General features: G+C 46.2%; 43 protein-coding genes, 1 tRNA gene and 1 other annotated feature. Of the genes, 13 read left to right on the top strand and 31 right to left on the bottom strand.

Annotated elements, in window-relative coordinates:
- Positions 1-236 precede the first annotated feature (236 nt).
- From rplL to rplS, 8 genes are all read right to left on the bottom strand, one after another.
- The gene (rplL, locus tag QUB20_RS12240; RefSeq protein ID WP_333246283.1) at positions 237-626 is read right to left on the bottom strand and encodes a 50S ribosomal protein L7/L12; all 390 of its coding nucleotides are present in this window, start codon (positions 624-626) and stop codon (positions 237-239) included.
- A 138-nt stretch (positions 627-764) separates the two neighbouring features.
- Positions 765-1373 carry a 50S ribosomal protein L10 gene (gene rplJ, locus QUB20_RS12235; protein WP_333054357.1) on the bottom strand — a complete coding sequence of 203 codons (609 nt, stop codon included), beginning with the start codon at positions 1371-1373 and terminating at the stop codon, positions 765-767.
- 29 nt (positions 1374-1402) lie between these two features.
- Positions 1403-1575, bottom strand: a sequence feature (ribosomal protein L10 leader region).
- Positions 1576-1683: 108 nt separating this feature from the next.
- Positions 1684-2397, bottom strand: a complete 714-nt coding sequence (gene rplA, locus QUB20_RS12230; protein WP_190663916.1) for a 50S ribosomal protein L1 — start codon at positions 2395-2397, stop codon at positions 1684-1686.
- Positions 2398-2627: 230 nt separating this feature from the next.
- Positions 2628-3053, bottom strand: coding sequence for a 50S ribosomal protein L11 (gene rplK / locus QUB20_RS12225; RefSeq protein WP_333031062.1), 426 nt, complete (start codon positions 3051-3053; stop codon positions 2628-2630).
- Positions 3054-3056: 3 nt separating this feature from the next.
- Positions 3057-3695, bottom strand: coding sequence for a transcription termination/antitermination protein NusG (nusG, locus tag QUB20_RS12220; RefSeq protein ID WP_333054359.1), 639 nt, complete (start codon positions 3693-3695; stop codon positions 3057-3059).
- Complete coding sequence (gene secE, locus QUB20_RS12215) at positions 3692-3925, bottom strand: preprotein translocase subunit SecE (protein ID WP_333054360.1); 234 nt, start codon at positions 3923-3925, stop codon at positions 3692-3694. Before secE ends, nusG begins: the two co-directional genes overlap by 4 nt.
- Before the next feature lie 331 nt (positions 3926-4256).
- Positions 4257-4329: transfer RNA gene (locus QUB20_RS12210), tRNA-Trp, on the bottom strand.
- Between the two features lie 134 nt (positions 4330-4463).
- The gene (rplS, locus tag QUB20_RS12205; protein ID WP_242721249.1) at positions 4464-4847 is read right to left on the bottom strand and encodes a 50S ribosomal protein L19; all 384 of its coding nucleotides are present in this window, start codon (positions 4845-4847) and stop codon (positions 4464-4466) included.
- Positions 4848-4887: 40 nt separating this feature from the next.
- On the opposite strand from rplS, the gene QUB20_RS12200 reads away from it, so the two are divergent.
- Entirely contained in the window at positions 4888-6327 is a 1440-nt protein-coding gene (locus QUB20_RS12200; RefSeq protein ID WP_333291378.1) for an inorganic phosphate transporter, read from the top strand.
- Positions 6328-6443: 116 nt separating this feature from the next.
- Here the strand turns inward: QUB20_RS12200 and QUB20_RS12195 are convergent, their stop codons facing one another.
- The 3 genes from QUB20_RS12195 to QUB20_RS12185 all read right to left on the bottom strand — a co-directional run bounded on the left by QUB20_RS12195 (position 6444) and on the right by QUB20_RS12185 (position 16372).
- Positions 6444-6719, bottom strand: a complete 276-nt coding sequence (locus tag QUB20_RS12195; protein WP_333246287.1) for a hypothetical protein — start codon at positions 6717-6719, stop codon at positions 6444-6446.
- Between the two features lie 262 nt (positions 6720-6981).
- Complete coding sequence (locus QUB20_RS12190; RefSeq protein WP_333246289.1) at positions 6982-11028, bottom strand: amino acid adenylation domain-containing protein; 4047 nt, start codon at positions 11026-11028, stop codon at positions 6982-6984.
- Positions 11029-11065: 37 nt separating this feature from the next.
- On the bottom strand, positions 11066-16372 hold the full coding sequence (locus tag QUB20_RS12185) for an amino acid adenylation domain-containing protein (protein WP_333246291.1): 5307 nt from the start codon (positions 16370-16372) through the stop codon (positions 11066-11068).
- Positions 16373-16524: 152 nt separating this feature from the next.
- Between QUB20_RS12185 and QUB20_RS12180 the strand changes: the two genes are divergently transcribed.
- The 4 genes from QUB20_RS12180 (at position 16525) to QUB20_RS12165 (ending at position 21444) form a co-directional block, all read left to right on the top strand.
- Positions 16525-17634: an alpha/beta hydrolase gene (locus QUB20_RS12180; protein ID WP_333246294.1), complete on the top strand. Its 1110-nt coding sequence runs from the start codon at positions 16525-16527 to the stop codon at positions 17632-17634.
- A gap of 725 nt (positions 17635-18359) precedes the next feature.
- Positions 18360-18536, top strand: coding sequence for a hypothetical protein (locus QUB20_RS12175; protein WP_333246296.1), 177 nt, complete (start codon positions 18360-18362; stop codon positions 18534-18536).
- Between the two features lie 455 nt (positions 18537-18991).
- Positions 18992-20587, top strand: coding sequence for an AAA family ATPase (locus QUB20_RS12170; RefSeq protein ID WP_333246298.1), 1596 nt, complete (start codon positions 18992-18994; stop codon positions 20585-20587).
- Positions 20584-21444, top strand: coding sequence for a hypothetical protein (locus QUB20_RS12165; protein ID WP_333246300.1), 861 nt, complete (start codon positions 20584-20586; stop codon positions 21442-21444). Before QUB20_RS12170 ends, QUB20_RS12165 begins: the two co-directional genes overlap by 4 nt.
- Positions 21445-21893: 449 nt before the next feature.
- Here the strand turns inward: QUB20_RS12165 and QUB20_RS12160 are convergent, their stop codons facing one another.
- From QUB20_RS12160 to QUB20_RS12150, 3 genes are all read right to left on the bottom strand, one after another.
- Entirely contained in the window at positions 21894-22076 is a 183-nt protein-coding gene (locus QUB20_RS12160; protein ID WP_333149533.1) for an SDR family oxidoreductase, read from the bottom strand.
- Between the two features lie 74 nt (positions 22077-22150).
- Positions 22151-23248, bottom strand: a complete 1098-nt coding sequence (locus QUB20_RS12155) for a HAMP domain-containing sensor histidine kinase (RefSeq protein ID WP_333246302.1) — start codon at positions 23246-23248, stop codon at positions 22151-22153.
- 379 nt (positions 23249-23627) lie between these two features.
- Positions 23628-26963, bottom strand: a complete 3336-nt coding sequence (locus tag QUB20_RS12150) for an amino acid adenylation domain-containing protein (protein ID WP_333246304.1) — start codon at positions 26961-26963, stop codon at positions 23628-23630.
- A gap of 820 nt (positions 26964-27783) precedes the next feature.
- Here QUB20_RS12150 and QUB20_RS12145 point away from each other — a divergent pair.
- Positions 27784-29559 (top strand): DMT family transporter, encoded by a 1776-nt coding sequence (locus QUB20_RS12145; protein WP_333242736.1) that lies wholly within the window; start codon positions 27784-27786, stop codon positions 29557-29559.
- A gap of 76 nt (positions 29560-29635) precedes the next feature.
- On the opposite strand, the gene QUB20_RS12140 is transcribed toward QUB20_RS12145, so the two are convergent.
- The 3 genes from QUB20_RS12140 to QUB20_RS12130 form a co-directional block, all read right to left on the bottom strand.
- The gene (locus QUB20_RS12140; RefSeq protein ID WP_333246307.1) at positions 29636-31630 is read right to left on the bottom strand and encodes a bifunctional serine/threonine-protein kinase/formylglycine-generating enzyme family protein; all 1995 of its coding nucleotides are present in this window, start codon (positions 31628-31630) and stop codon (positions 29636-29638) included.
- A 1304-nt stretch (positions 31631-32934) separates the two neighbouring features.
- On the bottom strand, positions 32935-33369 hold the full coding sequence (locus tag QUB20_RS12135; RefSeq protein WP_333242731.1) for an MAPEG family protein: 435 nt from the start codon (positions 33367-33369) through the stop codon (positions 32935-32937).
- Between the two features lie 9 nt (positions 33370-33378).
- Positions 33379-33807 carry a DUF6220 domain-containing protein gene (locus QUB20_RS12130; RefSeq protein WP_333242728.1) on the bottom strand — a complete coding sequence of 143 codons (429 nt, stop codon included), beginning with the start codon at positions 33805-33807 and terminating at the stop codon, positions 33379-33381.
- Positions 33808-33985: 178 nt separating this feature from the next.
- On the opposite strand from QUB20_RS12130, the gene QUB20_RS12125 reads away from it, so the two are divergent.
- Entirely contained in the window at positions 33986-34738 is a 753-nt protein-coding gene (locus QUB20_RS12125; protein ID WP_333291377.1) for a LuxR C-terminal-related transcriptional regulator, read from the top strand.
- Positions 34739-34880: 142 nt separating this feature from the next.
- Here QUB20_RS12125 and QUB20_RS12120 read toward each other — a convergent pair whose 3' ends face one another.
- The 3 genes from QUB20_RS12120 to QUB20_RS12110 are packed head-to-tail and all read right to left on the bottom strand — an operon-like array spanning position 34881 to position 37049.
- A complete protein-coding gene (locus QUB20_RS12120) occupies positions 34881-35768 on the bottom strand; it encodes a sulfite exporter TauE/SafE family protein (protein WP_333054388.1) in 888 nt (295 codons plus the stop codon).
- Positions 35765-36316, bottom strand: coding sequence for a rhodanese-like domain-containing protein (locus QUB20_RS12115; protein ID WP_333054390.1), 552 nt, complete (start codon positions 36314-36316; stop codon positions 35765-35767). The genes QUB20_RS12120 and QUB20_RS12115 overlap by 4 nt, the downstream gene beginning before the upstream one ends.
- Positions 36317-36347: 31 nt before the next feature.
- Positions 36348-37049 carry an MBL fold metallo-hydrolase gene (locus tag QUB20_RS12110; protein WP_333054391.1) on the bottom strand — a complete coding sequence of 234 codons (702 nt, stop codon included), beginning with the start codon at positions 37047-37049 and terminating at the stop codon, positions 36348-36350.
- Positions 37050-37146: 97 nt separating this feature from the next.
- Here QUB20_RS12110 and QUB20_RS12105 point away from each other — a divergent pair, with 97 nt between their 5' ends.
- Positions 37147-37491, top strand: coding sequence for a metalloregulator ArsR/SmtB family transcription factor (locus QUB20_RS12105; protein WP_333246312.1), 345 nt, complete (start codon positions 37147-37149; stop codon positions 37489-37491).
- Between the two features lie 120 nt (positions 37492-37611).
- Here the strand turns inward: QUB20_RS12105 and QUB20_RS12100 are convergent, their stop codons facing one another.
- From QUB20_RS12100 to QUB20_RS12060, 10 genes are all read right to left on the bottom strand, one after another.
- Entirely contained in the window at positions 37612-37821 is a 210-nt protein-coding gene (locus tag QUB20_RS12100) for a hypothetical protein (protein WP_333246314.1), read from the bottom strand.
- A 241-nt stretch (positions 37822-38062) separates the two neighbouring features.
- A complete protein-coding gene (locus tag QUB20_RS12095) occupies positions 38063-38299 on the bottom strand; it encodes a type II toxin-antitoxin system Phd/YefM family antitoxin (protein WP_333246316.1) in 237 nt (78 codons plus the stop codon).
- A gap of 293 nt (positions 38300-38592) precedes the next feature.
- The gene (locus QUB20_RS28690; RefSeq protein ID WP_445299395.1) at positions 38593-38775 is read right to left on the bottom strand and encodes a ParE family toxin-like protein; all 183 of its coding nucleotides are present in this window, start codon (positions 38773-38775) and stop codon (positions 38593-38595) included.
- A gap of 33 nt (positions 38776-38808) precedes the next feature.
- Positions 38809-39048: a hypothetical protein gene (locus QUB20_RS12090; RefSeq protein ID WP_333246318.1), complete on the bottom strand. Its 240-nt coding sequence runs from the start codon at positions 39046-39048 to the stop codon at positions 38809-38811.
- Positions 39049-39183: 135 nt separating this feature from the next.
- Complete coding sequence (locus tag QUB20_RS12085; RefSeq protein WP_333246320.1) at positions 39184-39999, bottom strand: DMP19 family protein; 816 nt, start codon at positions 39997-39999, stop codon at positions 39184-39186.
- 273 nt (positions 40000-40272) lie between these two features.
- Complete coding sequence (locus QUB20_RS12080) at positions 40273-41859, bottom strand: NAD(P)H-quinone oxidoreductase subunit 4 (RefSeq protein WP_445299394.1); 1587 nt, start codon at positions 41857-41859, stop codon at positions 40273-40275.
- A gap of 200 nt (positions 41860-42059) precedes the next feature.
- Positions 42060-42224: a hypothetical protein gene (locus QUB20_RS12075; protein WP_333291376.1), complete on the bottom strand. Its 165-nt coding sequence runs from the start codon at positions 42222-42224 to the stop codon at positions 42060-42062.
- Positions 42225-42372: 148 nt separating this feature from the next.
- Positions 42373-44418: an NAD(P)H-quinone oxidoreductase subunit 5 gene (locus tag QUB20_RS12070; protein WP_333246321.1), complete on the bottom strand. Its 2046-nt coding sequence runs from the start codon at positions 44416-44418 to the stop codon at positions 42373-42375.
- 389 nt (positions 44419-44807) lie between these two features.
- Positions 44808-45185 (bottom strand): thioredoxin family protein, encoded by a 378-nt coding sequence (locus tag QUB20_RS12065; protein ID WP_333242698.1) that lies wholly within the window; start codon positions 45183-45185, stop codon positions 44808-44810.
- Between the two features lie 44 nt (positions 45186-45229).
- Positions 45230-45943 carry an NnrU family protein gene (locus QUB20_RS12060; RefSeq protein WP_333246323.1) on the bottom strand — a complete coding sequence of 238 codons (714 nt, stop codon included), beginning with the start codon at positions 45941-45943 and terminating at the stop codon, positions 45230-45232.
- A 296-nt stretch (positions 45944-46239) separates the two neighbouring features.
- Between QUB20_RS12060 and QUB20_RS12055 the strand changes: the two genes are divergently transcribed.
- The 3 genes from QUB20_RS12055 to QUB20_RS12045 all read left to right on the top strand — a co-directional run bounded on the left by QUB20_RS12055 (position 46240) and on the right by QUB20_RS12045 (position 50660).
- Positions 46240-47244, top strand: coding sequence for a LysR family transcriptional regulator (locus tag QUB20_RS12055; protein ID WP_015174889.1), 1005 nt, complete (start codon positions 46240-46242; stop codon positions 47242-47244).
- A gap of 132 nt (positions 47245-47376) precedes the next feature.
- The gene (locus tag QUB20_RS12050; protein ID WP_333246325.1) at positions 47377-48825 is read left to right on the top strand and encodes a serine/threonine-protein kinase; all 1449 of its coding nucleotides are present in this window, start codon (positions 47377-47379) and stop codon (positions 48823-48825) included.
- Between the two features lie 161 nt (positions 48826-48986).
- Positions 48987-50660, top strand: coding sequence for an asparagine synthase-related protein (locus QUB20_RS12045; protein WP_333246327.1), 1674 nt, complete (start codon positions 48987-48989; stop codon positions 50658-50660).
- 465 nt (positions 50661-51125) lie between these two features.
- Here QUB20_RS12045 and QUB20_RS12040 read toward each other — a convergent pair whose 3' ends face one another.
- The gene (locus tag QUB20_RS12040) at positions 51126-52130 is read right to left on the bottom strand and encodes a zinc-dependent alcohol dehydrogenase family protein (RefSeq protein WP_333246334.1); all 1005 of its coding nucleotides are present in this window, start codon (positions 52128-52130) and stop codon (positions 51126-51128) included.
- 198 nt (positions 52131-52328) lie between these two features.
- On the opposite strand from QUB20_RS12040, the gene QUB20_RS12035 reads away from it, so the two are divergent.
- The gene (locus QUB20_RS12035) at positions 52329-53393 is read left to right on the top strand and encodes a transposase (protein WP_333246329.1); all 1065 of its coding nucleotides are present in this window, start codon (positions 52329-52331) and stop codon (positions 53391-53393) included.
- Between the two features lie 242 nt (positions 53394-53635).
- A complete protein-coding gene (locus QUB20_RS12030) occupies positions 53636-57181 on the top strand; it encodes an EAL domain-containing protein (RefSeq protein WP_333246331.1) in 3546 nt (1181 codons plus the stop codon).
- Positions 57182-57254: the final 73 nt, after the last annotated feature.

Raw genomic sequence — 57254 nt, 5'->3', positions numbered from 1 at the left:
GGATGGGCGTCCCGCCCGGCCCAAAAGGACGGGCGGGACGCCCATCCCACAAGAACAATTAAAATTGTAAATTATTTAATTCGCGATCCTAAGAGGACACAGCAAGGCCGTTTCCCTACACCAAAAATAATTAATCGCGCGAGAGATGTAACTATCGCGCGATTAATTTTAGGGAATAGTCAACAGTCAACCATCATTCCGGTGTCACCAGAATTGATATCAACTACATTCTCTGACTACTTGATAGAAATTTTTGCGCCCACAGCTTCAAGCTGTTTCTTCATTTCTTCAGCAGCATCCTTAGCAATAGCTTCCTTAACTGCTTTCGGTGCGGCTTCTACCAAGTCTTTTGCTTCCTTCAGACCCAGACCGGTAATTGCGCGGACTTCCTTCAGAATGGCGATTTTCTTGTCAGCAGGAACTTCTTCCAGCATGACAGTAAATTCAGTTTGCTCTTCTACTGGTTCAGCAGCAGCAGCAGCAGGGCCGCCCATCATCATCATGCCACCTACGGGAGCAGCAGCGCTGACGCCGAAAGCTTCTTCAATTTGCTTGACCAATTCAGAAGCTTCGAGCAAAGTCAGAGACTTAAGTTTTTCCAAGATTTCATCAGTTGCAGTAGACATTCGTTAAACTCCTAGTTCGATTGTAGATTTGGGATTTGGGATTTGAGATTTGCTCATTCATCCTTAGTTTTTCGTCTCCAGTCTTCTATTTATTGCTAAATACTAATGACTGAGGACTAATGACTAATTACTAATGACTTACACAGATGCGCTTTCTGCTTCTGCTTCTGGTTGCGCTTCTGCTTCTGCTTCTGGTTGTGCTTCTGCTGCTACTTCTGCTGAACCGCCGTCTTTTTCAGCATAAGCTTTAAGACCGCGAGCGATCGAAGTAGGAACTTGATTGATACCCACAGCCAACTTGGTTGCGACACCGTTGATAGCGCCAGCAATTTGAGCCATGAGTTGTTCTTTCGACGGCAGATCAGCTAATGCTTTAACATCAGCTTCTTTCAGTACCCGTCCTTCCATTACGCCGCCGCGAAGTTCTGTCTTCTTAGAGACTTTTTGGAATTCTTGGTAAGCTTTAATCGCGCCGCCAATATCTTCTTGCACGAACAGAAATGCCGACGTACCTGTCAGCAATTCTTGTATCGGCTGCCAGGTTTCGTTGCCTTCAACAGCAATTCGCATCAGCGTGTTTTTTGCCACTTGGCAACTGCTGCCTTTCGGACGCAAACGCCGACGCAAATCTGTGATTTCAGCAACAGTTAAGCCCGTGTAGTCAATCACGATCGCCAGTTGAGATTCGCTCAAGGTTTGCTTGAGGTCTGCAATAATCTCATTTTTTACTGCTAAACTTTTGCCCATACTTATTTCACCTCCTTTTAGGATCGAAAATTGCCCGTCAAAAACCCCGACCTTCGAGCCGGGGCAGAGAATTAAAAATTAACAAGTCACAATTAAAAATAGAAAATTTCTAATCTTTGAGTCTTGAGTTTTTATTTCTTCAGCCTCGGCAGGAAATTAAGCGATCGGCACCTGCGGTCTTCAGCTTATTGATTTTTGATTAGGCTATCACGAGAAGGCAGACATAGCAAGGCTATGACGCAAATCTTGTGAGAGATTTACACAGACAGCCGAAGCTGTCTTTTACCTTCTGCCTTCTGCTTAATTCTTTCTACGCAGCATCAAGTTTGGTATCGCGCAGAGCACTGATATCGACTTCGATCGACGGGCCCATTGTTGCGGATACGTACAAACTGCGCCAGTAGCGACCTTTAGCACCAGAAGGACGGTTGCGGTCAACTGTTTCTTGCAAAGCATGAAGGTTGACGAGCAAATCTTCCGCTGAGAAAGCTGCCTTGCCAAACATAACATGAACGATGCCAGTTCGATCGGCACGGAATTCTAGTTTACCACCTTTAAACTCGTTGATCGCCTGAGCAATGTCAGTCGTCACCGTGCCACCTTTCGGAGAAGGCATCAAACCGCGCGGGCCCAATAACCGACCCAATTTTGCCACCAACGGCATCACATCTGGGGTAGCAATCAGGCAATCGAAGTCCATCATGCCCTTCTGAATTTCATCGATCAACTCTTCAGAACCAGCAATATCCGCGCCGGCATTCAGAGCTTCTTTAACTTTTTCGCCCTTAGCAATCACCGCAATTCTGACTACTTGACCAGTTCCTTTTGGTAGCGATACAGTTGTCCGCAACTGTTGGTCAGTATATTTCGGGTCAATTCCCAAACGGATGTGAGCTTCAGCAGCTTCGCCAAACTTAGCGGTTGCTGTTTCTTTCAAAAGTTGCAGAGCTTCCAGCGGTAGATAAGGTCTGTCTTCAACTTTCTTTTGAAGTTCTTGCAGTCTTCGCGATACTTTCTTTGCCATTGTTATCTCCTGGGGTCAGTCGATTTTAGATTTTAGATTTTAGATTTTAGATTGAACCTATCGGACAATCTTAAAATCTATCAGTTTTCGGTTACTAGCGAAGCTTTGCTTCTCCCCCTGAACCGATCGATTTTGGATTTTGGATTTGGGATTTTAGATTGAAGATTTTACCTTCAAAATCCTGAATTACTGACAACTGCCAACTGTCAACTGACAACTGACAAATGACTTCAATCAGCGATCGCCACGCCCATATTTTTAGCCGTTCCTGCCACGATTTTCATAGCAGCCTCAACATCATTAGCATTGAGGTCAGGCATTTTGGTTTCAGCGATTTCTCGCAGTTGAGCCTGTGTAATCGAGCCTACTTGCTTGCGATTAGGTTCTCCCGAACCCTTAGCAATGCCAGCGGCTTTTTGAATCAAAACCGACGCCGGTGGGGTTTTGAGAATAAACGTAAAACTGCGGTCTTCAAAAACCGAAATTTCTACCGGAACCACCAGACCCGCTTGGTCTGCGGTTCTAGCATTGTACTCCTTGCAAAACATCATAATATTGACGCCGTGCTGACCCAATGCTGGGCCGATCGGAGGAGCTGGGTTGGCTTTTCCCGCCGTAATCGCCAACTTAATTACTGCAACAACTTTCTTTGCCATTAGTTAGTTCTGTTTCTGAACCTGATTGAACTCCAATTCTACAGGCGTATCGCGCCCAAAAATCGAGAGTAAAACTTTGAGCTTGTTTCGTTCCGGGCTAACTTCAATCACATCACCTTCAAAATCCTTAAATGGCCCGGAAAGTACCACAACGTGGTCTCCAGTAGACATCGATACTTTGACAACTGGTTCTGATTCCTGAGCGTTTCTGAAGATCCGTTCTACTTCCGAATGACTCAGAGGTAGCGGTTTGACGTGACCCCTGCCGCGCCCGTAGCGGCGTTTCTGCTCTGCCCCGACAAAATTAATTACATTCGGGGTATTCTTGATCACCTGCCACGTATCCTCGTCCATAAACATACGGATGAGTACGTAGCCGGGAAAGATTTTTTCATCTGACTGCCGCCTGGAACCGTCTTTGCCGACTTTGATTGCCGGAGTTTGCGGAATTTCTACTTGAACGATGCGATCGGCAACATCCAAAGTTTGAATCCGCTGCTGCAAGTTTGCCTTCACGCGCTTTTCGCAGCCAGAGGCAACTTGAACAGCATACCAGCGAGCATCAATCTCCGGCACATCTGGCGATGCTGCCTGTCCCGTCGCTTCTGTGGAATACTCAGATTCTTCTGATGCAAAAGTCATGGCCCAAACACCTTTCCCGCGCCCCAGTTAAAGAAGTTATCCACCAAATAGATCAGGCTTGCTGAGAGGATCACCATCAAAAGCACGGCCAAAGACTCGCTGATTAGCTGCTGCCTGCTAGGCCAAACCACTTTGTCGAGTTCTTCTCTAGTTTCCTTAAAAAAACCCGCAGGGTCAAACCCAGGCGCTGTTATTTCTTGAGTTTCTTGAGCTTCGTCTTTTTTCGCCACGATTCAATCCCCCTTGCGATTTTAGATTTTAGATTTTAGATTTTAGATGGTGTGAGTGGCCCGCGGCTCTCAGATTTTGTGACACTAACCACTTACGCCCAAGTCCCAAATCTCAAATCTAAAGCCACGACTTTTTTACAAGCCCAACCAATCAACGGCGTAAATGCTGATCGCCGAAACCGATGATCGAGAAGCCACACCGAGCATTTGTTGATGGCATTTTTTGCGAACCGCCCACAAAAATTAATTCTACCCGAAAGTTTGCGGTTTTGACTGTTGCCAGCCAATAGTCCGGGCGCTTTCGGGCAGAATTTAAAGTTTGGTGATTCAGCGCGCCCTGGAGGACTTGAACCCCCGACATCAGGTTTTGGAGACCTGCGTTCTACCAACTGAACTAAGAGCGCACAGGTGAGGTTGCTGAAATTCGCTTAACCTCTAGATTTCTATTTTAACACAGTGCGCTCGTAAATGGGAAACTTTTTTTGAATTTTTTTAAATTTCCCATGAACCATGAACCAAGGGGAAGCTGGGTGCATTCCTACAGGGAGCGATCGAACCGCTGTTTGACGCGAGTAGCTTTGCCCACCCGATCGCGCAGGTAGTAAAGTTTTGCTCTGCGGACTTTCCCGCGGCGCATCACTTGGATCGTGGCGATGCGGGGCGAGTGAATCAAAAACACCCGTTCCACGCCGACGCCCTGAAACACGCGGCGGACGGTGATTGTTTCATTAATCCCGCCGTTACGCATGGCAATCACAGTCCCTTCGTAGGGCTGAACCCGTTCTTTGTTACCCTCTTTAATTCTTACGCCGACTCGCACTGTGTCGCCGACGTAAATTTCGGGAACTTGTTTATTGAGTTCTTGCTTGACTCTATTTATTTCTTCCGTTTCTATAGAACGGATTATTTCTGCGCCTTTCATGGGATTTACCAAAACTCACAATCCCTTATCATATATCGAAATGCCCGTTTTATGTCAAAAAATTTCTATGTTAGATACCTCTGGGGTCGTATTTCTGCAAGTAGGGGCAATGGCCGCACTGGCCTTGTACGTCGCCGCCAACTTGGGTGCCAACGATGTCGCTAACTCGATGGGGACATCCGTAGGCTCGAAGGCGCTAACGCTGCGGCAGGCAATAATTGTTGCAGGCATACTGGAATTTTCCGGCGCAGTGCTGTTCGGGCAAGGAGTTTCCGAAACTCTCGCCACAGGAGTTGTGAATGCAGAAGTGTTCGCGGCCAAACCGCAAGTATTTTTAATCGGGATGGTGTCAGTGCTGATTGCTTGCGGCTTGTGGCTGCAAATCGCTACCAGTCGAGGTTTGCCGGTTTCTTCATCCCATGCAGTGGTAGGCGCGATCGCGGGTTTTAGCTGTGTTGCAGCCGGAATTAATGCAGTTGATTGGCGAACCATCGGCACTATCTCCCTAACTTGGCTGGCGACACCCATCGCCAGCGGTGCTTTAGCCGCGCTATTTTACAGTGTGGTGAAGTATTCGATTCTCGATCGACCAGATCCTCTATCTCAAATGCGCGAGTGGATACCTTGGCTGAGTGCAGCAATGCTGAGCGTATTTGGGATAATTGTACTGCCGTCTATTGTGGATGTTGCTTTGGTGCAGACAGGGGCGATCGCCGCCGCACACGATCGATTTGGCTGGAATCTGCCCATTCACGATATTGTCATTGGCATTGGGAGTATTGGGGCGATCGTCCTGACACTCACTAGCTGGAAAAAATTAGAATCAGTTGAGAAGGAAGAAGGTTCGGCAGCGGATTTTGTAACGGATGTAACGGATGTAACGGATGCAAGGAATAAGAAAGAGGGAATATTTTCCCACTCTCCCACTCTCCCCCTCTCCCCCTCTCCCCCTCCCCGCCACTCTCCCATCGAGCAACAAATGGCGAGATTTCAAGTCATAAGCGCCTGTTTTGTAGCATTTTCCCACGGTTCCAACGACGTAGGAAATGCAGTTGCTCCCCTAGCTGCGATCGCCTACATCCGGCGCACAGGTTCCTTTCCATCAGGGGATTTCAGCGTACCACTGTGGATTTTAGTCGTTGGAGGCGCAGGAATAGTCATCGGTTTAGCCATCTGGGGCAAAAATGTAATTGCCACAGTAGGCGAAAAAATCATCCAACTGCAACCAAGCGGCGGATTTTGCGCGGAATTAGCCACAGCCACCACAGTCTTGCTAGCATCCCGCTTCGGTTTGCCAGTTTCCACATCCCACGCTTTAGTGGGTGCAGTTGTCGGAGTCGGGCTGATCAAAGCTTGGAAAACAGTACGGTTGCAAACTTTGCTGTCAATTGGTTCGGCTTGGCTGGTGACAATTCCGATCGCAGCAGGTTTGGGTGCTATCATCTTCAGCATCGCCCAATCAATCGATTTTAGATTTTAGATTTTAGATTTTAGATTGAAGAATTGGAGGTAGATTGGGATTTACTGTTGGGTGGGGGCGGGTTTACGAGATGATTGGTCTTAGGCCGAGATTATTGGTAAAACCCGCCCCTACATTCAAATGTCAACAGACTCATCCTTCTGATTGCCTCGGTTGGGATAAACTCGCGAAGGCAAAAGTTTCCAAGCCCCAGCATCTGCACCCCAGTTGCGAAAAATCTTCACAGACGCGAAAATTTTAGCGAAACGCCAATTATAGCAACGCTTCCAGTCAGGAGGCCACTGGGCGGTTTCGTCAGCGGCTTGCAAAGCTCTGACTTCAGCTTCGAGTGCTGCGGCGTGGCGCTGCATGATGATTTCTAGTTGCAAAAAGTGTTCTTCGGGCGATCGCAATTTTTTGACATCCTAACTACAAGGGTGATAAGCTGTTGCGGCATTTAAATTATATGTTAAAGAACAATCAAACTCTTGTGGGGAGTAGGGGTTGGGCGTCCCGCCCGCCCTGAATATACAATTTAAATGCGCGACAGCTTAGACATCTCCAGAAAAGCCAGCTTTGAACAGGCAAGATGCCTGTTCCACAAGAATTATTGGAGATGTCTAATAGTAATTTCCCACATCAAACCCGGTTTCGACGCACAAGCACGCGGGCCGCTCAATCAATTAATTCCTCCTCCAAGCAATGCTTCAGCTTTTGAGCCAGCACCTCAACGTTAGGCTTTCTCAGCATAGTCAGATGATTCCCAGGAACTCTAATCACCTCTACTCTTTGGGTCGTTAATTCACTCCAGCCAAGAGTCGGATCTTGATGATTCATGCTTAGCTTTTCCCTTGATCTAAAAAGAGTAATTCGCTGCGGATAAATTTTCGGTACATAGCTGAGAGTTGCTTGACTGTTAGCCTGAAATACAGTAAACATCGAAGGAATTGCCAGCTCGCGCCAGCTTCTTTCTTTTGACTCCTGAGATAGGATGCTAACCATAACAGCCTGTTTCCAATTCCAGCGATGCAAAAAATTAGCTGCCAAATTAAGCATCTTATTTAATGTCGGAAATTTGGCAAAAATACCGCCACTGTGAATATTTTCAGCAGCAGCCACCAAACGAAAATAATCTACTATAAAAGGCCAGATAGAGCGCGAAACAGTAGTTAGTATAAACTTGCAACCGTCCCAAAAAGAAGGTTTGTTAGCAGAAATCGGCGCTAAAGTATCCAGCACAGCAAGCAAAGCCACTTCATCCCCCGCTGCGAGCAACTGTTGAGCCATCTCAAAAGCAACCAAACCTCCAAAAGACCAGCCTCCTAAAAAATAAGGCCCTTTTGGTTGAACGGTACGCAAGGCTGCGATGTAGTCAGCCGCCATGTCTTCAATGCTAGTTAACGGAGAGCTTTCGCCGTCAATACCCTTTGGTTGCAGCCCGTAAAACGGTTGATTTTCTCCTAGCCCAAAGGCTAACTCGACATAAGGAAATACGACGCCAAAGATGGGATGGACGCAGAAGAACGGGGAATTTTTACCGCGAGGTTTAATTGCAACTAAAGGCGACCATTCCAGAGATTTTGTTTCTGAATATAGCAAATCGGCTAAACCTTCAATTGTCGGATTTAAAAAAAGAGCAGATAGCGGCAACTCGCGCTGAAATTGCTGGTTAATCTCATTGATGAGGCGGATTGCCAGCAGGGAATCTCCACCCAAATCGAAGAAGTTATCGCGAATGCCAACGCACTGTGCGTTAAGGATTGTGGCCCAAATTTTGGCGAGGGTTGACTCGGTTGGTGTGCGAGGTGCAATGCAGCTTTTATCTATTGAATTGCTAGTTAGAGTTCCCGGTACAGGTAGGCGCAGGCGGTCGATTTTGCCATTGGGAGTTAGGGGCAGAAAATCCATCGCCACAAAAGCACTGGGAATCATGTAATTGGGCAGTTGTTGTTTGAGGAAATGACGTATTTCATCGGGGTTAAGAATCGGGTGATTGGCGACAACATAAGCAACTAGGCGCTTATTCCCAGACAAATCATCCACAGCAACCGCCGCTGTTTCTTTGACGGCTGGATGCTGAACCAGCAGCGCTTCAATTTCTCCCAATTCTATTCGATAACCGCGAATTTTTACCTGTTCGTCAGTGCGCCCTAAAAACTCAATATTGCCGTCGGGAAAATAGCGCGCTAAGTCACCAGTTTTATAAATTCGTTCTCCTGCTTTCTGGCTAAACGGATTAGCAATAAATCGCTGGGCGGTTAATTCGGGGCGGTTCAGGTAGCCTCGCGCCAATCCGCTGCCGCCGATGTATAATTCACCGGGAATGCCAACGGGTACAGGCTGTAAATTTTCATCTAAAATATAGAGTTGAGTGTTAGCTATTGGGCGGCCGATGGGCGGTTTTTTGCTATCGCCAATTTCGGCAAAACTTGACCATACTGTCGCTTCTGTAGGGCCGTAAGCGTTAAAAAATCTGCGCCTGGAAGCCCAGCGTTTAACAATCTCCGGGGAACAGGATTCGCCAGCACAAATGATTGTTTGCAGTGCGGGAAGTTCGGCGTTTGGAAGGACAGCTAGCAGCGAGGGCGGGAGGGTAGCGTGGGTAATAGCATTGTCCTGCAAAAATTCGATTAATGTTTGTCCGGGCAACAAAGATTCTTTCTTGGCACAGTAAAGTGTTGATCCGGTTCCCAAGGCCATGGCAATCTCAAAAATTGAGGCATCAAAACTCAGGGATGCGAATTGCAAAATGCGGTGATTTGAGTTTAAGTTAAAAGCTTCTATTTGAGCTAGGGCTAAGTTGTAGAGTCCCCGATGTTCGATTAAAACGCCTTTGGGTTTTCCGGTTGAACCAGATGTGTAAATGACGTAGGCTAGGTTTTCTGGTAGGATATTTGTAGTTGGGTTTTCTGGGCTTTGTCGGGCGATAATTTCTCTGTCGGAGTCCAAACATACTACTGAAAAAACTCCGTAATTTTCCGGCTGCGTCAAGTTTTTTGCAAGGTGCTGCTGAGTTACCAAAATCGACACCTGAGCATCTTCTAACATGAAGTTAAGTCGCTCTTGAGGATAAGTTGGATCTAAAGGCAGGTAGGCTGCGCCTGCTTTGATAATGCCTAGCAATCCGACGATCGCATCTAAGGAACGTTCTACACAAAGGCCCACTAAAACTTCTGGTGCTGCTCCCAATTGCTGCAAGTAACGTGCAAGTTGGTTGGCTCGGCTGTTGAGTTGGCGGTAGGTTAACTGCTGGTTTTCAAAGACGGCGGCGACAGCATCGGGCGTTAGCGCGACTCGCTCTTCAAATAGCTGATGGAAACACTGGTTTTGCGGATAATCTCTCTGAGTGTCATTCCAATCGATTAATAATTGCTGGTATTCTGGCGCTGTCAGCAAAGCCAAGTCGCTGAGGTGCTGTTTGGAATTGGCAACAATGGCTTCGAGTAGCGTTTGGAAATGTCCCGCCATGCGCGCAATTGTGCCGCTATCAAATAAATCTGTGCTGTAAACAAATTGCCCTTGAATACTTCCTGCATTTTCCCACAAGTGGCACTCTAAATCAAGCTTGGCGGTTCCTGCGTCAAAGTCGATCGCCTCTCCAACGATTCCCGGCAATTCTAGCGCTGCTACAGGAGTGTTTTGCAGGCTGAAACTAACTTGAAATAGGGGGTTGCGGCTCAACTCGCGATCGGGGTGCAATTCCTCAACCAACTTCTCGAAGGGCAAATCTTGGTGGGCGTAGGCTGCCATTGCGACGTTTTTTACCCGATGCAATAGTTCCCGAAAAGTTGGGTTTCCTGATAAATCTGCACGCAGCACTAAACTGTTGACAAAAAAACCGATTAATGCTTCTATTTCGCTCAGGTTGCGATTGGCGATCGGCGTTCCTACTGCAATATCTACTTGTCCTGTATAGCGGTACAGCAAAGTTTGAAAAGCGGCTAGTAGAGTGATAAATAAAGTCGCGCTTTCTTGCTGGCTCAATGACTTTAGCGCCTCGCTCAAAGCAGGTGATAGTGTTATAAATTGTTTAGCGCCGCGGTAGGATGGAACGGCTGGTCTTTGCCTGTCGGTTGGTAGATTGAGTGTGGTAATTCCGTTTAACTGCTGCCGCCAATAAGCTAACTGGGTTTCTAATACTTCGCCCTGCAACCATTCGTGCTGCCATTCTGCAAAGTCGGCGTACTGTACGGGCAGTGCTGGTAAGTGCGAGATCCCATTTTTTACAAATGCTGTGTAGAGCGTTCCCAGCTCTCGAATTAGCACTCCAATCGACCAACCATCAGCCACAATATGATGTAAATTCAGCAACAATATATGTTCTGTTTCACTGAGTTGTAACAGCGTTACTTTGAATAACGGCCCAGTGGCTAAATCGAAAGGGCATTGCGCTGCATCGGTTGCGAATTGCAGCGCTGCGGTTTCTTGCTGAGTTGGCGATAGATTTTGTAAGTCGATTGTGGGGAGGGATACGGTTAGAATGGGAGCAATAATTTGTACGAGTTCCCCTTCCAAAATCGTAAAAGTGGTGCGTAAAGTTTCGTGCCGCTGCACAATTTCGTTGAAGGTTTGCTCTAAGGATCTTAAGTTGAGAAAACCTGTTAAGCGGAGTGCTGTTGAGACATTGTAGAAAGGATTGTCCGGTGCTAATTGATTGAGGAACCAAAGCCGCTGCTGGGCAAACGAGGCGGGAAAGACAAAGACTTCTGTTTCTTGCTGCATATTTATCGAAATTGCACCCGTTCTACCGCCCTAATTTTTATTTACTTTCTTGATTAAAAGATGATAGCTTCATCCGCCGACTGTCCCGAGAAATCGCCACTAAAGCAGGAGCTTTAATATTAGCATCGCTCTCTTTTAAATTCTCCACAATCTTAGATAATTCTGCAATTGTCGGCGCTTCAAAAACCCGGCGCAAAGGTAACTCTACCGCGAAAGCATCTCGCACTCTCGAAACAAGCTGAGTCGCCAGCAGCGAATGGCCTCCTAATTCAAAGAAATTGTCCCGGATACCCACTCGCTTTATCCCCAAAACCTCAGCCCAAATTTTCACTAAAACTTCCTCAATAGAAGTATGAGGCGCAACATAACCGCCAGCCCATTCTAACTTAATTGGCTCCGGTACAGGCAAAGCGAGGCGATCGACCTTTCCGTTAGCCGTCACAGGTAGCGACTCCAGCACCACAAAAGCCGACGGAACCATATATTCCGGCAGTTTTTCTGCTAGATAAGCCTGCAACTGTGGCACTAATTTACGCGCTGCTTTAGCTTGTAAGGGATTGTTAGCATAAGAGCGCCAAGGACGCAAGTTATCGCTTCTAGTTTCTCGCACAAAATCTCTGGTTTCGCCCCGTGAAAACACTACATCGTAGCGCCCTTGACTGTCGGAATTAGACCAACTAATATTAACATTATACGGAACTTCCAAAGCATACCACGCTTCGGGATCTACTCCTAAATCCTCGACTTTTTCCACGGCTTTCTGCAACTGACCTGCTGTGGGAAATTTATCGACAACAGACAGCAATTCTGCCGCCTTAACTGCTGCCATTACCCGCGCATTAGGCACATTAGCAATTCTTAAAACATCGAGTTGATTTTGCAATAATATTTCTTGCACCTTGGTAACAGTCAGATTCTGATTTTCAGCCGACCAATCCAGCCGTTTTGATCCCCCCTGCCCCCCTTGAAAAGGGGGGTTCTGAAGCTGTGTTTTGTCATAAAAGTTAGAGACACTTCTTAGCCCCCCTTCATAAGGGGGGTTGGGGGGATCTGTTTCAGACGCAATATGCAGAATAGCATTGTACCGAAAATCAGTTAACTCATTGTGGTAACTACCGCGAATTAATTGAATTTCTACGCCACAAATCTGCGGAAAGCGCTGCTTTAATGCGCTAAAAAAATCTGGTTCAATAACTAACTCTGTTTCTTGAAAAATTTGCATTTGTACTCGCTGATGCAACTGTTCGCCCGCGAGAGAAGGTTCGGCTTGATACAGTTGTACCGAAGCGTGAAAAGCTGCCAGCAACGGCAAGCTGCGGACATCTCCGATGAATATAAAGCCGCCGGGAGCAGTTGCTTTCACCGCACCTTCTAGCACCTGCACGAGATAGTCGATATTCGGGAAATATTGCACGACAGAGTTGAGAATTACTGCGTCAAAAGCTGCTGTCTCTACTCCTTCAAAGTCTGTCGCCATTTTCTGAAGCAGCGTTACATTAGTTAACTCTTGATTTGCCAAGTGCTGCCGAATATAGTTGAGCGAAATAGGTGAAAAGTCTGTTCCGCAATATTGAGTGCAGCGAGAGGCAATTTGGAACAGCAACAAACCTGTGCCGCAGCCAATTTCTAACACTCGGCTAGGCTGCAAAGCTAAAATTTGGGCGGCTTGATTGTTCGCCCAGTCGCGCATCTCTTCTGCTGGGATTGGCTGATTAGTATAACTGCTATTCCAGCCGACAATATTAAATGTAGGATCTGAGTCAACAGCAGGTTGATTGTAAGTTTCATTGTAGAGCATTTGCCACTGGAAAACTTGTTCGTCCTGCAATTGCATTATTTGGTTTTTTTCGCTAGCACTACTATATTCTGGATTCAGGGCAATATAAGCTACTAAACGTTTATCTCCCTGTCCATCTTCGGAAGTTGTTACTACAGTTTGCTGAACCGCCGGATGTTGAGTTAATACTGTCTCGATTTCTCCTAATTCGATGCGGAAACCGCGAATTTTTACTTGTTCGTCAATGCGTCCTAAAAATTCAAGGTTGCGATCGCCTCTGTAGCGCACTAAGTCGCCGGTTTTGTAAATTCGCTCTCCTGAATTTGGTTTCAACTGAGATGTTGCACCATTATCGAGAACAGGCAAGATGCCTGTTCCACAAGAGATGAATTTTGTTGTGGAACAGGCATCTTGCCTGTTCCTAAACAAGTCATTGAGAATGGTGCCTGAATTTGGTTTAAAAGGATTGGAAATAAATCTTTCTGCGGTTAAATCGGGGCGGTTGAGGTAGCCGCGAGCGAGTCCGTTTCCGCCGATGTACAATTCGCCAACAACGCCGATCGCCACTGGCTGCAAATATTTGTCTAATATGTAGATTTGAGTGTTAGCAATGGGGCGGCCAATTGTCGGGGCGATGTCTGTTTGCTCTGTTGCAGGAATATAACCGGAAGTTGTGACGACGGTGTTCTCGGTTGGGCCGTAATTATTTACTAGCTTAAATGGATGGGATTTTAAAGGATGTTGTTGCAGTTTTTCGCCGCCTGCGAGCAAGATTCGCAACGCTGTATTTTGAGGCCAATCTAATAGCAAAACTTTCTCGGCTAAAGGTGTTGGCAAAAAGCTAATTGTAATTGTTTTTGATACTAACCAGTTTTGCAGTTTTTCAGGATCTCGCCTGATGTCATCTTCTGGAAAGTAGATGCTAGCTCCTGCGGCGAGATAAGGCCAAATTTCCCACCCGCAAGCATCAAAGCCGATCGCTGCAATTTGCGTTGCTCGATCGCCCGCTGACACCCCAAACTCTCTTTGATGCCAAAAAACGAGATTTAACAAGCTCCCGTGCTCAATTTCCACTCCTTTCGGCTTTCCCGTGGAACCGGAGGTGTAAATCGCGTAAACCAGATTTTCGGCTGTGACTGCGCTGGTGGGATTGTCGGCGATTTCTTGGGAAATCATCTCCCAGTCTGTGTCTAGAAAAACAACCCTTGGATGGTGAATTTTATCATCTGACTGTGTTTCTAAATTTTGCACTTCGCCATCATCCACCAGGGAATAAATTCCCTGGCTCATAGCTGAAGTCGGCTGAAGCCGACTGGAAACTTGTCCTCCGACCGTCGTCTTTAGACGACTTTCGCTATTAGACAGGGAATTTATTCCCTGGCGGGTAAGCAATACTGACTGTGTTTCTAAATTTTGCACTTCGCCATCATCCACCAGGGAATAAATTCCCTGGCTCATAGCTGAAGTCGGCTGAAGCCGACTGGAAACTTGTCCTCCGACCGTCGTCTTTAGACGACTTTCGCTATTAGACAGGGAATTTATTCCCTGGCGGGTAAGCAATACTGACACTTGAGCATCTTTTAGCATAAAGCTCGATCGCTCAGCAGGATAGCTCGGATCTAAAATTAGGTAGGCTCCTCCCGCTTTCAGGATACCCAACATCCCCACGATCAGATCGAGCGATCGCCCGCAGCAAAGCCCGACTAAAACTTCCGCCCCAACCCCCATTTTTTGCAGATAACGTGCTAGTTGGTTGCTGCGTAGATTTAGCTCTCGATAGGTGACTCGCTGATCTCCAAATACCAGCGCCACCGCATCCGGTGTCCGATCGGCCTGCATTTCAAATAGCTGATGAATGCACAAATCTTGCGGATAATCCGCCTGAGTGTTGTTGCATTCAACTAACAAATGATAACGCTCTTGGGCGCTCAAATATTGCAAGTTTGCTATGCGCTGTTCGGGATTTGTCACAATGCTTTCTAACAGAGTTTGAAAATGCCCGATCAGGCGCGCAATCGTAGCTTCATCAAATAAATCGGCGCTGTAAATAACCATGCCGCTGATGCCCTCCGAGCTATCAACCCACAGCTTATTGCTGGGCGATTGGTTGCTTCCCGAGCTGTCGGGCGATCGCTCCCACAAATGAAACTCCAAATCAAACCGCGCTGTACCCACATCTAACTGCTGCGGGCTGAGTGTTAATTCTGGCAATTCTAACCGATTCCCCGGCGCGTTTTGCAGCGCAAACGCCACCTGAAATAAGGGATTTTGGTTCAACGCGCGATCGGGGTGCAGTTCTTCTACTAACTTCTCAAACGGCAAATCTTGGTGAGCGTAAGCTCCTAATGCTACCTCTTTGACTCGGTTTAAAAGTTCCCGAAAAGTTGGATTTCCCGACAAATCGGTACGCAACACCAAACTGTTGACAAAAAACCCGATTAATGCTTCTATTTCACTGCGGTTGCGATTGGCGATCGGCGAACCTACAACAATATCTTCTTGCTGCGCGTAATGGTAAAGCAACGTTTTAAAAGCTGCCAGCATTGTCATAAACAGCGTCACTCCTTCGCGCTGGCTCAACGTTTCTAAAGCCTCGCTCAGTTGTTTTGGCAGTTGCAAAAATTGCCTTTTGCCTCGGTAACTTTGAATTGCTGGCCTGGGTCTATCCGCAGGCAAATTTAGCATAGAAATGCCGTTTAACTGCTGCCGCCAGTAAGCAAGCTGCGTTTCTAAAACTTCCCCTTGCAGCCATTCGCGCTGCCATTTTGCAAAATCAGCATACTGGATCGACAAAGCCGGTAAAGGCGAAGGTTTTTCGCTAGCAAATGCCGTGTAAAGTGCGCCTAATTCCTGAATTAGCACTCCGATAGACCAACCATCGGAGACAATGTGGTGCATATTCAGCATTAGTAAATATTCGGCATCATCTAACTGCAATAATGTGACTCGCAGCAACAAGTCATTGGACAAATTGAAAGAGCGTTGAGCTTCCTGGGCCGTGAGCCTGTTTGCTTCAGTTTGTCGAGATTCCTTGGGCAAGTTTCGCAAGTCCACTACATTAATCGGGAGGTGGAAAGCTGCAGCTATTCTCTGAACAGGTTGCCCCGAAACTACTGCTAAAGTCGTGCGTAAAGCTTCGTGGCGGCGCACAATTTCATTGAAGGTTTGTTGCAGCGCCGAAAAATTGAGCGAACCAGTCAAACGCAATGCTGCGGGAACATTATAGAAGGGATTGTTCGGGACTAATTGGTCGAGAAACCACAAGCGCTGCTGTGCAAAGGAAAGCGGTAGATTTCCGTCCCGCCCCCTAGAAACAATCGGTGTAGAAGTTAAACTAGAAGTACGATTAGCTGCTTTTAAAAAAGAAATAATTTCGGCTTTTTTATGAGAAATTTCTGCCCGTAGTTCTGGTGTAATAATTCCTTCGGGAGCGTTGCAGCGCAGGCGCTCGCCCTCAACAAAAATATTAATATCTAGACTGCGAAGGTAAGATAAAAACTCAACTAACTCAACCGTGACAGAATCTCTTGCATTTGGCGATGAACTCGATATTTTTGGATCGGGCATTTTGAGTCATCCTGTGATTACTTTTGCAAATATAAAAGAAATTCTACCAGCGCACAAGTTAAGAGCTTAACTTACCGCTTGCCGACTGTGGTCTAACCTGAGTATGATTCTGTGTGAATCCGCAACCCAAATTCTACCCAAGGTTTCAGCTTATGCCGTTCATGCCCTTCAATTTCCTGTTCCTATGGCTGGTGGGACTGCTGTCCGTCGGGGTACTTGGCGGAGGTATATACATTATTTACGAATGGTACATCGGCGCACTTGTAGGGATTGCCTACTTAGTCAGCGGAGTCTTGATGCTTCTTTGGTCTGTTGGCGGCCGCTTTATCAGTTTGCCACTGTTTCGCCGCCCCGGTGCTGACGAACCGAAGCCGACGCGGACGGGTACGGTGCAGCGGGTAGAGAGGCCTGATGGCACTATTTTACAAGTAGAATTCTACGGCCCAGAGGACGGACAGCCGATTATTCTCTCACATGGTTGGGGGCCGAACAGTATGGTTTGGTATTACGCGAAACGGCAACTAAGCGATCGCTACCGAGTGATTGTTTGGGATCTTCCAGGCCTGGGAAAATCCACTCGACCAAAAAACAGCGACTACTCCCTAGAAAAATTTGCCCGCGATCTTGAAGCCGTCATTGCCATAGCAGGAAATAAACCTGTTATCCTACTCGGACACAGCATCGGCGGCATGATTACTCTAACATTCAGTCGGCTTTTCCCAGAACTTCTCGGTAGTCGAGTAGCTGGTTTAATTCTGGTAAATACGACTTATACTAATCCCGTCAAAACCGCTATTTTTAGCGGTTTATTACGTGCTTTGCAGAAGCCGCTGCTCCAACCTATGCTCTATCTCACCATAGCTCTTGAACCCATTATGTGGGGAATGACTTGGCTGAGCTATCTCAATGGTTCACTGCACATCAGTGTAGAATTATCGGGATTTAAAGGCACGGAAACGCGCGGTCAATTAGAGTTCTCCGCTTTCTTATCAGCCTTGGGTTCTCCCGGCGTTCTCGCTCGCGGCACACTGGGAATGCTCAAATATGACGAAACAAAAACTTTGCCATCAATTGACATTCCTGTGTTGGTGATATGCGGCGATTCAGATATCGCCACTACCCCCCCAGCTAGCCTGCGAATGAAAGCAGAATTACCTCAAGCAGAGCTAGTTACTATACAGAAAGGAGGACACATGGCATTAATCGAGCATAACCAGCAGTTTGCAGATGCTGTCAGGGCATTCTGCACAGAAATTTCGTGATTTTTAGCTGCCGTCAACCTCACTGGTAAAACCTGCCCCACCCAATCCAAAATACAGCAAATAATTCATTCTCCGGGGTGGGTTTTACCAACAATAACAGCCAACAATTAACAATAGACCTCTTGCAAAAGTCTGGAGGCAAAAGAAGCTGCACCAATAAACTCAGCTTAGAATATCAGGTCTTGATAACACTGGAATAGCTGGACTTTATAATTTTGAAATCAATCAAGTTCAAAAGATTCATAATTTTTGGATCGGGCATTTTGAGTCATCCTGTCATTACTTGGGCAAATCAATAAAAGAAATTCCACCGGCGCACAAATTAAGAGCCAGGACTTACGGAAGTGTCACAATTAGTAAGGTGCGTCAGATCCGAAACCCTTGATAATCCGTTTATAATCAAAGTTTGACGCACCCTACAAGTCGATTCGAGCGTGCTATTGCAACTAAGTAGGCTGCGATCGCACCCATCGGGCGGTTACGCGATCGTAAGAAGGCGGCGCGGAGGATCGTCGCAAAAAAAGTGAGGCTATCCTACCTGAACTTCCTGCTCAGTTTGAACCTTTGCTAAAGCCGCTTTGAGATTTGCTTCAATCGACTCCACCTCACCCCAATGCTGGCAGTAAACTAGCAGCTTGCTACCTCTCTGAAGGATGAGATTTTGATTCTAGGTAGCTAGACATCAGGCATTGCTTTCTAAATCTTGGCTTTGAAAAATAGCAGGTGTGTCAAACTGTGTCCAGGAAAGATGGCAGCGCGATCGGCAAGCAGTAGTAGCGCAACATCGCCCCTCGTTCCATAAATTGCTCCATCACCAGCAATCTTTACTGATTACTTTCAAGTATTGCCTTCGCCTGCAAAAGTCCTTGAATATTCGTGCCGCGATCGCTGCTAGCTGTTAAATAGATGGGTTCACCCTTGGAGTTAAAGGATACCCTCGCATCTTTAACATTAAAACCTCGCTGTGGTATGATATACACGAATAGAGCAAGATAGTGATTAGAATGCTGATCAATAATCAAACTGGGATAAATTTAGTGGGTTTGAGCGATCGCCTAGAAATCACGCCTCACAGGAATAGCGATCGCCTACAGCAAACCCTTTCACAGATAGATAATTGAGGCGATCGCCTAAAAATCAAGACTCACAGGAATAGCGATCGCTCACCGCAAACCCTTTAGCAGATAGATAATTGAGGCGATCGCCCAGAAATCACGACTTACAGGAATAGCGATCGCATACCGCAAAACCTTTAGCAGATAGATAATTGAGGCGATCGCGTTTGAATTAGAGTTAAAATCTATAGTAATTTATGGTTAACGCCAAAATTACAATGTAATTGAGTAGGAACCGTATAATGGCACTGACCTTTCAAAAGCTAGAGCTAGGAAGAAGCTTAGACGTTTTTCCAGATCAGGCTCGTAACACGGGTTATCTAAGCCCCAATAATTGGGATGATTACGGTCATAAGACCTTATTTAACCTCACAATCTTTGATGAGCAAGGTAATGAGCAGACTATCGGTAACATTAAAATAGGCTTTGTTGGTCAAGATGGGGGATGGACTCAAGAACAAATTCCAGAGCAATTTGAGGTGTTGCCCGAAAATTTTTATTCTCTTGGTCAGGATGCTGATTACTACAAAAATGTAGTAGAAAAACTTTCTCAAAAAATAACTATTAATGTTCTCACTGCTCTCGGCGATGTTGTAAATGATTCTAATCGCCTTCAACTTGCTGAAAACAAAGGAGCTTTTCAGACTTCTTTACTTAGGTTTGTGAACCGCACGTCCATTGACAATCAGTTCAGAAGAATTCTGCGCCATGAAGCCGAACTAACTGAATATAATTTCTCCTATGAGAAGGAGGCTAATGCTCGTTATTCAGGAATAAGGGTCGAGTTTACTGTTAAGCCAAATACTAAACCTTCTTCTAATATCCATATACTAATTGGTCGTAATGGAGTAGGAAAAACAACCCTGCTGAATAATATGGTTAATGCACTTCTTCCTGAGAAGGGTGCGATAGAGGAAACTGGCTGTTTTTATACTCCATCACAATCGAATGGAACTACAACAATCAATGATGATTACTTTGCTGGTGTTGTTTCTGTTTCATTTAGTGCTTTTGATCCTTTTACTCCTCCCGATGATCAGCCTAATGCTAATGCTGGAATGCGCTACTACTATGTAGGGTTAAAAAAGCGCTTGGATCAACAAGGTCAGGAGACTTTGGGTCTGAAAAATAAAGATGATTTGTGTAGCGATTTTACAAGCAGTCTAAAAATATGTTTTGCGTTAACAGCGAAGAAAGCCCGTTGGATAAATGCGGTTAAGACGTTAGAGTCAGATTTTAATTTTGCTGAAATGGATTTGTGTGACCTTAATAACGTATATGCGGCGGATCAATCCGACAATCAACAGACGTTTTCTGAAAAAGCAACAGCACTTTTCCAACGAATGAGTTCAGGTCACGCCATTGTACTTTTAACCGTTACAAAACTGGTTGAAACGGTCGAAGAAAAAACCTTAGTTCTGCTTGATGAGCCTGAAAGTCATCTTCATCCACCATTATTATCAGCATTTACGCGAGCGTTATCTGATTTGCTGGTTAATCGTAATGGTGTAGCGATTATCGCCACCCATTCGCCAGTGGTGTTACAGGAAGTACCTAAATCCTGCGTTTCGATACTCCGAAGAACTAGGCTTATTACAAATGTTGATAGACCAGAAAGTGAGACATTTGCAGAGAATGTAGGGATTTTAACGCGAGAGGTTTTCGGATTAGAAGTTTCCAAATCTGGATTTCACCACTTATTGGCGAACTCTGTTGCTGAAGGAAAGAGCTACGAAGAAGTAGAACAAGAATATCACGGTCAACTTGGTTTTGAGGGAAAAACTATTTTACGCTCAATGATAATGGTTAGAGATTCGCAATCGGGGGCTATCAAATGAGATATTTAGCTGCACCAAATGACGACCCCCAAACAGTGTACGAAATATGTATCAACAGCATTAAAGATTGTAATTTACGCGCCCGACTCAATAATGTAACTAACAACATTGTTTGTGCAGCAACGGATTACAAGCAAAAGGCTAAGGCTCAACTGCTTTATTCTATTCCCCAAAACAACTGCAGAAATGATGAAATCGCTTTAGGCGAAGTGACTAAAGAGGAACTCAAAGATGTTTACAGCTTACAAATGGTGGGAAGGGCAAAACCAGCAAGGGCGATCTATGACTCGTTGTTATCGCAGTCTCCTTTAGGTAAATGTCCATTTTGTGGCTTTGGTCAAGCTTCTACTTTAGATCATTACTTGCCTAAAGCTAAATATCCTCAATTCTCGGTTCTCCCATTTAATTTAGTACCATCCTGTAAAGATTGTAATACAGGTAAAAGCACGGCAATTGCGACTACAGCAGAAGGGCAAAGCCTGCATCCCTATTTTGATCATCAGAATTTTATTGATGATCAATGGCTCCATGCGGAGGTAATACAAACGATACCTGCAATTATTCGCTTTTTTGTTAAAGCTCCAGAACACTGGGATGATATATCTAAAACACGAGTTCAGTCGCACTTTACAGCCTTTAATTTGGCTTCACGATATTCATTGGAAGCTGGCAATCAACTTGCTTGCCTAAGATATTTGTTAGTTGATTTTCATAAGTTAAGGGGGATAAATGGCATAAGACAACATTTAACTAGAGAAGCCCAGTCTTATTTTTGTCTGCATAGTAATTCTTGGCAAACAGCTATGTTCCAAGCTCTTGTAGCAAGTGATTGGTATTGTGATGGTGGCTTTCAATAATAGATGGTTGGCTTAGTTTTTGAGGTTTGATACGTTATAGGCAATTGCAAAGACAAATAATTGTGAAGCAATCGCCTAAAAATCACGACTCACAGTAATAGCTATCGCAGATTGATTAAACTTGACCGATCGCTTTCACCGCAGCCAGATACCGCTCCTTCACATTTTCGTAGTCTAACTCCTCCGCAATCCCTTCCTGACTACCGCGTTCAATCATATCGGCATGACGCTGTAGTGTGGTTCGGTCTGGTATTCGGTGAGTAAAGGGCGCGATCGCTGATCTTGTAGGTTAAGTGCGATCGCCCAAAACTCACGACTCACAGGAATAGCGATCGCTTTAGGGTGAGTTAATGAAATGTAACGCTCCTTATTTTTGTTTGAACGAAAGCATTCTGTTCGGAAATGTAGGGAGTGAGAGATTTTCCAAGCACATCAAGGTAAAAACTTCGCTACACAATCGATCGCACCACTCCACCCTCAACTCGCAGGGCTGCACCATTAATCGCAGAAGCTAAGGGACTAGCAACAAACGCAACTAACGCAGCAACTTCTGACGTTGAAGCAAATCGCTGAATTAGCGAAGATGGACGCATCTTAGTGCGTAGGTTGGGTTGAGGAACGAAACCCAACATTTTCGCTACAATTTTCCTTAACTGAACCGTATTGTTTTATACCCTATTTTTCTTCTTAGTTTTAATGTCCCGAACTAAAGAAGAATCTTTGATAAATGGATAATAAAGCTTGTCCCCTTGCCCTCTGCACTTTCAACCGCAAGTGTCCCTTTATGGGCTTCAATAATACTCTTTGCTAAAAATAATCCTAATCCCCAGCCGGTTTGTTCCTCAGCACAAATGGTTCGACGAAATTGTTGAAATAGGATGGATTGAGCGTCTAGGGCGATCGGATCGCCTTCATTATGAATAGTAAGGCTGATCTGCGTTTCAGTTTGCTGGAGCGTGAGTGTAATCGGCGTACTAGGCGCACCATATTTCACAGCGTTAATTGCTAAATTTTCAATCACCCGCCGTATTTCTTTACGGCTGCAAAAAGTCCTCATATCAGACTCAGATACTACAACAAACCGATCTCCATACGCAAACCTCAAATCTTCTACCACCTCTTGGACTAGCTTCACAAAATCGCATTCTTCAAATTCAATCTTTAAGCTCTGCCCTGCCCGCAGCCGACTCGCATCCAGCAGATTTTGAATCATCGAATCCAGCCGATTGATCGCACTGAGCATCCTCGCCGCCACATCGACATGGCTGTCTCCTCGTTCAAGCCGCCGCAGAGTTAGTTGAGTTCCCATTTTTACGACATTGATGGGATTTCTGAGATCGTGAGTTAGCGTCACCATAAATAATTCTTGAATATCTCGCAGCGTTTCGGAGAATTGAGTGGCCGCGTCATTAACGGCTTGCTCAATGGAGCCGATAATAATGTCTCTATCCTCCACTCCTAAAGGTGCTTCTTCTTCTAAAACTTGAAATATTACTTGACGGAGGAGGTGATACTCGAAAATTAGGTGAGTCATGGAGTAGTCAGCATACCCCGCCCGTTCCTGCCCATGCAGCTTGCCAATCCGCGTACTTTCTACCTCGTCGGCTGTGATTCGGGCAGATGTCCTGACAATTCTGTTTGAGAGTTCATCTACCAGTTGGTTTAAGTACAGAGGTAGGGAATCTTGCAAGACAAGAGAATTTTGATGCGTTGATGCACCGACTTCATCACGCGCCCGCTTCTCCCACATCCCCATAATTTTTTCAGCATTTTGTTTAAGACGGTCAGACGCTTGGTTGGACATCGTTTATGATTTTCTGGATGAGTGGCTGTTGAGAGAACTTTTTCTCCCTTATTTGTAATGCCCCGCAAGCAGTTTTGCAAGTATATAAGCCGCCTCAGCCTCTAAGGAATGAGAATTAAATAACTTAGAATTTTGATGGTTCTTGTGGGTTGGGCACTCTTAGCCCGTCCAGAAAGGGCGGGCTAAGAGTGCCCAACCCCTACTCCCCACAAACTTGTGTAAATTATTTAATTCGCGATCCTAAAAGGTTAGCAAGTAACAGGTATAAATCTCCTCGTGAAGCAGGCTTGAATATCAGTTCCCATTGCGGTAATTTCTACCGACAGGCAGATGCCAATTCCACAAAACAATTAAAATCCTCCCCAAATTATGTAAGGCCTTAAAATTCCACATCTTCTCGCTCATTTTCGTCTGTTCTGAAAGTATCCAAACCTTTCGCAGCCCAGCGCATTGTTTCAATGTATTTTGCCAGACTCGCCACAGTCGGAGCCTCAAACAAACTGCTGACCGATAACTCGACTTGCAAAGCGTCTCGGATGCGAGAAATCAACTGAGTTGCTAGCAGGGAATGCCCACCTAGTTCAAAGAAATTATCGTAGATACTAACCTGCTGTTTTCCCAAAACTTTAGCCCAAATTTTCCCGATCGCATTTTCGAGATCAGTCCGAGGCGCTACATAATTTTCTGTTATATCCTCGCTGTCTGTATCTATATCAGGCAAGGCGCGGCGGTCTACTTTGCCATTAGGCGTCAGCGGCATATTCTCCAACACTGCATAAGTTGCAGGAACCATATATCCTGGTAACTTTTCTTTCAAAAATTGGCGCAGGTGACTTGATTTTAGATTGTGATTTTCTGATTTTTCATTGATGCCGTCAGGAATAACATAAGCTACCAAATGTTTATCGTCTGGAATGTCTTCCCTCACAATTACTACAGCTTCGCGCACTTGTGGATGCTGGCACAAAGCCGCTTCAATTTCTCCCAATTCGATGCGGTAGCCGCGAATTTTTACTTGGTCGTCAAAGCGGCCTAAAAACTCGATGTTGCCGTCAGCTAAGTAGCGGCCTAAATCACCTGTTTTATAAAGCCTAGAACCAGATTTATTGCTAAAAGGATTAGGAATGAATGCAGCAGCAGTTAAATCTGGCTGGTTGAGGTAGCCTTTCGCCAATCCGTCACCGCCGACGTACAATTGACCTATCACACCGATCGCCACCGGCTGCAAATCCGCATCCAGGATATAAATTTGCGTGTTGGCGATCGGGCGGCCGATGGGGATAGATGTTGCGGTTTCGGGTACGTCTTGCACGCAATAATAAGCCGAAAATGTGGTATTTTCTGTAGGCCCGTAAACGTGAATTAATTGAGTGGTGGGATTTTGTTTGAGAAGTTTTTTAACCCATCTCATATCCACCGCTTCTCCGCCAAACAGCAAGCAGCGCAGCGAATCAAAAGCTTGCGGTAAAACTCTAGCAATTTGTTGAAATAAGGCAGTTGTTAAAAACAAAACTGTGATGCTTTGTTGGCGCATTTCTAAGGCTAAATCGTGAGGCGAAAGGGTAATATTTGTGCTAATTCCCACGAGTTGAGCGCCGTTAAGCAAGGCTCCCCAAATCTCGAATGTGGCTGCATCGAATGAAGCGTTTGATGCTTGGGCCATTTTATCGGTAGGTTCTATTTTTATATAGTTGGTGTTGAGTACCAGCCGATTTACTGCTTTGTGGGTGACAGCAACTCCCTTGGGTTTTCCTGTTGAGCCAGATGTGTAAATAACGTAAGCTAGGTTGTCTGCGGTTGCGGTGTTGGCGGGATTTTCGGCGCTTTCTTTGGCTATGTGTTCCCAGTCGCGATCGAAGTAAATCACCGAGTTTGAGAAGTCTCGGAAATTCTCAATCAATTTATCCTGAATTAGCAAGACTTTAACTTGAGCATCTTCCAGCATCAAGTTTAGCCGATCGCGCGGATAGCTCGGATCTAACGGTAGGTAAGCCCCTCCCGCTTTCAGTATAGCCAACATCCCGACAATAAGGTCGATCGATCGCTCTGCACAAAGCCCCACTAAAACCTCCGCCCCCACGCCCAGTTTTTGTAGGTAGCGCGCCAGTTTGTTGCTGCGACTGTTGAGTTCTCTGTAAGTCAGGTGCTGGCTATCGAAAGTTAGGGCGACATCCTCCAGATGCTGCCGGGCTCGCTCTTCAAATAACTGATGAATGCACTGATTTTGAGGATAATCTGTCCGAGTATCGTTCCATTCTCTGAATAATTGATTCACTTCATCCTCGCTCAATAAAGGTAAGTTAGCGATTCTTTGTTCTGGATTAGCAACAATGCTTTCCAGCAGCGTTTTAAAATGCCTCAGCATTCGGGCGATCGTAACTTCATCAAATAAATCTGTATTGTACACAGCTACGCCTCTCAGGCCTTCCGAATCTTCCCACTGTTCGCCGTATCTGTTCCTAAACTTATCGGAAGCTTCCCACAAATGCAGCTCTAAATCAAAGCGGGTTGTTTGAGTCTCTAAATGAAAAGAACTCAACTTTAATTCGGGCAATTCTAGCTCGTCCACAGGCCCATTTTGCAGCCCGAATACCACCTGAAACAGCGGGTGACGATTCAACGATCGCTCTGGGTGCAATTCCTCGACTAGCTTCTCAAAAGGCAAATCTTGGTGAGCATAAGCTCCCAGGGTTACTTCCCGCACCCGGCCCAAAAAATCTCGAAATGTCGGGTTTCCCGAACAGTCTGTTCGCAGCACTAAAGTATTGACAAAAAAACCGATTAATGCTTCTATTTCGCTGCGGTTGCGATTGGCGATCGGCGAACCTACTACAATATCTTCTTGTTGCGAGTAGCGGTAAAGCAAAGTTTGAAATGCTGCGAGCACTGTCATAAATAAAGTCGCTCCTTCTCGCTGCGATAGCTCTACAAGTGCGTCCTTCAGCTTTTTAGGCAGTTCTAAATATTGAGTTTTCCCCCGATAATTTTGCCTAGCTGGTGCAGGGCGATCGGTCGGCAAATTTAACACAGAAATTCCGTGCAATTGCTGCCGCCAATAAGCTAGCTGAGTTTCTAATACTTCACCTTGCAGCCATTCGCGCTGCCACTCTGCAAAGTCGGCATATTGAAGGGATAATTCTGGTAGAGGAGATGGCTGTTGATTTATAAAGGCTGTATAGATAGCTTCTATTTCTCGAATTAGCACCCCGATCGACCAATCATCAGAGGCTATGTGGTGCATATTTACCAAGAGAATATGCTCGGTTTCTGTCAGCCGCAGGATGGTGACTCGCATCAGCGGCCCGGTGGATAAATTGAAAGGGCGAAGAGATTCTGCCGCAGAGAGTTTTTTGGCTTCTCTTTGCCGTTTTTCTGGCGGCAAATTTTGCAAGTCTAATACTTTTAAATTAGTCTTGAAAGCGGCAGAGATTATCTGCACTGGTTGGCCTGATACCGCTGCAAAAGTGGTTCGCAAAGTTTCGTGTCGCTGCACTATTTCGTTGAAGGTTTGCTCTAAGGCTGTTAAGTTGAGGGAACCAGTTAAGCGCAGTGCTGTTACTACATTATAGAAAGGGTTTTCCGGTGCGAATTGGTCGAGAAACCACAAGCGCTGCTGGGCAAATGATGCCGGAAAGACAAACACTTCGGCTTCTGAGGAAATATTCAGTTTTTCTATATCCTTTGTCAAGGAATTGTCATAAATTTCGGAGGCCATATCTGTTGCTCTTGGGGGATGGGATGTGTTAATTTTTTGATGCGTGGGGGGGATTTTTGACCGACAGCATCCAGGATACAAGCTCGCGGATTCATTCCTTCGCAGACTCAGGACGGAGAAATAAAAAACCTGTATCCGAGAAACTGGCCCCCCGAATTTATCCGTGGGGTCAATGCTTCAATCTAAAATCTAAAATCTAAAATCTAAAATCGATTGAGGGTGCGATCGCCTCTTAAAACTTTCGCGAGCAAAAGATCGGAACCTTTAATATAATAAATCCGGGTGCAGGAGTGCGGGAGAGACGCGGGGAATAGAAACGGGGTTTCTGCCTGCAGGATCAAGTTATCCATTGAGGGGCTAGGAGTGCCACCCCCCAATCAAATTTAGTCGCGGAACGGGATCTTAGGTTTGTGAGTCGGGTGCAATCGGGTGAGTTATATGCGAGAATTACCGGGAGCAATTCGTGGAGAGGTCAAGCTGTATAGCAATCCTCCATGATTTGTGTAATTCTTGTAGGGGCAAACCCCCCGTGGTTGCCCCGCCTTGGCTGGGGTAGGCACTCTTAGCACTACCCCTACATATTTTTACAACTGATTTAGGATTGCTATAGTATGATTTCTAATTGCACAAAGTGTTCTTGGGGGGATTCCCTGCGGGATAGCTTTGCTTCACGCAATTTTCTCACATTTGTAGCTTAGCGACTACTATTGATTCAACAGTGTTCGCAATCTTTTAGAGCCACTCACTAGAACTTGCGACCAGATTTGCCAAAATACTTAAGAACACTGAACGTGCAGTTTAAATTAGAGGTTATAGGCTAATGGCGCAGCGGAACGTATACTCGTCAAAGGACGAGCCAGAGGATACACAATCAGCAGAAGAAGTCCTCCACTCAGTAATGCAAGAACTGGACGCTTTGCATCAAAATGTCAAAGGTCAGTTAAATCAAGACATTACTCGGCTGCAAACTGAAAAAAATCACCTGATTGAAGATATTGAAGACCTCAGAGAGCAATATCGCAAATTGCAGTCTCAGCAAATGGAATCTCTGTCTGGGCGATACATTCAGCAGCAGCAATTGTGGCTGAAGCAGTTGGCTCAAGTTTTGGCTCACAATTTGCAGGATTTGTTGGTGCAGCGGTTCAACGAACTCAGTGCTAATTCGGGAAATTCTCTCAGCAGCCCTATTCCCAGTGGCGAGTTCCCGATACCCTTGCCACCCAGCAACTACGACGAACGGGCCTCGCAGTTGCTGGCGGCGCTGGATGAAAGGATCGATCGCAGTTTCCAGATGCTGGAACAAGATTTAACCAGTTACGAAAGCGAGCTTTCTGTGCGGCTCAACAACATGAAAACCCTGGAACTGCAAGGGGAAGAGCTGTTACAAAATCTCGTAAACCGCATCAGGGAAGAACTCGAAGAAGAAGAAGCATATCTTGAGAATCCTTTCGATGCTCAAGATTCCTATGTCGAGGAATCAACTAATTCTCTTAATTCTGTCCGCCCGCAATTTCTGCAGCCAACACCTGCGGAAACGCCGCGAGAACCGGTGCCCCAGCCTTCTTCAGCGCCTGCTGCAACTGTTAAAGCATCTTCTCAAGTACAGACAGGTTTGGTGCTGGCTTTGTCTTCGGCGGTGGTATTGTCGCTGTTTAATGTTTGTTTGAGAATTCTGATTAAAAGCAAAAATCCTCGGATGGTTTTTGGGTTGTTTGAATTTCCGGGGGTGGTGACTCCTGGTTTTGGAAATTCTTTGTTGATTTTGTTGATGCGACTGATCGTGGTGATGGCTTTGATGCCGATATTGGCGACATTTCTGTATCCTTCTGTGTGGAAAGATATTAGGCGGTTGTTTGAGTCGGGCGATCGAGCTTTGTGGAGTAAGGTTTTAGGAAGCGCATTTTTTCTGTTTTTGTCTCAGGTTTTGATTTATTTGGCGATCGGCAATATTCCAGCCGGGATTGCGATTACGATTTTCTTTATTTACCCGATCGTCACCGTACTAGGTTCTTGGATCTTGTTTGGTTCTCGCCCTAGCAAAGTCGGCTTTTTGGCCATATTCGGGATTACCGCAGGTCTGATTTTAGCTGGGTGGCCGAGTTTTGCGGCCCCAGCTCCGGGCGGCGGCAATGTGGGAGTGGGAGTCGCAGCAGCACTGGCTTCTGGGATTACCTTTGCAGGTTACGTATTGCTGACGCAAATGGCCGCGGGCAAGCTGCACCCAATTCCTTTTAGTTTAGTTAATTTCGCCGCGATTTTTGTATTTTCCTCCCTGAGTTTGTGGGTGCCACTGTCGGAAAATTTTTCTCCTAAAATCGACCCAAATGTTTGGCCTGGTTTGATTTTGGGAGGCGTTGTTTTAGGGGTGCTGACGCTGTTTAGCTATCTTTTGAATAATTTTGCCATCCGGTTCGCGGGGGCGGCATTAGCGTCAGTAATTGGCACTTTGGGGCCGGCAATGACTGCACTCTTCGGTTTTCTAATTATCAATGAGAAGTTGCAGCCTGTGGCAATTCTCGGCATGGCTGTGGTGACGTTGAGCGTGGCTGCTATGAGTGTGGAACGCATAATGGCTCCTCAGAAGAAGGCTAGTTAAGGCAAGAATTTGGGCGATCGTCCATTCAGAAACCCGGTTTCTTGAAGAAACCGGGTTTCTCTGTGCGGAGACAAGATTAAACAACAGAAACAACCACTCGAAAACCCACAATACTAGCCTTACAATCCGGCTGATATCTGAGGCGACACGCGCTGCGACAATTCGGAGGATGATCGTTCCAAGAACCGCCCCGCAACAACCTCAGCGAAGACTCCCCGTCGGACTCCCAAACGCTACCATCCGCAGGCGCACCGTTATAATTATTGTGCCAAGAATCCGCGCACCATTCCCAAACATTTCCGTGGAAATCGTACAATCCAAAAGCATTAGGTTTAAAACTGCCAACATCTGTCGTTTGAAAGCGATAAACTCCCTTCGGCGCGTCAGCGTAATTAGAATTTCCGTTGTAATTTGCTAACTCGCTGGTAATCGTTTCCCCAAAATGAAACGGCCCCGTAGTTTGCCCCCGGCAAGCATATTCCCATTGGGCTTCGCTAGGCAAGCGATAATTCTTACCAGTTTTGCGAGAAAGTCGATCGCAAAACTCCACAGCCTCGTACCAAGATACATTTTCTACAGGTCGATTTGCACCTTTAAAACGGGCAGCATCGGGATTGAGAAACATTTTAATTTCCGGCAGCGCCGCCACTGCTGTCCACTGGGCCTGAGTGACTGGAAATTTGCTAATATAGAAAGAGCCTAAAGTTACTGGGTGCTGCGGTTTTTCGTCGCTGTCACCCCGATCTTTTGGAGAACCCATGAGGAAAGTACCGCCAGGAACAGATACCATTTCCAGCATTGTACTGCTACCAAGATGTTCTTCAAAAAAACGCGCTTGGCCGCTGTTAACATTAGTTGGCTTCCCGCGCTTGTCTACTGTCACCACCTGAAATTCAAAAGTGCTTTTGACAGCGGGAATTCTCTGTGCTGCCTTGTTCGGAGGCGGATTGGTGTTAGATTTTTCCCTCGGATTGACAGAGATATTGCTATTAATTTGCCCGCTTTGATTGAGCGGGGTATTGATGGCAAGTTGTCCTCCCTTTGTCCGAAAAGAATTTAGAGCAAGTTGTCCTCCATTCGCACAATGGGGTTGGGGAGGTAAAGAATAGAGATTTAAAGCTTTGATTACTTCATCAGCAGATTGATATCTATTTTTGAGATAATCTTGAATTAATTTATCTAAAACATTTGCCAACTCGCTGCTGATTTTTGTGCCGGCTGGCAACCGTTCTCTCCACATCCAGCCGCCGTTTATCGGGTCATAAAGGTCATCGGAACCGTCAATTTTTGGCAAACATTGAGTTAGTAGTCTCAGACAAGTTATTCCCAAACTGTACAAATCGCTGCCGGGAAAAACTTGACCGCGCATTTGTTCTACAGGCGAATATCCGGGCGTTCCTACCGTCGTGCCTACTTTGCTCATCAGCGAGCCCGTCACTTGTTTAGAAATGCCGAAATCTATCAAAACTAACTCTCCCCGGCCTCCCCTTCGGAAAGCTGAATTCCGAAAATTTCCCGCCTTTGGTAGGGAGGAGTTAACAGAGGTGCGCCGCCGCATGATATTCTCAAGTTTGATGTCTCGGTGAATGACATTGCGATCGTGCACAAATTTCAAAATCGGCAGTACATCTGCCAACAACTGCCAAATTTTTTCTTCGCTAAAAACGCCCTGCTGAGTTAATTCTGCTAGTAAAGTTTGCCCCTCAATCAACTCTTGTACTAAATAAAGTCGCTTGTCTTGTTCAAAATAAGCAATTAATCGAGGAATTTGGGGATGTTCGCCGAGTTCGTAAAGTCGTTTCGCTTCTTCTTTAAACAATTGTGCGGCTTTTTCAAGTGCTGAGGTTCCTTGAAATTGGGGTACAAACTGCTTAATTACGCAGGGATCGTCCATGCGATCCGTATCTACCGCTTCGTAAGTTCTGCCAAATCCCCCTTCGCCCAACAGTCGAATCACGCGGTAGCGGTTTCTGAAGAGAGGCGTGAGGTCGGACTTGCCGCAACTTTGACAAAATTTAGAGTTGTCTGGATTGAAAGGATTAGAACATCTGGGATTAGAACAGTAGAACATATCTGGGAAGAAATGATCCGGTTAAGATGATGATATATCTTTTTGGCTTCCTCCAGGAAGACTAGCAATTCATAATTAATTATTGACAATTGACGGTAGGGAGGGCATTACCCCCCGCTTGTGTAGCCCCAAGGGAGAAAGTAGAAGGCAGAATTTAAAACGCCAATTAATCCAAATAAAGTGATTTGAGGGCAAAAAATGCCAGCCTTATCGACCGATTTTACCAACCCGCTTACCGCCGATATTCGTCTGGGGATCTTGGTAATTGCTTTACAGAATCCAGTATAGTACAACTTGGCGATCGCCCAAACCAAAAAGCGATCGCACTCAAAGAACTATCCGACTATAAACTAAGAAAGCGATTTCAATAAGCAATTCCATCGCTTGATCGGGGTGTAAGAGTTCTACAAGCTCGATCGTCTTTAAAGGCGATCGGGGAAATTTTAACCTAAAATGTCATATTTATGCTGCTTTCACCAATATTGTAATCGCGCTAAATAACTTTATTTTTGAATAGTTTGACTAATAAAATAACTAATAAAAACAGACCACAGCATGATACTGACACTATTGTTTCGGTGATATTTGGTGAGATAAATATGATAAATCCCTGATCTTTAATCAAGGCAGAGAAGCTTGAGACACAAAATGGCATGAGATATAACCTGAATGCCTGCCAATGATCTCTTTTGCCTTTACTAGAAGAAACACTTAGCATCAGACCCGTACCGATTACAGCACTTATACCAATTGAATTGAGCCATATCTTGACCGAAGGATCAAAATGAAAACAAACTACTATAATATACCAAATGAGATAGCACCAGAGAATAGCTTTATCTAATTTGATTTCGTAAAGATATTGAATCAACCCTTTCATGGCTCTAAAAATGCTTTGATTTTTTCAATTGTATTGATGAATACAACCCAGTGGAGTGAATAATTAGGGATGGATAGCCAAAGAGTCTTCTAACGAGACAAAGCGGTTATTTTTAGCGACCAACCATGTCGCTCAAACATTTTGCCGAGTCCTTTGCCAGCAACATATTTCGCCTTAATCTTCATGATTAATCTATAATAGCTATCTGAACAGGATTTTAGCGCATCGCTTCAAAACTTGCTCCGGCGCGATCGCTCTACTGGTAATTTTAAAGTATGGGGTATTGCGATCGCGACCTAACGACTCGGTTCAGTGGCAGACAGCCCCGCAAGACCCCAAACATACACGCAGAAACAGGGTAGGCTTTCCGCTGCACGCTCATTGTTCGGCAACTTTTGATAACTTCTACCTCATTTGAACGAGGTTAATTGATTGTGCCAAAGTGGATAAGTGCTGCGCGGATCGCGATGAACCACACCGCGAGCGTGGCAAATAGGTAGAGGTAGAACCGAAGTATGATGAGATTGAATGTGCAATGGACAGCACTATGCAATGTGCGAAACACAACGAATACCCACGCGGCGTTCACATACACTGTATCCACCTGCTTTGTGATGAACAGATATAGGACAAGCGCATAGAAAAGTACCGGAACCTCGAACAGGTTTTTTAGATTATCCGATGGATTGGATACGCTTGGTGGCGAAATTTGTGCCAGTGTACCCGGTACAGCAAGCTCTTTTGGGCTGAGCTTTATATTGGTGATAAAACTGATACGGCGGATGTACATATACACCCAGACTAGGAATGTTAGAAACACTGTTGCAAAGAAGGGACTGAAAATTGTATCTTGCGTCATTTATACCTCTCAAATTTGATTATTGTGATAGTTGCTGAACGATAAAGTAGACGATATACGATGTACAAGGCTTGAAGAAACATAGAGTAACGTAAATCCAATTAGAGGATGCAGTATCTCTAGGTGAAGAGGACTTTTGAGATGAATGCTGGAAAATTGTAGTCCAAGCAGGATTGGCAAACTGGCGGCGAGATGTCGTATTCTGCGTGAGAATGGGGCGATTAACGACCATCCCAGTAATACTAATGACAGCCCACTGTACTCTCGCACGAACCAAACATGAATATTCCACCATGCAGGATTATGGAAGTAGGCAACTCCAACCGTTAATAACTGAGCAATCAAGCAGACATTAAAGATGATTGAAGTCACATAAAAGCTGATGAGTATCCCACGTGTGGGAGTGCGATCGGACTCGGTTTCCAAACTTGTTATCATGTCAAGTTGTTTTTGAGATTATAAGGGTAATATAAACTGAGTATTGCCATGCTTCCAGACCTCGATCGGGTACTCTTTTTGACACTCAAGCAATTTGGTTACAAGCCCCCAGATTCCTCCGTGGGGTCAATTCTAAAATCTAAAATCTAAAATCTAAAATCTAAAATCGGTTGACACCATGAGCATGACAAGTCCCTTGCAGCTTTTATTTGAAGCGATCGACCAGGTGAAGGATGAACAAGAGCTGCGATCGCAAATCCTGCCCAAAATCGGTGAGTATTTTGCAGCTAAACGATCGGGAATCTTTTTCTTCGATCAACTGCCCTTGGTAGATAGTAATCTTCAGAAAATACTGAAAGTTGGGCTATCGATCGAACATAATCCTGTTGCACGTTATTTAGCAGAACGTCATGCTCCTGTCCATGAAGCATTAGTGACATCATCTCCCAAGGTTTGGACAATGATTTGTCCCCGTCCCGATCATTGGCACGTGATGGCGGGGCCGATCGTCAGTCGCGGTCAATTAATGGGTGTAGTGGGTTGTACGCGCGATCGATCCATGCCCGCTTTCGATACAGAGAATCTAGCCGATTTGAGTGCGATCTGTTTGCATTTGTCTGTTTGGGCTGCAACAGTACGCGCGGCGAAGCTATGCCGTAGGGAATCGCAGCACCAACCTTTCAAGACCTCACGCCTAACGCCTCGTGAATTGCAAATTGCCGAATTGGTTGCTTTGGGGCGAACCAACGCAGGAATCGGGAGGGAACTTTGGATTACTGAGAATTCAGTAAAGCAAGCTTTGAAGCGAATGTTCCGTAAGCTTGAGGTTTCGTCTCGTGCAGAAATGGTTGCACAGCTTTCGGCGACAAAATATAATTTGCCAACCGTAAAAATGTCTCCATCCAACTTGATGCAGAACACTCACCAATAAACTTAAGGCTAGAAACCCTAAGAGCGATCCTCTTCTGCAAGCTTCGCTAACGCATTGAATTGAAGGGCGATCGATCTAGTGGTAATTTTGAAGTATTGAATAGGGCGATCGCGATCTAAGGGCTAAGATGAGTGGTGGCAGATTACCTCGGCATCACAGCCGACATCTCCCGTCCGTTTGAAGAGAGTGCGTTGTGAGGTGGCTCGTCAGCAGATGACTTTTTGATTCCCTGTAAGCTATCACGATTTTGGACCAATACGAATGTGGCGACTACTAGCAGAAAGTAACCGAAGCCTTTTTGAAGTTGTTGCGCTGGAATAAACTGTGCAAGATAAGCCCCAATCACCGTTCCGCATCCAGCTAAAAAGGTGAATGAAACCGTGAGATTCCAGTCTAAGGAAATATGCCCTAAATAACCTAGCAAACCCGCGACCGAATTACACGCAATAATGAGCAGAGAAGTCCCTATCGCCTGTCGCATGGGTACGTTTCCCAATAAAACCAAGGCAGGGACGATCGCAAACCCGCCACCCACACCGACTAATCCTGTCAAAATCCCTACTGCAATCCCTTCAGTCATCAGCCATAGCCAGCAGTATTTGCAAACAGGTTTGACGTACTCGATAGCCTCTAGCTCATCCTTACTAGATACTACCGTCTTTGACAAGGTGGTGCGATAAATCATCAAGCCTGCGGCAATCAGCATCGACAATCCAAATAGGGTCATCTGGAATGCGCTGGTAATGAACGGCAGCGTCGCAATTCTTGCACCGAGGTAAGCCCCCAACATGGTTGCAGTTCCAAAAATTACTGCGGTTTTGAGATTAAGATTACCGCGCCGCCCATGGGGAATGCTGCCCAATAAGCTAACAGTCCCGACAATAATCAAAGTCATGGCGATCGCAGGTTTAGGCGCAACACCCATCACATAAACCAGCACAGGCAGTGCTAGCACAGAACCACCACCGCCCAATAAGCCTAAACTCACACCAATACCAACTGCCAGGAAATGTCCAATTATCCAGATCATCGTTTATTTCCGGCTTGTTGGTTGTAAGGTAACTTTGCCAGTAGCATTCCCATCGCACAGGTGTTAGTGATTCCAGCAAACACTAAGCCAGCACCCACAAATCCACTCAGAAGTAAAAAATTAGGTGAGACAAATACCCCTAAAACTGTTCCCACAAAAACCAATGAGCCTGCAACAATCTGCACTTGCCGAAACAAGCTAATCGGCGCATTTTGACTTTTTTCAATCGGATAGCCTGCATTTTTCCAAGTAGGAATTCCACCACGCAGATGAATCACAGAATTGAATCCTGCGTCTAAACATTGTCTGGCGGCTTTGGCAGAGCGATTTCCAGATTGACAGTAGAGAACGAGTTTTTGTCCCTCAGACGGTCGTACTTGAATTGGATCGAATTGTGACAGTGGATGCAATTTTGCGCCGGGAATACGTTCAGTTGCATATTCGGCAGATTCCCGAACATCCACTAAAGTTACGGCGTTTTCCTCAAGCAATTGTTTCAAGGTTTGAGCATCAATTTCTTGAAGTTGAGAATCGTTAGTCAGTGTCATAGTTGTACTCCAAATAAAATAGATCAAAGGTCTAGGCAGAAATTGAGGTGAGGTTGCCACACCGTTCATTAGCTGGCACGGCTTCCATCATTTTTTGAGGGTTGGGCAGATTCAGTGCATTCATAAATTGAATAAACTCATCCCGACTGCGCCCTGTAAACCTAGGGTTCCAGCGTTTTTCTTCCTCAATGGAAGAAACAGTTTGCCCGCGATAGTCGTGTCCTGGATAGATCGAGGTAGAATCAGGCAAGGTAAATAATCTTTGAGTAACTGAATCAAACAAGGTTCCGGCGTCCCCGCTTTGAAAATCCGTGCGTCCACAGCCACGGATCAATAACGCATCCCCGGTCAGCAAGTGACTTCCATTGACGAGGTATGCCATGTGGCTATCTGTGTGTCCTGGCGTGGCGATCGCCTGCACTTCCACAGTTCCAAGCTGTAGCGTTTCCCCTGGATGGATAAAACGGTCTGCACAGTTAACCTGTGCTTGGGCTGGAACCACACTCACACAGCCTGTTGCTTCCCGCAGTTGAGACGCGCTGGTAATGTGATCGGCATGAACATGAGTTTCCAAGCAATAACGCAATGTCAAACCCAGTTCTTTCAGCAATTTGATATCTCGCTCCACCTGTTCCAACACTGAATCGACCAATAGGGCTTCTGCGGAAGCGCGATCGGCAATCAGATAAGTATAGGTACTGCTTTCCCGGTCAAAAAGTTGACGAAACAGCATAGGCATCAGCCTCTCATTACATATTTACTGATAATATTACTATATAGTAGTATTGTCTAAAAAACAAGTCTCGCTCAAAATCTATTCACTCCTGCTTATGTCTCAAATCCCAGTTTCCGCTCTCGCTCAGGTGGCTGACTACTTCAAAGTTTTATCAGAGCTTAGCCGCCTGCAATTGCTGTGCGCGCTTAAGAGTGGTGCTAAAAATGTCACTGAAATCATTGAAGAAACAGGGCTGGGGCAAGCCAATGTTTCCAAGCACCTCAAGATTTTGACCCAGGCAGGCATCGTTCAACGGCAGCAGCAGGGAGTCAGTGTTTACTATCAAATCACTGACCCAATGATTTTTGATTTATGCGAACTTGTGTGTCAGAAGCTCGAAACTCGATTGCAAGAACAGTCACAACAGTTAAAAAAACTCGACAGATTGCGTCAACTCTAACCACGCTTTGTTGGCTGCAAGTGCTGTGTGCGCTCAAGAGTGGTGCTAAAAATGTCACTAAATCTAGCTATCTGCACGCTTATAATTCATCACCAATGTCGCAATAGTCAGACCATTCTGTCAAGCTTGACAAATAAGCATTGTGTCAAATGGATCGCGATGTAATAGTGGCAGTTTAGCCCGTTGAGCTACGCTACTTTCATGAAGAGCAAGACTGACAATTTGATGAAGATAGCGCTGTTTGGGTAAATATGTTGCGGGATGCTCCGGTAGAGGTAACTTACCCAACTGGTACTTGACAATTGCTTCCCAGACTGAAACTGCACTCAAATAGACCTCATTATCTGGAGCGCGAATTGCATCTCGAACATCTGTTGATAACTGGGCGTCACCACTGATGAACCATAAAAATATAGCAATCCTAAATCATTTGTAAAAATATGTAGGGGTAGTGCTACCCCTACTCCTCGTGCCTACCCCAGCCTGCATCGGGGCAACCACGGGGGGTTTGCCCCTACAAGAATTACACGAATCATTTAGGATTGCTATATGTGGGTATCTAGCAGAATCTTCATTTACCTTCAAATGCACTGAGGATATCTTCTGGCAAAGGAGCATCGAAATCATCTGGAACGGTAAACTCGCCTGTACACAAACCGAATGGTCGTAATTGCTTGCTGCTAGAAATAGGTCTGAGTTCGGCGATCGGCTTATCTGCTTGCAGGATAACAAAAGTTGCACCAGCCTCCACTTGACGCAGATACTTTGAAGGATCGCGCTGAATTTCGTCAACTGTCACGTTCAACATAAAAATGCCTCCGTATAAAGCTCAAAAGCAGTTTCATGGTCTTTTTCAACAACCGCAGTGAACGTTCTGATAAAGTTAAACTAAAGTGGATGAAATAACCATTATAACTGAGATAGCAACCTGTCGTACTCTGCGTGTGAACCAACCCAAAACCAAATCACAGTATCTCCATCCAACTGACCAAGAATTTTTTGATGGTACCCGCCACGTGATTTATCCGTGGAATCAATCCAAAATCTAAAATCTAAAATCCTCAAGCCCCCGAATTGATATCGCGCAAGTCAATCCAAAATCTAAAATCTAAAATCTAAAATCGAATGACCAACGGCTCGATAGTTGTTGCTGATTCTAGCAGAGTAGATTGGTAACTCTGGATGCACTTTTTTGAAACGCAGACTTGGATAATTTGGGTTTTCCTTGAACTGGCGATATGCCTCGCGTGTTTGCTCTTGAACTTGTGAAAGGCAGTGTCGCAAAAGATTTACGGAATTCGGCTGTAGTACGAGAATTCACAATGTTTCTGGATCGAGTTTTTGGGTTTTACCTGCGTGATACTCAGCCATTGCGGAGGCTGCAAGTTTAGCAAGAACATCGGGAGAACTCGCAAATGCTCGATCCCATCTTAGATCGTCTTGAAGTTCTTCCAAAATCATTGAGGCGATCCTCTTCGAGGGCTTCGCTAACGCATCTTGCTCGCTGGCAGACAAGGTTTTCAACTTAGCGATCGCACGCTCTAGTAACTCAGTCATGGCTAGCACTCTCTTAGAATGAAAATGGCATATTATTTATTATCGCTTATTCTAGCAAGTATAGAAATAAGCACACTTAAGAGTAAAGACTAAAAAAGATAGTGCATCAACCTAACTATTAATTTGGCTGCATAATTATACGACTACCAGCTCCGCAATCTGTTCCTTGGACTTTCCAGAAAACATCATTGCCTTCCCGTCAGCCTCCACCATAAAGTGATGCCCCTTATCGGTAATAAAGTGCCAAGCGAGTATTCTTTGGCCACCGTACTCATTCATAGTATCGCCTGCCGTAACGCGCTCAAGCTTATGGCCGGCTGCATGGCACAAGGCTCGTATCAGTTTAATGTATCTCGGCTCGGCAGCACGGGCTTGGGCGAGCCGGGCCTCGCGATCGGAAATACTCAATGCTCGTCGAGTGACTTCCTGTTGGATTCGATCTTCTGCTACAACAATCAGGCCGGGGCGCGCTTTTAACCAGTTAGCATTTAATCGTTCGAGACTCTCCTCTTGTGCGATCGAATAAAAGTCCTCATTTATGCCATTTAGCCTGTCTCTCTCAGCATTTTCGCCGAATAACCCACTAGAAAAGAACGATGCTAACTTTGTCTTTCGTGCTGTAACCAGCGCCTCTCCTTTTGCAAAAAGATCGGTATGTTGTGTCGCGCCGATTTGCCCAAGGCCTTCTTTAACTAGCGCGATGACAGCAGGCTGCCACCTTGTGTTATAGACAAACTGAGCAAAACCGCCATTATTCACCTGCCCGAGGTAATAATCAACGTAGTAACTGAGGAGTGCGTCGTGAGAAATTTCTGAGAGATTCAGAAGCTCTTCAAATAGTGCATTCACAAAGTCAATATTTGATTGGATCGTCGCGCGGATATCATCGCTATTCATGCTTTCCGCTGAGAGCACGACCGCATCTTTCGAGCCAAGTATGTCGTCACTCATTTTTCCGTCTCCCTCTTAGGCTAAAACTTTTTATCTTGCCCAACTATTAATTATATTGCAGTTGCAACATCGAATATAGCCTATCATGCTCTTTTATGCTTTTTGAGGAACGACAATACTGAAAATTACATCAGCGTTCATCTGTGTTTATCTGCTGAAATCTGCGGTTTAAAAATCCCAATCTAATCGATTTACTTCGAGCCGATATATACAAAACCCCCAAACCATTTTAAAAATTAAGTTTGGGGGTTTTCTTCCTAAATCCAGTTTAAATCACAACTTACTCGGCTCGATCGCCGGAGCACGCAGAGACACAGTTTTATCCGCAGCAGCCTTAGCCACAAGCGACGGCACAGAATCGCGCAACTTTGCAGTCAACTGTACAGTAGTCGCATCGTAAACCTGAGTCAGCATCTTGGGATACAAACCAATGCCAATAATAGGCACTAACAGAGCCGCAATAATAAACACTTCTCGCGGTTCCGCATCCACCAATTCCTCGTGATCCGACAATTCCTTATTTTCAGGCCCGTAGAAGATTTCACGCAGCATCGACAGCAGATAAATCGGAGTCAAAATCACCCCGACAGCAGCTAGAAATACCACACAAACCTTAAACACCGGATTGTAAGCATCGCTCGTTGCAAAACCCACAAATACCATCAATTCTGCTACAAAACCGCTCATTCCCGGCAAAGCCAAAGAAGCCATAGAACAAGCAGTCCACATGGCAAAAACCTTACGCATTTTCTGCCCGACACCGCCCATTTCATCGAGCATGAGCGTGTGAGTGCGATCGTAAGTGCAGCCCACCATAAAGAACAAACTCGCCCCAATTAAACCGTGGGAAACCATTTGCAGCATTGCACCGCTAATTCCCAAATCGGTAAACGAAGCTATCCCAATCAGCACAAACCCCATGTGCGAAATCGAAGAATAAGCAATTTTCCGCTTCAAATTTCGCTGAGCAAAAGAAGTTAATGCCGCGTAAACAATATTTACCACACCCAAAATTACTAAGAGGGGTGCGAAGGTAGCGTGAGCATCGGGGAGCATTCCCGCATTCATCCGCAGTAAAGCATAGCCGCCCATTTTTAGCAGAATTCCTGCTAGCAACATGTGGGCGGGTGCGGTTGCTTCGCCGTGAGCGTCAGGAAGCCAAGTGTGGAGGGGAAAAATTGGCAGTTTGACGCCGTAGGCTATTAAGAAACCTGCGTACAGAAGCAATTCTATATTGGGGGCGAAGTCTTTAAGCGCGATCGCCCGCATATCGAAAGTCACCGTATCCCCGTAAAACGCCATCGTCAGCGCGCCCAGCAAAATAAACAGCGAACCGCCTGCGGTGTACAGGATAAACTTAGTTGCTGCATAGAGGCGCTTCTTGCCGCCCCAGATTGACAAAATCAGGTAAATCGGGACTAATTCCAGTTCCCAAACTAGGAAAAACAGCAACATATCCTGTACGGCAAAAACTGCGATTTGGCCGCCGTACATTGTCAGCATCAAAAAGTAAAATAGCTTCGGTTTAAATGTGACCGGCCAAGCAGCTAAAGTAGCCAGAGTAGTAATAAAACCAGTCAGCAAAATCAGCGGCATCGATAAACCGTCAGCACCCACAGACCAGTTCAAATCGAGTTGCTGCACCCAAGTATAGCTTTCTACCAGTTGCAAATCTGGATTGCTGAAGTCGTACTGAGTGTAAAAAGCGTACACAAGTAGGGCAAAATCGATCAAACCCACAATTAGGGCATACCACCGCACCGTCTTGCCATCCTTATCGGGAATTAAAGGAATCAGCAAGGACGCAGCAATGGGAAACAGAATTGTTGTTGTTAACCAGGGAAAGTTAGCTGTATCCATTGCGTTTTAAAATGATCCATCAGTTATTAGGTTTAAACACATTTTGCCAATTTTAGCCTAAATTTTATACTTTCTTTAGACGGAACATTTTTTTTTGCTATTATCTGGACAAATTATGCGATCGCAACAGTTAAGTTTAATGAAAGATTTATTTCTATTTGCTAATTGTCAATTGTGAGTTATTGAGCTAAGGCCCGTTCTTAAAATATCTTCTGGCGAGAAATGGCATTGCCCCTTGGTGTCAACTTCAGCCGCTCATCTGCAATTGGGCGAGTCCGCCAGGGAATGAATTCCCTGGCTAATAGCGAAAGTCCTCTCAAGAGGACTAATAGATATCTCCAAAAAAGCCAGTATTGGACAGGCAAGATGCCTGTTCCACAATAAGAGGTTTAAGGAGTTCTTCAGTCCTCATAGCGAGGACTTTAGCTTTGAGACAGGGAATGAATTCCCTGTCGGACTATCGGTTTTACCGGGAAAGTTGACACTAATGGACAAGGCCGTTTCCCTAAAGATTTAACCGACTCCAGAAACGATCGCAAAACCCAGAACTGCGACAAACACAATCAGGGCATAAAATTGAGCGCGACCGCTCTCAAAGTATTTCAAACCTTCGCCACTAACCAAGGTGAGAAACCCTGTTAAGTTGACGACACCATCGACGACGCGCAAATCAACTTCCATGACTTGCCGCGCTAAACGGCGGCTGCCTTTGACAAAGAGAAAATCGTTGATATCGTCGAGATACCACTTGTTCAGGGAGAACTCGTAAAGCGGTTTGATTTTTTGGGCGATCGCACTTGGGTCAATTTTACGGCTCAAATACATCAGAGAAGCCAAAGTAATGCCCAGCAAAGCAATACCTACAGAGCTTCCGCCCATGATTAGAAATTCCGTCAAATTGAACTCAGCAGCGTGTTCCAAAACTTCTTCGAGAGACTCCCCTGGCGCGCGAACAAACTGCTCGAAATAATTGGCAAACGGCGTACCGAGAAAACCGATAAACACAGAAGGTACTGCCAGCAACACTAACGGCAGAGCCATTGTCAGAGGAGATTCGTGAGGCAAATGGTCGTGCTCATCGTGACTGTCGCCAGTTGATGCCAATTCCTTAACGTTCATCGCTCCAGGGCCAAAAACAAGACCGGGCTGCAAGAGTTGTCGCTTGATGGCGCTGTCATTGCCCCGGAATTCGCCCTCAAAGGTGCTGAAATACATTCGGAACATATAAAACGCGGTCATCCCGGCCGTCAACCAGCTAACAGCCCACAGAGCGGGATTTGCGGAGAAGGCGCTGGCGAGGATTTCGTCTTTTGACCAAAAACCAGCAAAGGGCGGAATTCCGCAGATTGCCAAATTTCCGATTAAAAAGCAACTAGCGGTAATCGGCATATATTTCCGCAAGCCGCCCATGACTCGCATATCTTGAGCGAGTGCAGGGTTGTGGCCTACAACTGCTTCCATCCCGTGAATCACTGAACCTGAACACAGGAACAGCATTGCTTTGAAATAAGCGTGTGTCATCAAGTGGAAAAGTCCGGCACTGTAAGCGCCGACGCCCATTGCCATCACCATGTAGCCGAGTTGGGAGATGGTGGAGTAGGCGAGGCCTTTTTTGATGTCATTTTGGGTAATCGCGATCGAAGCACCCATAAATGCCGTAAAACAGCCGGTGCAGGCGATCAAATTCATGACTGCCGGCAGCCCTTCAAACACCGGGTACATCCGAGCGATCAGGAATACGCCGGCGGCTACCATTGTCGCGGCGTGGATTAATGCCGAAATCGGTGTCGGGCCTTCCATTGCGTCTGGGAGCCAGACGTGGAGAGGGAATTGAGCGGATTTGGCTGCTGGGCCCAAAAATATGAGGACGCCGAAGATTGTCGCCAGAGTCGCGGAAAGGGCGCCGGATTCGACTAAGGAGTGCAGGCGTTCGCCCATCACCTCAAATTCAAAGCTGCCGGTGGCCCAGTAAATGCCGAGGATGCCCAGCAGTAGGCCGAAGTCGCCGACGCGGTTGGTGACAAAAGCTTTTTGGCAAGCGTCAGCAGCGGGTTTGCGATCGTACCAAAATCCGACTAGCAGGTACGAACACATACCTACGAGTTCCCAGAAAATGTAAATCTGAACGATGTTCGGGCTGATTACCAGACCCAACATCGACGCGCTGAAGATGCTCAGGTAGGCGTAAAAGCGCACGTACCCGTCATCGTGAGCCATGTAACCGTCGGTGTAAATCATCACCAAAAAGGCGACCGTAGTGACGATCGCCAGCATCACCGCCGTCAGCGGGTCGATGATATAGCCCATATTCAGCGAGAAGTTGCCAGCAGAAGCCCACTGAATAGTGCGGGTGTAGGGTGCGTGGCCCTGTAGTTGACTCCACAGCAATGCGAAGGAGAGTACCATTGACCCTCCGAGTGCGGACACGATTAATATCGCATTCGCTTGTCGGAGTTTGTTGGTTGCCTGGTTAAAGGTGATTAAGCCTAGACCTACTAGCATTGCGCCTGCCAGTGGCAGGACAGGAATCAGCCAAGCGTATTGATAAAGCAGTTCCATGACTGATAGGTAGTTTAAAGTTTCTACTAGATATGGCCAAAACTGTAAACAATTGTGACACACGCCTGCGCGACCCGGCAGAAATACTTGTTGTAATTCTCAAGCGTTGTCGATCGACAACGCTTGAGACCTACTGCCTATTTTCCGATCGAGCCGATCGATCTAGTTCGCCTTAAATCTATGCCCAAATATAGACTGACAAATCGAGCTTGGACGGAAAGAAATCAAGAAACCTGGTTTTTTAACCGATACCCTGGCGCTTCACACTATATTTTTGTAAAAAACACTGTTTCGGGGTTCAGGAATGCGACATTTGGCGCTCAGGTGGCCGATCGACAAATGAGGAATTGCTTCTGATTTCTACCTAAAAGCCGAATAACTTGCAGCCGTTACCTGTTGGCTACTTCCTGAAGTTGCAGCCGTTGAGATGGGGAAACTACGTGAGCGGCCAGCATCCAGGCATCCAGAGTCCGCCGCAGTTCCTCGCGTCCTTGGTAGTCTTCCAATCTAAATCGAACTTTATCGCCCTCAAACAAAATCAGCGTGGGCAGACTTGTCAGCCGATAAGTGTGGGCCAACTTGAAACATTGATCGGCATTCACCCCTACGAGCTTGACTTTTCCTGCCCACTGTGCTTCAAAAGTCTTAAGCGTGGGGTCGATCGCGCGGCACAAACCGCACCAAGGAGCCGAAAAGTGAACTAAAACGGGGGTAGAGGCTTGAAAAACCTCTTGTGCAAAAGTGCGTTCGCTAACCGACAACACCATGAGCCCTCAAAATTTAATAATTTTTTTCTATCCTAGGGATCATGCTACCAGTATATGTTCCTAGTGACACGCATCAAAAAAGGATGAATTTCCCACAGCAAACCAGTAAAAATGACTACACCTACGTAGGAAGGGCGCAGAAACTCAAGCAAATCAAGGGTTTGACGCTTTTGGAGGATTGCCAAAAAAGGCATGATTGAGGTTCGAGATTTGATGGTTTCAAAGGATTCTCCAAAACGAGCCTGAAGTCGTCTGTCGCCGTGCCACACTCCGAACAGGTGGTGAATTACCAAACCGATGGAAGTGACGAGGGTAAAGCTAGTGCCAATCCACAGGGTGTGGGCCACGCACCAAATCACTTGTCCCACCATTTGCGGGTGACGAGTGATGCGAATGATGCCAGTCTCGTAGAGGTGAACTTGGGGCTTTTGGACGGCGGCAATTTCTAGGAGGTTGAAAGTTGCTGGGTACAGAAACAGAAAGGAAATTGCCGAAAGTATCCAAACTGCAGGTTTAACTCCGGGTAATCCCTGTACTTGCCAAAGCTGTACGCCGTCGTAACGGTGGTTGAAAAAGTAGACAATCAGAATGACGGCTAGCGGCAAACTGACAAGGGCAAACAAAACGCGGTAAAGTCTCGGCCCGATCAGCTTTTCACCTTTGGGCCGGAGGGCTGCTAAACCGCTGTGGGCGATCGCAAAAACCAGTAATAAGCCCAGAATAACTAAGTGGGAGTCGAGCGCCAAGTCGATCGTCATTGCAAATATTAAGAAAAGTTATTGATTCTCGGCCAATTTGTGTCACAAAGTATCTATGGGAGCATTCAGCGGTTATCAGTCATCAGTCATCAGTCATCAGTCATTAGTTACTCAATAGCAACTAAAGACCGCAGACAGAGGACGAGTACAACTGACTTTAAGGTTGCGTGTGTTGCAGCCAAATGACTGGCATCGAAGTCAACTCCGACTGTTGCACACCAAATCGAACCAGCTTGTCGATTGACCGCAGAGATTGACAGAAGACCCGCCCCTACACCTACTGACAATTTAGATATATGTCTGACCTTCCTTTCACTTTAGACCAGTTACGCATTCTCAAGGCGATCGCCTCTGAAGGAAGCTTCAAACGCGCCGCGGACAGCCTCTATGTATCCCAGCCAGCAGTTAGCTTGCAGGTGCAAAACTTAGAGAGACAATTGGACGTGCCGCTGTTTGACCGGGGGGGGCGGCGGGCGCAACTAACCGAAGCCGGACACCTGCTGCTGAGTTACGGCGAGAAAATTTTATCGCTTTGCCAGGAAACTTGTCGAGCCCTGGAAGACTTGCAAAATCTCCAAGGTGGTACTTTGATCGTCGGCGCTTCTCAAACAACGGGAACCTATTTGCTGCCCCGGATGATTGGGATGTTTCGCCAAAAGTACCCGGATGTAGCAGTACAGCTTCACGTTCACTCGACCCGCCGCACGGCGTGGAGTGTAGCAAACGGGCAAATCGATTTGGCAATTGTTGGCGGAGAAATTCCTACCGAACTTGTAGAAGCTTTAGAAATTGTTCCTTACGCTGAGGACGAACTGGCTCTGATTCTTCCTCCATCTCACCCGATGGTACAACAAGAAACTATCCAAAAAGAAGACCTTTACAAATTGCAGTTTATATCCCTCGATTCGCAGTCTACGATCCGCAAAGTAATCGATCAGGTACTGACTCGCTGCGGCATTGACACGCGCCGCTTGAAAATAGAGATGGAACTAAATTCGATCGAAGCCATTAAAAATGCCGTTCAGTCGGGGCTGGGAGCTGCTTTTGTCTCGGTTTCGGCGATCGAAAAAGAGTTGCTCATGGGCGTCTTGCACAAATCTCAAATGGACGAAGTTTTGGTAACTCGCATTTTGTCGCTGATTTACAACCCCAACCGCTACCGTTCTAAAGCAGCAGAGGCTTTCAGCAATGAAATTTTGCCCCAGTTTGCTACTTATTCGACCATCCTGGAGAAGAAAGAACCCCCTGCCCTCGATTTGGGATTCATAGAAATAGCAACTCCCAATTCGGCGGGAAGTTAATCTCTTAGGTCGCTGGCAGTTAGCAGTTCGCGGTGAGTTGAGAAATCGAAATCTGGTTTAACCATCACTTTTTCTTCGTTCTTCCCTTTTCCTTCTTTCCTCTTCCTTCTTCCCTCTTCTTAGCAAACAAAAATGGAAGTTTACTGCACCCGCCCGGGCTGCCCGCGCCCTCAAAACTCTTTTCCCGACCTCGATGACAGTTCGCGGCTGAAAACGGTGCAGCAAAAGTTTTGCACCGCTTGCGGGATGCCCATGATTTTGAGGGGCCGCTATTTGCCCGTGAGGTTGTTGGGTCAAGGCGGTTTTGGGGCGGCGTTTTTGGCCAGAGACCGGGATACTCCGGCGATGCGGCAGTGCGTTGCTAAACTTTTGCAGCCGTCGGTAAGTCTGACTCCGCCCCAGCTAAAAATCGCTCAAACTCTGTTTGAACGGGAAGCGGCGGTGCTGGAAGAACTGGGAAACGAACATTCCCAAATTCCGAGTTTGCTGGCTTTTTTTGAGCTGACTGTTACGAGTTTGCAGCCGGGAAAAAACGATCAGTTTTTCTATCTGGTTCAAGAATTTATTGACGGTAAAAATTTGGAGGATGAACAGGCTGTTAAAGGCTGGTTTTCGGAGGCGGAAACGGTGGAGGTGCTGCGGGAAATTTTGAAGGTTCTCGATTTTGTACACTCTCGCGGTTCGATTCACCGGGATATTAAACCTGCTAATATTATGCGGGGTAAAAATGGTCGGCTTTATTTATTAGATTTTGGGGCTGTTAAACAAGTAACACAAAGTGTTGGGAGTGCCAAAGCTTCGACTGGTATTTATTCTTTGGGTTACGCTCCCCCAGAACAGATGAGCGGGCAAGAAGTTTATCCGGCAACGGATTTGTATGCTTTGGCTGTGACTTGTATTACTTTGCTGAGTGGTTTGCAGCCGACGGAGCTTTTTGATAGTTATAGAAACGAATGGAATTGGCATTCGCGGGTGCAGGTAAGTTCGCGTTTGGCTCATGTTCTCGATCGAATGTTATTATCAGCTCCCAGTCAGCGGTTTCAATCTGCGAGTGAGGTGGAAGCGGCTCTGATGTCTGGGCCTCAACAACATTCTCAACCACCTACAGTCGTGGTGGCGCCGCCTCCGATACCTCTTCAACCAACTCTGCCGCCTCCTCCTGTACGGGTTCCTGCAACACCTCCCGGAGGGCTGCAACCTTCGCAGAGAGCGACTTTTTCGATTTGGGAGGTTTTGTCGGGGGCGGCGTTTACGGGTTTTGAGGCGGGGGTGCTGGCGATCGCCCTGACGAGTTTGCTGCCCTCTCCTGGTTTGAGTATCGGATTGTTGGGGATGATTGTGGCGGGTTTGATTTACGGCCAGTATCGCAGGGCGATCGAACAAACTGAGATGTTGATTATTGGTGCAGGTACTGTGGCTTTGCTGTGGTTTTTCCCGGTTTTACAGACGGCTGCAGGTGCGATTTATCCGAATTCTCCGATCACTGGCGTGTTGTTTGTGGGATGGTTAGGTGCTTTGGGTGCGATCGCTGGAACAGCTATTTTTAGATTGATTTATAAGTTACTTTCTAATATTTTTTAACTTGCACCACTGTCAGCAACAGGCAAGATGCCTGTTCCACAAAGAGTGAATTTATTGTGGGATGGACATCCTGCCCGCAACAGGCAAGATGCCTGTTCCACAAAGAGTGAATTTATTGTGGGATGGGCATCCTGCCCGTCCATAAAAAGCTTAATAAATCAATGGAAAATCAGAAGTCGATTAACCCGAATTGGGTCATTGCTTGGGGCCCAGAAGCCCGATCGCACCCTGCAACTTGGGAAACGTCCGGTTTTGCCATCATCGGATCTCAACCCACCTTCAGCCCCGATCGGCGATTTGTGCTGGTAGGCGACTGCTGCTTCGATCGCACTTTGCTAGTCAAACAACAAATTGATACTGATGGATTGAGCGATTTGGCGATCGTCGGACAGTTATGGGAAACATCCGGCCCTCAAACTTTGAGCTTATTGGAAGGACAATTTGCCCTTGCTGTGTGGGATCGAGAGGAGAAAACCTTGTGTCTGGGGCGCGATCACGTCGGAGCCAAAACCCTCTATTACACCCGTACAGGAACGACTCGCCATATTGCACCTCGACTGCGATCGCTCAATCCCTATCACGATCGCACACTCGATTTGGTTGCTTTGCGCGACTATTTGTGCTGTGCTTTTGTACCCGGAGCACAAACGCTGTGGGAAGCGGTGCGAGAGTTGCGCCCTGGTAGCTACTTGTATTTACCGGATGTTAAGGCGCAAAGATACTGGGAACCGCAGGAGCAAATTACTAATGCCGATCGCCCTTTGGAATGGCACAGTCAACAAGTGCGATCGCTTTTGGAACAACTGGTGCAGGAAGCGCTACCAGCGGGAGAACCAGTCGCAGCATATCTTTCGGGTGGTATTGATTCAAGTTGCGTCACGGCGATCGCCACAAGGCTGCACGATCGTCCGGTACACACTTTTTCGATGCACTTTGGCGATCAATATCCCAGCGAGATTGAATTTGCCAACATCGTCGCAGCACATTGTGGCACTGAGCACCACGTTTTGGAAGTTTCGCCGCAGCAAATTTGGGAGTTGCTGCCGGAAACGCTGGCGGCGATGGATGATCCGGTGGGGGAAGGCTTGACGGTGCCCAATTTGCTGCTGGGGCGATCGGCAAAGCAATTCGCAGACGTGGTACTCAATGGCGAAGGCGGCGATCCGTGCTTTGGCGGGCCGAAAAATAAGCCGATGTTACTCAACAGTTTGTATGGTTCGATTCAGGGTAAACCAGATCCGATCGCAGCTTATTTGACTTCGTTTCAAAAATGCTATGTGGATTTGCCACGTTTGCTGAAGCCGGAGGTTTGGGAAAAGGTGAAGAATGCGCCTTCCGTGTTTGCTGAGGAATTGCAACAGACAGAAACGACGTTTTTGAATCGGCTGATGCGGCTCAACATTGAGTTTAAAGGAGCCGATTACATTTTGACCAAGGTGAATAATCTCACGGCTGCGGCGGGACTAAAAGCTCGATCGCCTTTGTTTGATGCGCGGATGGTGGCACTGAGTTTGCAAATTCCGCCAGAGTACAAGCTTTCGGGCGCGCAGGAAAAAGCGGTTCTCAAGGCTGCTGTGGCGGATTTGCTACCCGATGTCATTGTCAACCGTCCGAAAAGCGGGATGGTGATGTCGATGCAGCAGTGGTTTTTGAGGGATTGGCAGCGGCAAGCGCGATCGTTGCTGCTGAATCCTCATGCGGCGATCGCGCCTTACGTCGATCGAACACTAATCCGCGAGTGGCTAAACTATCGTGGGGAAGTTTTTCCCCGCTATGGGCTGAAGCTGTGGCTGCTGGTGACGCTGGAAATTTGGTTACAAGTTAATCGCCGTTAGTTACCCCCAATTAGGGTAGGGGGCCGTGCCTTTCGTCGTGTCAACTTCAGCAGTTGACCCCAAATTTATCGATCGACAGTGGCATTTTCCCTATGCGGTTTTTGCTCTTGTTTATAGAACCGAATTAAACCGCAGAGGGCGCAGAGGATACAGAGAAACGGAAGAGACAGATGAATCATTCCGATGCCAACGGATTTGATATACAGTGTATTTCATAAACCTGGAATACGTTGTATATAGCCATCCTAAATCATTTGTCAATTTCTTGCTCCCTCCCCTTGGTAAGGGGAGGGTTGGGGTGGGGTAAAAAGTTTACGACTCCTGCAAGAATTGCTTTAGCTCTCCTGCGATGATTATGGGATGTTTGGTTTCACGCTTTTTTAATTCGCCAACAGTCTATTGAAATAGCCCGCAATTCTCAATTGCCTGCGATTCTTCAACCCGCAAATTTAACAATCCGCATTTTTAACCCCCAATTTCAAGCACGATTTTACCGGTTACTGAGCCGGTTTCTAACAGTTCGTGAGCGGCTTGCGCTGCTTCGAGAGGGAAAGTTTTGCTGACGTGAATTTTTAGCAAGTTGCGATCGCACAAACGAGCACATTTCTGCAAAATCTGAGCCTGCTGTTCCTGTTCCTCCACCAAACCTTCTAGCATCGGTGTCAACATTAATTCCAGACTAATTCGCAGATTCCGCATTCTCGCTGTTTTCAAATTGCCCAAAGCTGGATCGGGTTCCAAAATTGTTACTAAATCTCCATAAATTTTCACCGCCGGAATAGTTTGGTAAAAAGTTTCTCCCCCGACTGTATCGAAAGCCAAATCAACTCCTTGTCCTTGAGTCCAAGTCAAAACCTCATCGACAACATTGGTGTTTTTGTATAAAATAACTGAATCTGCACCTAGGTGCTTGACAAAATTGGCTTTTTCCTCAGAACTAACAGTCGTACAAACCTCTGCCCCCTGCAACTTTGCCAACTGTACCGCGACGTGGCCGACACCGCCGGCACCAGCTTGAATCAGCACCTTTTGACCGGCTTGCAAGCGCCCTCGATCGTACAGCGATTCCCAAGCTGTAATTAAAACTAACGGTGCCGCCGCCGCCTCGGCAAAACTTAAAGCAGCAGGCTTGAGGGCGAGAAAGCGTTCGTCTACAACGGCAAACTCGGCATAAGTCCCGATCGACCCGCCCAAACCGCCATTGCAGAAAAAAACCTCGTCTCCCACTTGGAAACTTTGCACACCAGCACCGATAGCCTCTACGACTCCAGCACCGTCGCACCCCAAAACGTGAGGAGCTTTATCGGGGTAAAAAGTGCCGCGCGATCGCAACTTAGTATCTATCGGATTGATACCCGCCGCTCGCAACCGCACCAAAACTTCAGTTTCTGTTTGTATAGTAGGGGCGGGGATATCTTGCACTTTCAATACGGACGGGCTTCCGGGGGTTTGAAAAACGATCGCTTTCATCATGAGTGTTACACTAGATCAGATAATCCCTAGACTTTATTGTACATTGCTTAGCAAAGCAACAAAAAACTTTTCGTTTATCCCAAAATTTATGAGGGTTGTTGAAAGGCATTACATAGATCGGCAGCATCAGTTTTATAAACAGTTTGATGGCTTATCATTTCTGTTCAAAAATCTCTACGATCGTGGTAAATATTTATGAGGACACACTTTTTCACTTCGGGTTCTAAAGTTGGTGGCACTAAAATTATCAGACAGTTATTTGCCATCTTCAAACCTAGAGACTTCTCTCAATCATTCCCTGCTAATATTAGTAGCAAGCAAGTTTTCAAACAAGTTGTTCACGATTGGGAGTATTGCCAAAAGTCAAGAATAGCGTATGACCGAGATATACCTAAATTTTCATTTCTCCCCAGCATCCCCCAATACAAACATAGAATCTGTACAGGTAACTTGTTCAGTTCTGATAACCAATCCATAAAAAAAAGGGGGAGCGACTCCAATAAGGGACTACTTCATTTCTCTCCAAGTGACATAATAATTTCTACAAAGTCCCAAGATGTCATAAAGGTAAGAATAGTTCCTGCAACAGCGCTCTACTTTGTTGAGGCTGCCCATCAAAAGCTTGTAACGTTGGTGAATTTAAATTGCCACCTTAGAGCAAGTATAGATTTAGGGATAGATCGCCTCGTAGCTGTGGCATCCAATAAGCCAACATTTATTCCAACTATTTATGATTCTCAAAAAAATCTCACATCAATCAATCAATGTTTCAATCAGCGCCAAGCATTTTTACTGTCAAAAATTGAGCAGGGAAAATCTACTATGCGCCAAATGCAGCAAATCACCTTTAAACGAAATAAACGATTAGAAAACTACCAAGATAAAACCAGCAGTTTGATTATCAAGCGGTTGGTGGCTCGGAAAATAATTCAGTTCATTATTGACACAAATGTGAGAAATAAACAAAATATAAAATTACAAAAAAAGCATCAAATTTTGGGTGTAATTCCTCATGCCGAAATCGTAAAGTTTATTATTTACAAAACTGAGCTAGTCGGTATCAACATAATAGTTACACAAGCATATTATACAAATAAGTGCAGATTAGGGGATTTAGAGCCTGTCGGTAAGCAAGACTCTTATCAGGGTAAGATCGATAAACGCGGGTGGTTTCGGTCTTGGAATGAAAGTCGGATTAATGCTGATGTGAATGCAGCGTTAATTATGATTAGAAAAGTAAACGTAAACTCACCCCCTTAGAGGAGTGCCACAATCGTATATATGTGTTTACAATTTCACCTGTACGGTTTCAGCCTGTACGAAAAAAAATACAAAAAGTTCGGTAATGTCAAGTATTGCCAGGTTTTTTGTGAACTGTTAACTCTCTTGTCGCTTTCAGGGCGATCTGACCTTGTATTCGTTACCCATCCGTGACGATACTTAGTTATTTTTAAATAGATTGGCTTCAGATAACTACAATAATTGTCGAGCGGTGCTAATCGATGTTCGATCGAGATTTATTTTTTTACTTTGAGATTCTTGCATATCTTCTGGGATTATTGACGACTTTAGCCGTGGTGTCCGCGATTTATCTCAAGTGGCACCGAAGGCCTTCTAGTCTACCGCTAGCCAAAGAGCAACGGCAGTTGGCAGAATTAAAACCCGACGATTTATCTGCGGGATTGAAAATGCGGAAAAACTTTTTGATTTTTCCCAACTCAAATCTGTGGCCGGCAACTGACAGCTTCTTGGGTAAAGTTTTAGGTATGGGTCGCGCTGTATTCTTGGCTAAGCAACAGCGCCTAAGTGTGAATTCTTCGCCTATTCTGGGGCCTGGAAATAGCAAAACGCTAAGTCTGAGCATTGCGGGTTCGATGGGGCAAAATCCCGATCGCCCGAATGCCGAGAATCCTCCCAAAGTTACTGCTTCCGCGCAATTAGAGGAAGATTTACTGGGCGAAATCCTAGCAGGTACTGATTCGCCGGGGGGAGCAGAATTCTTTGATGCCTTAGTTTGCCACTTAGCCTCAGCACTCGGAGTTCGCACCGCCGTCGCTGCCAAATCGATTAAGTCGAAGGCACGCACCGATACTGCTGCCGATAGATTGCAACTTATCAGTTTTTGGAGCGACGGACAGCAGCAGCCAAATTTTGAGTGCGACACTGCCAATACTCCCGAAGCGCGGGTGCTGGAGGAGGGAATGTATTCCTGTCCAGACTACCTCGGGGAAACCTTTCCAGAAGACCGCAGACCGGTAGTTACGGGTGCGCGCAGTTTCCTGGGAGTCTTGCTGAAAAACTCTTACGGCGAACCTTTAGGGATTATTTGTATTTTTCACGATCGACCCCTGGTGGAAGCACATCTTGCCAAATTCCGATTAATTCTCAGTATCTTTGCCGGACGGGCAGCCGCTGAATTAGAGCGGCAGCGCCTAGAAGCAGCACTGTCTACTGTAGAAGCGAAATACTGTGCCCTGGTAGAACAAATGCCCGCTGTCACCTACATTTCTCCCCTCAACCGCAAGGCTGCCAAACTTTACATCAGCCCGCAAATTGAGACTTTTCTAGGTTATTCTGTAGCTGAATGGAGAGCCGATCCCGACCTGTGGCTGAAACTCGTTCACCCAGAAGACCGCGATCGCGTGTTAGTGGAAAACGCCACACAGAAATTCAGCGAGGGAGAAGATATCTTCTGCGAGGGGTCGCTGGTTTCAGAATACCGCGCGATCGCCCGCAACGGTCGAGTCGTCTGGTTCCGCGATCAAGCTACCGCAGTTCGTGATGAAGCAAGCAAGTCTGTCATCCTTCAAGGCGCAATGTTTGACATCACAGAGACTAAAGTAGCTGCCAGCGCGTTGCTAGAAAGCGAATATCGCTATTACACCTTGGCAAAAATACTGCCGGTCGGGATTTTCCGCGCCGATGCTGCTGGAGATTGCTTGTACGTCAATGAGCGATTTTTGGAGATGGCGGGACTGACTGCGCCAAAGGCACTCGGCGAAGGTTGGGCGCAAAGTTTGCATCCCGAAGACCGCGAGCGTGTTTTGAGCCAGTGGTATCGCGCTGTCATAGACAAGTTGCCATGTAAGTTAGAGTACCGCTTTTGCAACGGTGAGTTGACAACCTGGGTATTTTGGCAAGCAGTGCCAGAAATTACCAAAAGCGGGGAAGTTCTAGGCTATCTCGGCACGTTGACCGATATCACCGATCGCAAGCAGGCAGAATTCGCGCTGCAACAGGCCGAAGAGAAATACCGCAGTATTTTTGAAAATGCGATCGAAGGCATTTTCCAGACAACGCCCGACGGACGCTACCTCAGCGCTAACCCTGCTTTGGCGAGAATTTACGGCTATTCCTCGGCCGCCGACTTGATCGCGAACATACGCAACATCGACAGCCAACTCTACCTCGATCCCAACCGCCGTGTCGAGTTTTTGCGCGCGATCGAAAAACACGGTTTTGTGTCTGAGTTCGAGTCCCAAGTTTACCGCGCTGACGGCACTACTATCTGGGTTTCCGAGAACGGCCGGGCAGTTCGCGATCCTGACGGAAATTTACTTTACTACGAAGGCACTGTCGAAGATATTACCCTCCGCAAAATAGCAGAAGATAAGTTGGTACACGATGCTTTGCACGATATGCTAACCGGTTTGCCCAACCGAGCTTTATTTATGGATCGCTTGGGGCACGCGATCGATCTTTCCAAACGCCGCCCCGAAATTTTGTTTGCGGTGCTGTTTATCGATCTCGATCGCTTTAAGGTTGTTAACGACAGTTTGGGGCATTTAGTGGGCGATCGGTTGCTCATCGCGATCGCGCAGCGCCTGGGAATCTGTTTGCGCGCTGGAGATACCGTTGCGCGTCTTGGTGGCGACGAATTCGCTATTTTGCTGGAAAATATCAAAAGCACCGAGGATGCGATCCAGATTGCCGAACGAGTGCAAGCGGAACTGGCAGAGCCTTTTTACCTTAACGAATATCAAGTTTTTACCAGTGCTAGCATTGGGATTGTTTGTTCTGGTTTGCCTCGATATCCAAGGGAAACCAGCAAACTGTCGAGTCCCGAAAATTTGGGAAATATCGATCGGGAAACTTCTTTGTCTTGCTTATCTTCCGACTCTCCTGTTCCCAATGTCCCGTTCCCAATGTTGTACGATCGGCCTGAAGAACTGCTCCGAGATGCAGATGCGGCCATGTATCATGCTAAGGGATTGGGCAAAGCTCGCCACGAAGTTTTTGACTTAAGTATGCACACTCGCGCCGTCGCCCTTTTGCAACTGGAAAACGACCTGCGACGCGCTTTAGACTCCCAGGAATTTCAGCTTTACTATCAGCCTATCGTCTCTCTTGTTACTGGTAGAATCAGCGGTTTTGAAGCGCTGCTGCGGTGGTATCACCCGCAGCGGGGTGTCGTAGCTCCTGGCGAGTTTATTTTAGTAGCTGAAGAAACTAGATTGATTATACCTATTGGCTGGTGGATGATGCGATCGGCTTGCCATCAGATCCACGAGTGGCACCAAAAATTCCCCGAAAATCCGCCGTTGACTGTCAGCGTCAACCTTTCTAACCAACAATTTAAACAACCGGATTTAATCGATCGCATTCGCGACATTTTACAAGAAACTCAGCTTGACCCCCGCACTTTAAAGGTAGAAATTACTGAAGGCGTCATCATGGAGAATGCCGAATCAGCAGTGGCTATCCTCGCGGAATTGAAAAATTTACAAATTCAATTATATATTGACGATTTCGGCACTGGCTATTCTTCTTTGAGCCGCCTGCACACTTTTCCAACTGATGCTTTAAAAATCGATCGAGCTTTTGTCAGCCGCATGACTGAAGATGAAGGAAACGAAGCGATTGTACAGACTATTTTAATTTTAGCCAGTCATTTAGGCATGGATGTAATTGCTGAAGGCATCGAAACCAGCGAACAGCTTAATTTACTTAGAGCGCTGCAATGCGAATACGGACAAGGATACTTTTTCTCAAAGCCGATAGACAGCATCGCAGCCACACTTTTGATAGAAAGTCAACCCCAATGGTAAGGATCGCGAATTAAATAACTTACAATTTTAATTGTTATTGTGGGATGGGCGTCCCGCCCGTCCAAAAAGGACG

Source organism: Microcoleus sp. B4-C2, from assembly GCF_036705265.1.
GTDB lineage: Bacteria > Cyanobacteriota > Cyanobacteriia > Cyanobacteriales > Microcoleaceae > Microcoleus.
The sequence above is the reverse complement of the archived record's forward strand: the minus strand, read 5'-3'. Positions and strand labels throughout refer to the sequence as shown.

Excerpts from the sequence above, each read along its gene's own strand:
- rplL (WP_333246283.1), bottom strand. The coding sequence starts at position 626 with ATGTCTACTGCAACTGATGAAATCTTGGAAAAACTTAAGTCTCTGACT.
- rplJ (WP_333054357.1), bottom strand. The coding sequence starts at position 1,373 with ATGGGCAAAAGTTTAGCAGTAAAAAATGAGATTATTGCAGACCTCAAG.
- rplA (WP_190663916.1), bottom strand. The coding sequence starts at position 2,397 with ATGGCAAAGAAAGTATCGCGAAGACTGCAAGAACTTCAAAAGAAAGTT.
- rplK (WP_333031062.1), bottom strand. The coding sequence starts at position 3,053 with ATGGCAAAGAAAGTTGTTGCAGTAATTAAGTTGGCGATTACGGCGGGA.
- nusG (WP_333054359.1), bottom strand. The coding sequence starts at position 3,695 with ATGACTTTTGCATCAGAAGAATCTGAGTATTCCACAGAAGCGACGGGA.
- rplS (WP_242721249.1), bottom strand. The coding sequence starts at position 4,847 with ATGAAAGGCGCAGAAATAATCCGTTCTATAGAAACGGAAGAAATAAAT.
- QUB20_RS12200 (WP_333291378.1), top strand. The coding sequence starts at position 4,888 with ATGCCCGTTTTATGTCAAAAAATTTCTATGTTAGATACCTCTGGGGTC.
- QUB20_RS12190 (WP_333246289.1), bottom strand. The coding sequence starts at position 11,028 with ATGCAGCAAGAAACAGAAGTCTTTGTCTTTCCCGCCTCGTTTGCCCAG.
- QUB20_RS12185 (WP_333246291.1), bottom strand. The coding sequence starts at position 16,372 with ATGCCCGATCCAAAAATATCGAGTTCATCGCCAAATGCAAGAGATTCT.
- QUB20_RS12180 (WP_333246294.1), top strand. The coding sequence starts at position 16,525 with ATGCCGTTCATGCCCTTCAATTTCCTGTTCCTATGGCTGGTGGGACTG.
- QUB20_RS12170 (WP_333246298.1), top strand. The coding sequence starts at position 18,992 with ATGGCACTGACCTTTCAAAAGCTAGAGCTAGGAAGAAGCTTAGACGTT.
- QUB20_RS12165 (WP_333246300.1), top strand. The coding sequence starts at position 20,584 with ATGAGATATTTAGCTGCACCAAATGACGACCCCCAAACAGTGTACGAA.
- QUB20_RS12160 (WP_333149533.1), bottom strand. The coding sequence starts at position 22,076 with ATGTTGGGTTTCGTTCCTCAACCCAACCTACGCACTAAGATGCGTCCA.
- QUB20_RS12155 (WP_333246302.1), bottom strand. The coding sequence starts at position 23,248 with ATGTCCAACCAAGCGTCTGACCGTCTTAAACAAAATGCTGAAAAAATT.
- QUB20_RS12150 (WP_333246304.1), bottom strand. The coding sequence starts at position 26,963 with ATGGCCTCCGAAATTTATGACAATTCCTTGACAAAGGATATAGAAAAA.
- QUB20_RS12145 (WP_333242736.1), top strand. The coding sequence starts at position 27,784 with ATGGCGCAGCGGAACGTATACTCGTCAAAGGACGAGCCAGAGGATACA.
- QUB20_RS12140 (WP_333246307.1), bottom strand. The coding sequence starts at position 31,630 with ATGTTCTACTGTTCTAATCCCAGATGTTCTAATCCTTTCAATCCAGAC.
- QUB20_RS12135 (WP_333242731.1), bottom strand. The coding sequence starts at position 33,369 with ATGACGCAAGATACAATTTTCAGTCCCTTCTTTGCAACAGTGTTTCTA.
- QUB20_RS12130 (WP_333242728.1), bottom strand. The coding sequence starts at position 33,807 with ATGATAACAAGTTTGGAAACCGAGTCCGATCGCACTCCCACACGTGGG.
- QUB20_RS12125 (WP_333291377.1), top strand. The coding sequence starts at position 33,986 with ATGAGCATGACAAGTCCCTTGCAGCTTTTATTTGAAGCGATCGACCAG.
- QUB20_RS12120 (WP_333054388.1), bottom strand. The coding sequence starts at position 35,768 with ATGATCTGGATAATTGGACATTTCCTGGCAGTTGGTATTGGTGTGAGT.
- QUB20_RS12115 (WP_333054390.1), bottom strand. The coding sequence starts at position 36,316 with ATGACACTGACTAACGATTCTCAACTTCAAGAAATTGATGCTCAAACC.
- QUB20_RS12110 (WP_333054391.1), bottom strand. The coding sequence starts at position 37,049 with ATGCTGTTTCGTCAACTTTTTGACCGGGAAAGCAGTACCTATACTTAT.
- QUB20_RS12105 (WP_333246312.1), top strand. The coding sequence starts at position 37,147 with ATGTCTCAAATCCCAGTTTCCGCTCTCGCTCAGGTGGCTGACTACTTC.
- QUB20_RS12095 (WP_333246316.1), bottom strand. The coding sequence starts at position 38,299 with ATGTTGAACGTGACAGTTGACGAAATTCAGCGCGATCCTTCAAAGTAT.
- QUB20_RS12090 (WP_333246318.1), bottom strand. The coding sequence starts at position 39,048 with ATGACTGAGTTACTAGAGCGTGCGATCGCTAAGTTGAAAACCTTGTCT.
- QUB20_RS12085 (WP_333246320.1), bottom strand. The coding sequence starts at position 39,999 with ATGAGTGACGACATACTTGGCTCGAAAGATGCGGTCGTGCTCTCAGCG.
- QUB20_RS12080 (WP_445299394.1), bottom strand. The coding sequence starts at position 41,859 with ATGGATACAGCTAACTTTCCCTGGTTAACAACAACAATTCTGTTTCCC.
- QUB20_RS12070 (WP_333246321.1), bottom strand. The coding sequence starts at position 44,418 with ATGGAACTGCTTTATCAATACGCTTGGCTGATTCCTGTCCTGCCACTG.
- QUB20_RS12065 (WP_333242698.1), bottom strand. The coding sequence starts at position 45,185 with ATGGTGTTGTCGGTTAGCGAACGCACTTTTGCACAAGAGGTTTTTCAA.
- QUB20_RS12060 (WP_333246323.1), bottom strand. The coding sequence starts at position 45,943 with ATGACGATCGACTTGGCGCTCGACTCCCACTTAGTTATTCTGGGCTTA.
- QUB20_RS12055 (WP_015174889.1), top strand. The coding sequence starts at position 46,240 with ATGTCTGACCTTCCTTTCACTTTAGACCAGTTACGCATTCTCAAGGCG.
- QUB20_RS12050 (WP_333246325.1), top strand. The coding sequence starts at position 47,377 with ATGGAAGTTTACTGCACCCGCCCGGGCTGCCCGCGCCCTCAAAACTCT.
- QUB20_RS12045 (WP_333246327.1), top strand. The coding sequence starts at position 48,987 with ATGGAAAATCAGAAGTCGATTAACCCGAATTGGGTCATTGCTTGGGGC.
- QUB20_RS12040 (WP_333246334.1), bottom strand. The coding sequence starts at position 52,130 with ATGAAAGCGATCGTTTTTCAAACCCCCGGAAGCCCGTCCGTATTGAAA.
- QUB20_RS12035 (WP_333246329.1), top strand. The coding sequence starts at position 52,329 with ATGAGGACACACTTTTTCACTTCGGGTTCTAAAGTTGGTGGCACTAAA.
- QUB20_RS12030 (WP_333246331.1), top strand. The coding sequence starts at position 53,636 with ATGTTCGATCGAGATTTATTTTTTTACTTTGAGATTCTTGCATATCTT.